The sequence below is a fragment of the Mucilaginibacter defluvii genome (assembly GCF_039543225.1).
Lineage (GTDB): Bacteria > Bacteroidota > Bacteroidia > Sphingobacteriales > Sphingobacteriaceae > Mucilaginibacter > Mucilaginibacter defluvii.
This window is the reverse complement of the sequence record NZ_BAABJI010000002.1, coordinates 1-57,671: the sequence shown is the minus strand read 5'-3', so window position 1 is coordinate 57,671 and position 57,671 is coordinate 1. Positions and strand designations below refer to the sequence as shown.

43 protein-coding genes, 1 rRNA gene and 1 other RNA gene are annotated in these 57,671 nt (G+C 43.5%); 17 read left to right on the top strand and 28 right to left on the bottom strand.

Going from position 1 to position 57,671, the window contains the following annotated elements; all coding sequences use genetic code 11:
* Positions 1 to 366: 366 nt before the first annotated feature.
* Positions 367 to 1,470 carry a mandelate racemase/muconate lactonizing enzyme family protein gene (locus tag ABD960_RS06500; protein WP_425563477.1) on the bottom strand — a complete coding sequence of 368 codons (1,104 nt, stop codon included), beginning with the start codon at positions 1,468 to 1,470 and terminating at the stop codon, positions 367 to 369.
* Between the two features lie 201 nt (positions 1,471 to 1,671).
* Between ABD960_RS06500 and ABD960_RS06495 the strand changes: the two genes are divergently transcribed.
* The 3 genes from ABD960_RS06495 to ABD960_RS06485 all read left to right on the top strand — a co-directional run bounded on the left by ABD960_RS06495 (position 1,672) and on the right by ABD960_RS06485 (position 5,503).
* Positions 1,672 to 2,391 carry a DUF4290 domain-containing protein gene (locus ABD960_RS06495; protein WP_345330126.1) on the top strand — a complete coding sequence of 240 codons (720 nt, stop codon included), beginning with the start codon at positions 1,672 to 1,674 and terminating at the stop codon, positions 2,389 to 2,391.
* A 102-nt stretch (positions 2,392 to 2,493) separates the two neighbouring features.
* The gene (gene murA / locus ABD960_RS06490) at positions 2,494 to 3,801 is read left to right on the top strand and encodes a UDP-N-acetylglucosamine 1-carboxyvinyltransferase (RefSeq protein ID WP_345330125.1); all 1,308 of its coding nucleotides are present in this window, start codon (positions 2,494 to 2,496) and stop codon (positions 3,799 to 3,801) included.
* Positions 3,802 to 3,949: 148 nt separating this feature from the next.
* Entirely contained in the window at positions 3,950 to 5,503 is a 1,554-nt protein-coding gene (locus tag ABD960_RS06485; protein ID WP_345330124.1) for an ArnT family glycosyltransferase, read from the top strand.
* Between the two features lie 206 nt (positions 5,504 to 5,709).
* Here the strand turns inward: ABD960_RS06485 and ABD960_RS06480 are convergent, their stop codons facing one another.
* The gene (locus tag ABD960_RS06480) at positions 5,710 to 7,071 is read right to left on the bottom strand and encodes a pyridoxal-phosphate dependent enzyme (protein WP_345330123.1); all 1,362 of its coding nucleotides are present in this window, start codon (positions 7,069 to 7,071) and stop codon (positions 5,710 to 5,712) included.
* Positions 7,072 to 7,231: 160 nt separating this feature from the next.
* Between ABD960_RS06480 and ABD960_RS06475 the strand changes: the two genes are divergently transcribed.
* On the top strand, positions 7,232 to 13,090 hold the full coding sequence (locus tag ABD960_RS06475) for a carboxypeptidase-like regulatory domain-containing protein (RefSeq protein WP_345330122.1): 5,859 nt from the start codon (positions 7,232 to 7,234) through the stop codon (positions 13,088 to 13,090).
* Here the strand turns inward: ABD960_RS06475 and ABD960_RS06470 are convergent.
* From ABD960_RS06470 to ABD960_RS06425, 10 genes are all read right to left on the bottom strand, one after another.
* Positions 13,087 to 13,950 carry an AMP nucleosidase gene (locus ABD960_RS06470; RefSeq protein ID WP_345330120.1) on the bottom strand — a complete coding sequence of 288 codons (864 nt, stop codon included), beginning with the start codon at positions 13,948 to 13,950 and terminating at the stop codon, positions 13,087 to 13,089. The two genes, ABD960_RS06475 and ABD960_RS06470, sit on opposite strands and share 4 nt — an antisense overlap.
* A 147-nt stretch (positions 13,951 to 14,097) precedes the next feature.
* Complete coding sequence (gene clpX, locus ABD960_RS06465) at positions 14,098 to 15,336, bottom strand: ATP-dependent Clp protease ATP-binding subunit ClpX (RefSeq protein ID WP_345330119.1); 1,239 nt, start codon at positions 15,334 to 15,336, stop codon at positions 14,098 to 14,100.
* Positions 15,337 to 15,442: 106 nt separating this feature from the next.
* Positions 15,443 to 16,150, bottom strand: a complete 708-nt coding sequence (clpP, locus tag ABD960_RS06460; RefSeq protein WP_345330118.1) for an ATP-dependent Clp endopeptidase proteolytic subunit ClpP — start codon at positions 16,148 to 16,150, stop codon at positions 15,443 to 15,445.
* Positions 16,151 to 16,430: 280 nt separating this feature from the next.
* Complete coding sequence (gene tig, locus ABD960_RS06455) at positions 16,431 to 17,780, bottom strand: trigger factor (RefSeq protein WP_345330117.1); 1,350 nt, start codon at positions 17,778 to 17,780, stop codon at positions 16,431 to 16,433.
* A gap of 83 nt (positions 17,781 to 17,863) precedes the next feature.
* Entirely contained in the window at positions 17,864 to 18,853 is a 990-nt protein-coding gene (locus tag ABD960_RS06450; protein ID WP_345330116.1) for a cytochrome C, read from the bottom strand.
* A gap of 153 nt (positions 18,854 to 19,006) precedes the next feature.
* Positions 19,007 to 19,723, bottom strand: coding sequence for a head GIN domain-containing protein (locus tag ABD960_RS06445; protein ID WP_345330115.1), 717 nt, complete (start codon positions 19,721 to 19,723; stop codon positions 19,007 to 19,009).
* A 133-nt stretch (positions 19,724 to 19,856) separates the two neighbouring features.
* Positions 19,857 to 20,462, bottom strand: coding sequence for a GIN domain-containing protein (locus ABD960_RS06440; protein WP_345330114.1), 606 nt, complete (start codon positions 20,460 to 20,462; stop codon positions 19,857 to 19,859).
* Positions 20,463 to 20,758: 296 nt separating this feature from the next.
* The gene (locus ABD960_RS06435) at positions 20,759 to 22,129 is read right to left on the bottom strand and encodes a carboxypeptidase-like regulatory domain-containing protein (RefSeq protein WP_345330113.1); all 1,371 of its coding nucleotides are present in this window, start codon (positions 22,127 to 22,129) and stop codon (positions 20,759 to 20,761) included.
* 6 nt (positions 22,130 to 22,135) lie between these two features.
* Positions 22,136 to 23,491, bottom strand: coding sequence for a carboxypeptidase-like regulatory domain-containing protein (locus ABD960_RS06430; protein ID WP_345330112.1), 1,356 nt, complete (start codon positions 23,489 to 23,491; stop codon positions 22,136 to 22,138).
* Between the two features lie 100 nt (positions 23,492 to 23,591).
* Positions 23,592 to 26,831, bottom strand: coding sequence for an amidohydrolase family protein (locus ABD960_RS06425; protein ID WP_345330111.1), 3,240 nt, complete (start codon positions 26,829 to 26,831; stop codon positions 23,592 to 23,594).
* A gap of 72 nt (positions 26,832 to 26,903) precedes the next feature.
* On the opposite strand from ABD960_RS06425, the gene ABD960_RS06420 reads away from it, so the two are divergent.
* Positions 26,904 to 28,799 (top strand): RecQ family ATP-dependent DNA helicase, encoded by a 1,896-nt coding sequence (locus tag ABD960_RS06420; protein ID WP_345330110.1) that lies wholly within the window; start codon positions 26,904 to 26,906, stop codon positions 28,797 to 28,799.
* A gap of 54 nt (positions 28,800 to 28,853) precedes the next feature.
* Here ABD960_RS06420 and ABD960_RS06415 read toward each other — a convergent pair whose 3' ends face one another.
* Positions 28,854 to 30,140, bottom strand: a complete 1,287-nt coding sequence (locus tag ABD960_RS06415; RefSeq protein WP_345330109.1) for a citrate synthase — start codon at positions 30,138 to 30,140, stop codon at positions 28,854 to 28,856.
* 154 nt (positions 30,141 to 30,294) lie between these two features.
* Between ABD960_RS06415 and ABD960_RS06410 the strand changes: the two genes are divergently transcribed.
* Positions 30,295 to 33,558 (top strand): PAS domain-containing hybrid sensor histidine kinase/response regulator, encoded by a 3,264-nt coding sequence (locus tag ABD960_RS06410; protein ID WP_345330108.1) that lies wholly within the window; start codon positions 30,295 to 30,297, stop codon positions 33,556 to 33,558.
* 9 nt (positions 33,559 to 33,567) lie between these two features.
* Here the strand turns inward: ABD960_RS06410 and ABD960_RS06405 are convergent, their stop codons facing one another.
* Both ABD960_RS06405 and ABD960_RS06400 read right to left on the bottom strand, forming a co-directional pair.
* The gene (locus ABD960_RS06405; RefSeq protein ID WP_345330107.1) at positions 33,568 to 34,092 is read right to left on the bottom strand and encodes a DUF3347 domain-containing protein; all 525 of its coding nucleotides are present in this window, start codon (positions 34,090 to 34,092) and stop codon (positions 33,568 to 33,570) included.
* A 23-nt stretch (positions 34,093 to 34,115) separates the two neighbouring features.
* Positions 34,116 to 35,363, bottom strand: coding sequence for an ABC transporter permease (locus ABD960_RS06400; RefSeq protein ID WP_345330106.1), 1,248 nt, complete (start codon positions 35,361 to 35,363; stop codon positions 34,116 to 34,118).
* Between the two features lie 162 nt (positions 35,364 to 35,525).
* On the opposite strand from ABD960_RS06400, the gene queA reads away from it, so the two are divergent.
* Together queA and ABD960_RS06390 are read left to right on the top strand one after the other, a co-directional pair.
* A complete protein-coding gene (gene queA / locus ABD960_RS06395) occupies positions 35,526 to 36,575 on the top strand; it encodes a tRNA preQ1(34) S-adenosylmethionine ribosyltransferase-isomerase QueA (protein ID WP_345330105.1) in 1,050 nt (349 codons plus the stop codon).
* A 90-nt stretch (positions 36,576 to 36,665) separates the two neighbouring features.
* On the top strand, positions 36,666 to 37,352 hold the full coding sequence (locus ABD960_RS06390; RefSeq protein WP_345330104.1) for a 2-C-methyl-D-erythritol 4-phosphate cytidylyltransferase: 687 nt from the start codon (positions 36,666 to 36,668) through the stop codon (positions 37,350 to 37,352).
* A 39-nt stretch (positions 37,353 to 37,391) separates the two neighbouring features.
* Here the strand turns inward: ABD960_RS06390 and ABD960_RS06385 are convergent, their stop codons facing one another.
* The 3 genes from ABD960_RS06385 to ABD960_RS06375 form a co-directional block, all read right to left on the bottom strand.
* The gene (locus ABD960_RS06385; RefSeq protein WP_127707651.1) at positions 37,392 to 37,538 is read right to left on the bottom strand and encodes a lmo0937 family membrane protein; all 147 of its coding nucleotides are present in this window, start codon (positions 37,536 to 37,538) and stop codon (positions 37,392 to 37,394) included.
* A 126-nt stretch (positions 37,539 to 37,664) separates the two neighbouring features.
* Positions 37,665 to 37,886, bottom strand: coding sequence for a DUF2795 domain-containing protein (locus tag ABD960_RS06380; RefSeq protein ID WP_002996718.1), 222 nt, complete (start codon positions 37,884 to 37,886; stop codon positions 37,665 to 37,667).
* A 78-nt stretch (positions 37,887 to 37,964) separates the two neighbouring features.
* Entirely contained in the window at positions 37,965 to 38,522 is a 558-nt protein-coding gene (locus ABD960_RS06375) for a cob(I)yrinic acid a,c-diamide adenosyltransferase (RefSeq protein WP_345330103.1), read from the bottom strand.
* Positions 38,523 to 38,618: 96 nt separating this feature from the next.
* On the opposite strand from ABD960_RS06375, the gene ABD960_RS06370 reads away from it, so the two are divergent.
* Complete coding sequence (locus ABD960_RS06370; protein ID WP_345330102.1) at positions 38,619 to 39,608, top strand: chitinase; 990 nt, start codon at positions 38,619 to 38,621, stop codon at positions 39,606 to 39,608.
* Positions 39,609 to 39,612: 4 nt separating this feature from the next.
* Here ABD960_RS06370 and ABD960_RS06365 read toward each other — a convergent pair whose 3' ends face one another.
* Positions 39,613 to 40,425, bottom strand: a complete 813-nt coding sequence (locus ABD960_RS06365; protein ID WP_345330101.1) for a DUF4249 domain-containing protein — start codon at positions 40,423 to 40,425, stop codon at positions 39,613 to 39,615.
* A 5-nt stretch (positions 40,426 to 40,430) separates the two neighbouring features.
* On the bottom strand, positions 40,431 to 42,764 hold the full coding sequence (locus ABD960_RS06360; protein ID WP_345330099.1) for a TonB-dependent receptor: 2,334 nt from the start codon (positions 42,762 to 42,764) through the stop codon (positions 40,431 to 40,433).
* A 249-nt stretch (positions 42,765 to 43,013) separates the two neighbouring features.
* Here ABD960_RS06360 and ABD960_RS06355 point away from each other — a divergent pair, with 249 nt between their 5' ends.
* On the top strand, positions 43,014 to 44,309 hold the full coding sequence (locus ABD960_RS06355; protein ID WP_345330098.1) for an Ig-like domain-containing protein: 1,296 nt from the start codon (positions 43,014 to 43,016) through the stop codon (positions 44,307 to 44,309).
* A gap of 25 nt (positions 44,310 to 44,334) precedes the next feature.
* Here ABD960_RS06355 and ABD960_RS06350 read toward each other — a convergent pair whose 3' ends face one another.
* Positions 44,335 to 44,694, bottom strand: coding sequence for a VOC family protein (locus ABD960_RS06350; RefSeq protein WP_345330097.1), 360 nt, complete (start codon positions 44,692 to 44,694; stop codon positions 44,335 to 44,337).
* Positions 44,695 to 44,790: 96 nt separating this feature from the next.
* Positions 44,791 to 45,363 carry an LOG family protein gene (locus ABD960_RS06345; protein WP_345330096.1) on the bottom strand — a complete coding sequence of 191 codons (573 nt, stop codon included), beginning with the start codon at positions 45,361 to 45,363 and terminating at the stop codon, positions 44,791 to 44,793.
* Positions 45,364 to 45,459: 96 nt separating this feature from the next.
* On the opposite strand from ABD960_RS06345, the gene ABD960_RS06340 reads away from it, so the two are divergent.
* The 3 genes from ABD960_RS06340 (at position 45,460) to ssrA (ending at position 47,657) form a co-directional block, all read left to right on the top strand.
* On the top strand, positions 45,460 to 46,659 hold the full coding sequence (locus ABD960_RS06340) for a pyridoxal phosphate-dependent aminotransferase (protein ID WP_345330095.1): 1,200 nt from the start codon (positions 45,460 to 45,462) through the stop codon (positions 46,657 to 46,659).
* Positions 46,660 to 46,801: 142 nt separating this feature from the next.
* Positions 46,802 to 47,191 carry a hypothetical protein gene (locus tag ABD960_RS06335; protein ID WP_345330094.1) on the top strand — a complete coding sequence of 130 codons (390 nt, stop codon included), beginning with the start codon at positions 46,802 to 46,804 and terminating at the stop codon, positions 47,189 to 47,191.
* 97 nt (positions 47,192 to 47,288) lie between these two features.
* Positions 47,289 to 47,657, top strand: a transfer-messenger RNA (tmRNA) gene (gene ssrA / locus ABD960_RS06330).
* 736 nt (positions 47,658 to 48,393) lie between these two features.
* Here the strand turns inward: ssrA and ABD960_RS06325 are convergent.
* From ABD960_RS06325 to ABD960_RS06310, 4 genes are all read right to left on the bottom strand, one after another.
* Positions 48,394 to 48,747, bottom strand: a complete 354-nt coding sequence (locus ABD960_RS06325; protein WP_345330093.1) for a nuclear transport factor 2 family protein — start codon at positions 48,745 to 48,747, stop codon at positions 48,394 to 48,396.
* A gap of 9 nt (positions 48,748 to 48,756) precedes the next feature.
* Entirely contained in the window at positions 48,757 to 49,512 is a 756-nt protein-coding gene (locus ABD960_RS06320; RefSeq protein WP_345330092.1) for a phosphatase PAP2 family protein, read from the bottom strand.
* A 69-nt stretch (positions 49,513 to 49,581) separates the two neighbouring features.
* Complete coding sequence (locus ABD960_RS06315) at positions 49,582 to 50,403, bottom strand: DUF4249 domain-containing protein (RefSeq protein ID WP_345330091.1); 822 nt, start codon at positions 50,401 to 50,403, stop codon at positions 49,582 to 49,584.
* A gap of 27 nt (positions 50,404 to 50,430) precedes the next feature.
* Positions 50,431 to 52,806, bottom strand: coding sequence for a TonB-dependent receptor (locus ABD960_RS06310; RefSeq protein ID WP_345330090.1), 2,376 nt, complete (start codon positions 52,804 to 52,806; stop codon positions 50,431 to 50,433).
* Between the two features lie 251 nt (positions 52,807 to 53,057).
* On the opposite strand from ABD960_RS06310, the gene ABD960_RS06305 reads away from it, so the two are divergent.
* The gene (locus ABD960_RS06305; protein ID WP_345330089.1) at positions 53,058 to 53,684 is read left to right on the top strand and encodes a class I SAM-dependent methyltransferase; all 627 of its coding nucleotides are present in this window, start codon (positions 53,058 to 53,060) and stop codon (positions 53,682 to 53,684) included.
* Between the two features lie 135 nt (positions 53,685 to 53,819).
* Here ABD960_RS06305 and ABD960_RS06300 read toward each other — a convergent pair whose 3' ends face one another.
* Positions 53,820 to 54,563: an SDR family oxidoreductase gene (locus ABD960_RS06300; protein WP_345330088.1), complete on the bottom strand. Its 744-nt coding sequence runs from the start codon at positions 54,561 to 54,563 to the stop codon at positions 53,820 to 53,822.
* Positions 54,564 to 54,658: 95 nt separating this feature from the next.
* Here ABD960_RS06300 and ABD960_RS06295 point away from each other — a divergent pair, with 95 nt between their 5' ends.
* The 3 genes from ABD960_RS06295 to ABD960_RS06285 all read left to right on the top strand — a co-directional run bounded on the left by ABD960_RS06295 (position 54,659) and on the right by ABD960_RS06285 (position 57,090).
* Positions 54,659 to 55,102 (top strand): winged helix-turn-helix transcriptional regulator, encoded by a 444-nt coding sequence (locus ABD960_RS06295; protein WP_345330087.1) that lies wholly within the window; start codon positions 54,659 to 54,661, stop codon positions 55,100 to 55,102.
* 217 nt (positions 55,103 to 55,319) lie between these two features.
* Positions 55,320 to 56,390: a sensor histidine kinase gene (locus ABD960_RS06290; RefSeq protein ID WP_345330086.1), complete on the top strand. Its 1,071-nt coding sequence runs from the start codon at positions 55,320 to 55,322 to the stop codon at positions 56,388 to 56,390.
* Positions 56,368 to 57,090 carry a LytR/AlgR family response regulator transcription factor gene (locus ABD960_RS06285; protein ID WP_345330085.1) on the top strand — a complete coding sequence of 241 codons (723 nt, stop codon included), beginning with the start codon at positions 56,368 to 56,370 and terminating at the stop codon, positions 57,088 to 57,090. The genes ABD960_RS06290 and ABD960_RS06285 overlap by 23 nt, the downstream gene beginning before the upstream one ends.
* Before the next feature lie 212 nt (positions 57,091 to 57,302).
* Here the strand turns inward: ABD960_RS06285 and rrf are convergent.
* Positions 57,303 to 57,414, bottom strand: a 5S ribosomal RNA gene (gene rrf, locus ABD960_RS06280).
* Between the last annotated feature and the right edge of the window lie 257 nt (positions 57,415 to 57,671).

Genomic DNA, 57,671 nt, shown 5'->3' with positions numbered 1-57,671 from the left:
TCAATTTTAGATGGAAAGATCATTGTTAGCGGCCTGCTCATGGTTTCCTCAGCGATTGCTATTTCCATATGTAGTATAAAAGAGTTAGTAAAAAATAATCCTATATTTAATATTCTCAAACTGTTAGCAATCAGCATAGTTATAGGTCTTATTAGCGAGTTAGCTTTTCAGGTAATCCGTTATTTCACATCAAGCCTTGATATAAAAACCTGTATACGTAGTGCTATAGTTATGACCTTGTTTTATGGACTGATAGCATTTTTAACTGCTTTTCAATTTAAAACACGAAAGACGAGTATTTTGTGGATTATGATAACCTCTCTTATAATAATAGCTAATATAGCAATCAAACACTTCAAACGTTAGTTAAACACCAACTACAAACCGTTCGCAATCTGCCAAAAAGCTTTCATTTGCATCAGCGCCTATACCAGGTGTGTCATCTATGCTTAAAAAATAGCCATCGTATTTTACACCTCCCACGCATGGGTCGGTAAGATGACCCAACATACAAGTGTCCATATCGTAAAATTTAATATTGGAGCTTGCGTAGGCGAAGTGCAACTTGGCACTCAACCCAATACGGCTTTCGAGCATACCGCCCATCATGCAGGGGATATTCCGTTCAGCGGCAGTATCATGTATCTTCTTCGCTTCAAGCATACCGCCCGATTTGGAGAACTTGATATTAATATAACGGCACGATCCGCTTTCTATCTGCCTGCGGGCATCATGATGATTATACACACTTTCGTCGGCCATAATTTTTACCGGTGTTAATGCCATCAATTCAGGCAAGCGATCATCATGCCACGTACGCATAGGCTGCTCGCAAAACTCAATATTATAAGGCGCGATGTTGGTTAGTGCGTGCACAGCATCATCAAAACTCCAGCCCTGGTTGGCATCAACGCGTATACGCATACCATCGCCCACGGCGTTACGGATCTGCTTTATGCGTTCCACATCTGTGTGTGCATTCCTACCTAGCTTTACCTTTAATATAGTAGCGCCTGTTGCCTTAAAATGTGCTGCTTTCTCGGCCATAGTTTCCGGTGCGCCAATACCTATGGTTATGTCCGTTTCTATATCGCGCACGGCTCCGCCTAAATATTTATATAACGGCAAACCGGAATTTTTAGCAGCAATATCATACAGTGCCATATCAAAGGCGCTTTTAATGGTGGTGTTACCTGCGGTGAAACTGTGCAGTTGCTGCATACGGGCTTCAATATCAAGCGCGTCCTGGCCTATCCATAACCTTGCAAACTCTCGCGCCATAACCAGGCAGGTGTCCTGCGTTTCACCAACAATCATCGGGAAGGCAGAACATTCGCCAACGCCATAAAAACCGGCATTGGTATGTACCCGGATAAATACATTCTGCGCATAGTCCATAGTGCCCGTTGCTATGGCGAACGGCTCCATAGGTATACTAAAGCGGTAAATATCTATACTATTAATATTTATATGTTTTTTCAAAGCGGTAGCGTTTATCTGCTAAAATAAAGCAATTAAACTTACAGCCATAATAATGTTATTTGTACATTAACACATTTGCATTATATTTGCGTTACTACAAGAAGAATTATTAATACAACTTGTCATTTTTAGTCCGGCTGTTATTTAAAGCGCCAAGGGCTACATTTAAATTTTCATTCATAATAATACATGGCTTATACCAAAGCGCCTGCCGAGTTTGATTATAACTCTACAAGGAATAAACTAATATTGACCGAATATGGCCGTAATGTGCAAAACATGGTCAAATATATCTGCAATCTGGATAGTAAAGAAGAACGTAACCGCTACGCACAAGTGGTTATTGACCTGATGGGTTTTTTAAACCCTCACCTGCGCGATGTTGCCGACTTTAAGCACAAACTATGGGATCACCTGCACATTATATCTGACTATAAGATTGATGTTGACTCGCCATACCCGAAACCAACGCCAGAGTCAATCCACATAAAACCGCAACCGCTTAACTACCCCAATCAGCGTATACGCGCCAAACATTATGGCAAAACCATTGAGCTGATGATTGAGCGAGCCAAAGCCATTGAGGAGCCTGAACGCAAACGCCACATGGTACAATCAATAGCCAACTTCATGAAAATGGCTTATGTGCAGTGGAACAAGGATTCAGTATCTGACGAGATCATACTGGCTGACCTGGCCAGCATGTCGCGCGGAGAGCTGAAACTTGACGATAATATTAACCTTAATAAGGTTGAATACCGCACCAATCCGGTTAACAATCAAAACGCGCGCGGTAAAAGCAATAATCAAAATAACCGAGGCCGCAGTAATAACAACGGCGGCGGCGGTCAACGCAATAACAACCAAAACAACCGCAACCGCAATAATGGCGGCGGACGTAAATTTTAAGCGTTAAAAACTTCAGGCTTTTTTTATTTTTGAACCGAAAAACTTTTTAAGGATGGGCAAGGTATTAACCTTGCCATATCTGTTTATTACCAACACTAATTTATGAAGAACGCATTTGAAATAATTGGCGGCAAAAAGCTTAAGGGCGAAATTATACCACAGGGCGCGAAAAACGAGTCGCTGCAGATACTTTCGGCTGTGCTGTTAACCGAAGAAAAAGTTACCATAAGCAACATACCCGATATTGTTGATGTTAATAAACTGATAGAATTATTGGGCGATATGGGCGTTACGGTTGAACGCCTTAATGATGATACCTATACCTTTGAGGCTAAAAATATCGATCAGAACTTTTTCCAGTCTGATGCTTTTAAGGCCAAAGGCGGTGGCTTGCGCGGTTCTATCATGATAGTTGGCCCGCTGCTGGCCCGTTTTGGCAAGGCGGCAATACCAAAACCCGGTGGCGATAAAATTGGCCGCCGCCGTTTAGATACCCACTTTCTGGGTTTTGAAAAACTAGGCGCCCGTTTTAATTATGATACCACCGAGGAATTTTACAATGTTGATGCATCAAACCTGCAAGGCACCTACATATTGCTTGACGAGGCCTCTGTAACCGGCACTGCAAATATTGTGATGGCCGCCGTTTTAGCCAAAGGCACCACCACCATTTACAACGCCGCGTGCGAGCCTTACCTACAGCAGCTTTGCAAAATGCTTAACCGCATGGGCGCGAAGATTAGTGGTATAGGTTCAAACCTGCTTACTATTGAGGGTGTTGAACGCCTGGGCGGTACCGAGCACCGTATGCTGCCGGATATGATCGAGATCGGCTCATTTATTGGTTTAGCCGCCATGACCGGTTCAGAGATAACCATAAAAGACGTTCAGTATAAAGAGTTAGGCGTTATACCTGATGTGTTTAAACGTTTAGGTATTAAAATGGAGCTACGGGGTGATGATATATTTATCCCCGAGCAGGACCATTATGAAATTGATACTTTCATCGACGGATCTATACTTACCGTTGCCGACGCGCCATGGCCGGGCTTTACCCCTGACTTGCTGAGCATTGTGCTGGTGGTTGCTACACAAGCTAAAGGATCAGTGCTTATCCATCAAAAAATGTTTGAGAGCCGTTTATTCTTTGTGGATAAGCTACTGGATATGGGCGCTAACATCATCCTTTGTGATCCGCACCGCGCTACTGTTATCGGTTTAGATAAACGCATACAACTGCGTGGTATTTCCATGACCTCGCCTGATATTCGTGCCGGTGTATCATTACTTATCGCGGCCTTATCAGCGAAAGGCAAATCAACCATTTACAACATTGAGCAAATTGAGCGTGGCTATCAGCATATCGATAAAAGGCTTATAGCGTTAGGCGCTGATATAAAACGTATCTAAAAAAAGCATTAGTTACCTTACAAGGGGGCTGGGTTGTTGATTTGAGGGGATGATAGACAGATTACCCGGCATCAACAGTTCAGCCCTTTATTATTTGGAAGATAACAGACTTAAACATTAACTTTATCAAACCAGTTTTTAACCACGCATGATCTACAGGAATAAGCGGGCCGAGTATCATAAGTTTGTATTGATATTTGTGCTTGTAAAGGTAGCGCTTAATTTGTTAGCCATTTCAAACTTCGGTTTTCACCGCGACGAGTTGCTGCACCTTTCACTGGCTGATCACCTGGACTGGGGGTTTAAAGAAGTACCGCCATTTATTGCCCTGCTTGCTAAAATATCATTAGGCCTGTTCGGCGATTCGGTATTCGCTTCCCGCCTTTTCACTACAATAGCCAGTGGCATAATCATCTGGCTAACCGGCATGATCACTATTGAACTGGGCGGCCGTAAGTTCGCCATCGCCATTGCCTGCCTTTCCATGATATTCGCCCCTGCGTTCGCTGCCAGCGGGTACCTGTTTCAGCCAGTGGTGTTCGATCAGTTATGGTGGGTATTAGCGGCCTGGTGTATGGTACGGTATGTAAATACCTCATCTACATTATTTTTATACGGCTTTGGCTTAACCACTGGCGTGGGCATGCTTACCAAATATACTATGGCTTTCTTCGCGGCAGCGTTAGTTATATCGGTATTGATCAGCAGGCAGCGTAAAGTATTATTTACTAAACATACCCTTGGCGCGGCAATGTTGGCGCTGGTAGTGTTTTTACCCAACCTGATATGGCAATGGCAGCATAACTTCCCGGTGCTGCAACACATGAGCGAACTGCGCGAAACACAGCTTGAATACATTAAAGCAGGCGACTTTATTGCGCAGCAGCTAATGGTTAACGGCATTGCCCTGTTCGTTTGGTTAACCGGCTTTGCATTTTTGCTGGTATCTTTCAAGCTTCGCAAGTATCAGTTTTTGGCATTTGCCTACATCCTCATCTTCATTTTTTTGTTGCAGATGAACGGCAAAAACTACTACTTGTTTGGGGCCTACCCTATGCTGTTTGCAGCTGGTGGCTGCGGGTTCGATCGTTTGTTTAAAACAGCGGGCAATCCATTGCGCGCTGTAGCTATTATAGTCGTAACCTTGCCTAATTTACTACTGCTGCCAACAGTTTTGCCGGTGTTACCCTTACATCAAACCGTTAGAGCAATTAGTTTTACTAAAAATTTGATGCCCGGATTAAGTTTTTTAACGCGTTGGGAGGACCAGCAACAACACGCCACAACGCAGGATTATGCCGACATGCTGGGCTGGGATGAAATGGCCGGCCTAACCGCCAAAGCATACCATGGGCTAAGCGACCAGGCTAAAGCACAAACGCGCATCTTCGCCGAAAATTACGGACAGGCCGGCGCCATCAATGTATTTGGCAAACGGTTAAACTTACCGCAGGTGGTATCGCTCAGCAGCAGCTTTTCGCTTTGGGCGCCCGACAGCCTGGTACCTAAATACCTTATTTACATTGCTGAGGATGATGAAGGCGTAAAAGAATTGCAGCCCTTTATAGAGCGCTATGTGAAAATAGGCTCGGTTAATAACGCGCTGTCCAGGGAAAAAGGTACCGGTGTATATATATTGTATAACCCACTGCCATCGTTAAACCAACGTTATAAAAAAGAACTTGCTGAGCTAAGAAAGTAATGTGAGTTAAAGAAACTGAAAGCCATCATCTGAATGATCATTTCAACATCTTTGACGTATGCCTGGTAATAGCATTTAAATCCAGAAAACTCAAAACGGCGTTAAATGAAGGTTATGTGTGTGTATATTCTTGGTTATTCAGCAGGTAGTTACTTCATCTAACCCGACCCGCAATCAACCTTCCTAAATCAACAATTCCTCTCCCCTTACGCTGATATGGCGTTAATAATATCGTACTGTGTAATAATCTCCGCTTTTCCTTTTTCATCGGTTACCAGTACGGCGATGTTATCTTTATTGATCATGGATGATATGCGATCTATCGATGTGTTCAGATCAACATAAGGGAATGGTGCCGTGGTGATATTTTTTACTGGTTGCGATTTGAGACCCGGGCTTTCAAGCAGTGCATCCAGAATATCACTCTCCGTTACCTTACCGATGATGTTGCCATGCTGCGTAACGGGTATTTGCGAGATGTTGAGCGTTTTAATGGTGTTGATGGCCTCGATAACCGTTTTCTCATGATCGATGGTTATGATTTCAGCACTTTCCTTTTTGCTGATGATATCGCGGGCGGTGAGTTTATCATCCTTTAGGAAACCACGGTCGCGCAGCCAGTCATCATTATACATTTTACCCATGTAGCGCGAGCCATGGTCAGGGAAGATCACCACCACCACATCGCCTTCTTTAAACCTGTCCTTCATTTGCAGCACACCTGCAACGGCCGAACCTGTGGAGTTACCGGCGAAGATGCCTTCCTTACGGGCAATCTCACGGGTCATCAGCGCGGCTTCCTTGTCAGTCACTTTTTCAAAATGGTCTATCAGGCTAAAGTCGACGTTCTGAGGTAAAAAGTCTTCGCCTATACCTTCGGTGATGTAAGGATAAATCTCGTTCTTATCAAAAATGCCGGTTTCCTTATATTTTTTGAATACCGAGCCGTAGGTATCAATACCCAACACCTGTATAGCCGGATTTTTCTCCTTAAGGTAACGTGCCGTGCCAGATATTGTACCACCGGTGCCCACCCCTACTACCAGGTGTGTGATCTTACCTTCGGTTTGCTCCCATATCTCCGGGCCGGTTTGCTCGTAATGCGCCTGTGAGTTTGACAGGTTATCATACTGATTAGGCTTCCATGAGTTGGGCACCTCCCGCTCCAGGCGAGATGAAACTGAGTAGTAAGAACGTGGGTCTTCCGGATCAACGTTGGTAGGGCAAACAATTACCTCGGCGCCAAAAGCACGCAGGGCATCAAATTTTTCCTTTGATTGCTTATCAGTACTGGTAAAAATACATTTGTAGCCTTTTATAACCGCGGCAATGGCCAGGCCCATGCCTGTATTGCCCGATGTACCTTCAATAATGGTACCGCCGGGTTTAAGCTTGCCGCTTTTTTCAGCATCCTCTATCATTTTGAGCGCCATACGGTCCTTAATTGAATTACCCGGATTGGTAGTTTCAATTTTTGCCAGAACGGTTGCCGGTATGTCTTTAACAATTTTGTTGAGCTTAACCAGCGGCGTGTGACCAATAGTTTCGAGGATGTTGTTATACCACATAAAAAGTATTTTTGTATAGCAAAGCTATAGATTTTATCAGATTTTACTCAATCAAATATCACACAGCCTATATATAAGCTAACCCAACCCGATATATTTAGTTTCAAACTGACCTGTACAAACAGTATATTAGTTGCGTTACCACGAGCCTTTACCCACAATGAAAAAACTGCCTTTACTATTACTTTGCCTCTTTTCAATAAATTGCCTGGCGCAGCAAAAGCTCACAAAAAGCCCCCGGAGCAGTAAATACACCTATTACTATAAAATAAGTGATGAGGACCTTTTAGCACTTTACCTGCACCCGGATAAAGAACCTGATGATAAAGTGCTGAAGCAAAAAGTAGACTCCGTAATAACAAAAAACGAAGCTTTATACACCCCGAAACTGGCGCCGGGCAATTATGTAAAGGTATACGCCTACGAGAACCGCCTAATGTTTAGCTTGCTCGAAAAGCATAATGTAGGCATTCAATTACTATCACAAGACAAGCGCATTGAATTTATACTAACCAATAACAACGGCTCCATAATAACCAACACTGCGGTAACTAATAATGGTGAACAGATAGCATATAACCAGGAAAACGGGATTTACTCTTTTAAACCGGCAAAGCAGAATGTTATAAAAGTGGTGCACAAGGGCGTTTCCAACTTTTTCAGTTTCAATCAACCTGAAATTGAAAAACCGTCTTTTTTAACGCGATGGTTTAAAAACATATTTTCAAAAAAACCTAAGCAAAGGCATTACACCTACAACCCAAAAGCAGACTACCCGGGTTTTGTAGTACTTAATAAACCTAAATACAAGCCCGGTGATACGGTAAGGTTAAAAGCTTTTATAGTTGATAAAAAAAGCAAGAAACCATTTAAAAACAAACCGGTACTGGTGCGCCTTGCAGATGAATACGGCGATGATGATTTTAAAACACTGGCTACCATAAACAGCTATCGCCCGGGTATGTACGAGTACAGTTTTGTACTGACCGATAGCCTGGACATTGATCTGGACGATACCTATCAGATTATACTGACTGATACCAAAAAGCTTCAGAAAAAGAACGATGACGACGATGATGATGACGAAGAAGAATTAGAGGAAAGCGAAAAGAACTATCTTCAATTTGTTAGCACTAAGTTTGAGTATGAAGAGTACGAATTAAAAGCCATCAACTTTAACGTACGTTCGGATAAGGAAACACATCAACCGGGCGATACGCTGAACATTTACTTGAAAGCTACGGATGAAAACGGATTGCCGGTGCCCGATGGCCGCGTTGATCTGCTGGTAAAAGCCAGCCTTATTAATAATTATAAAGGCGATCATGTTTTTGTACCCGATACGTTGTGGACGCATACCGTACAGCTCGATCCGCTGGGGGAAACAAAGGTTACGCTACCCAATTCCATTTTTCCTCCGGTAAATATGTCGTATAGTGTCCAGGCCGAGTTTCTGAATTCTTCAAACGAGCATCGCTCTGAATCGACATACCTGAATTACAAGGCTGACAATTATCAGGTAAAAACTAAACTAAACGGCGACACATTAAAAATACATAGCTACATAAAAGGTAAAAAATCGCCGTTAAAAGCAACCATATTTGCCATCAGCAACAGTGATACGCTTAAGACACAAAGACTCGTGTTGCCTGCAGACATAATTATCGATCCTTATGTGAGCGATTATGTTATCGTTACTGATAGCACACGGACTGAATTTAACTTAGGCATCGAGGAAACCGGCGTTGTTATAACAGGTAAACGTACAGCTGATTCGGCTAAAGTCGCCGTAAAAAACAAGCATAAACTGCATTTATGGTACAGCATCTACTTGGACGATAAACTATTTGAGCGTGGCGAAGCCGATTCGTTAAATTATAAAAAGGCCATCAAATCAAAAAGCAACGTCACCGTTTTCGCATATTATATATGGGGCGGAAAACTGCGTACCAGCAGGGAGTCGTTTTTCAACTACGATAAATCCTTGAACATTGATGTGCAGCAGCCCATGACGATATATCCCGGCCAAAAGGTTACAACAGAACTTACGGTTACAGATAGCAAAGGCAAACCCGTTGCTGATGCTGATATAACCGCATGGTCGTTAACCTCAAAATTTGAGGAATACCATGCGCCATCTGTGCCTTACTTTGGCAAGTTTGGTGAAGTGCCCAACCCCCTTACACGCTACCGGCAAAATGAATTAACAAACAACCAAACGCTGCTGCTTAACTGGAGCCGCTGGAGCCGTGAAATGGGATTGGACACTATCGAATATTATAAATTCACCCACCCCAATACGATTTATACTACCACCGAAAATACGCCTGATAACATAACGCAGATTGCACCTTTCGTAGTAAAAAAAGGCGACATAATCCCGGCACATATTGTTTATATTGATAATATACCGGTTTACTTTTCGCAAACGCAGGACCTGAAGCGCTACAGCTTCAGGGTAGACTCGGGTATGCACGATATCAGGATGCGTACAAATAAAATGGATATCGAGGTTAAGGACGTCGTAATAGCGCATGGAAAAAAAACCATATTCAGCATTAATGCTGATTCGACACTTAAACGCTTTGACATTAGTATAAACAAAGCGCCCGACACCTTGCTGAATGATGAAAAGCGGACACTGAATAATTACCTGATCAGTGTTGAAAATACCTTTAAAATGCAATTAGCAACGCTGCAACAGGGCGAAAGGCTATTTTTACTTAACCCGAAGGCCACCGGAAATAGCAAGCAGCGCGTTTTAACCGGCCCGATAGCGCCAAACCTGGCTACTTATAAACTCGGCAGTGAAAAGGAACAGAATTTTATTACTGAAACAGGTTATAATTATACCTTTTTACCGGGTTTGTTAAAACAAAAAAGCTTTGATGGCAATCCGTATAATAAGCAACTAAACTACGGTGAACCTGTGGTTGACTACACCCACCTTGCACTCACTCCTACCGCGGTTGATACCCTTTGGCAAAACTACCTCGACAGGCGCAGCCAAACATTAAACCTTTTTGAAAACAGCTATACACCGGCTAAAAACGCCGGGAGACTAAAAATAAAATTAGTAGCCGAAGAAAAATACTTTATTAAGAATGTGCTGATCTATAAAAGCAAAGACATTGAATTTTTAAGGATTTACCGAGGCAATGAGAGAGACTTTGGGAACCTTGAAGCAGGTGAATACCGGTTGATGTTTTTATTGAAAGGCGATGAATATTTTGTTCAGGATGACATCATTGTAAAACCTCACGGAGCTAACTTTTATGCCATATCATTAAAGCCTCTTCCGCGCGATTCGGTAAGTATAAAAATAAACCGGGTGATTCAGCAACGCGCCGGGATGCATAATAATACCGATAAGGAAATCAGGAACGACGCGCTGCTGATACAAGAAACTTTTAACGAGAAATATACAGATATTAAAAATTTCACAAACGTAATTACCGGAACAGTTATCGGCGCGAGTGATAAAGCACCTCTGCCCGGTGTAAGCATAGCGGTAAAGGGTACTAAGCATGGGGTGGTTACCGACTCAAAAGGTAATTTCAGGCTTAGCGTACCTAAAACCGGCAAGATAACGGTAGCCCTTATCGGTTACATCACAGAGGAATTTACAATAAAGCCGGGAGATAATTATGCTTTAATGCTAAACGAAAGTTCCAGTCATTTGGACGAAGTAGTTGTGGTGGGTTATGGTTCGCAAAGTAAAAAAGCGTTGACCGGCGCAATCGCATCCGTAAGTGCTGAATCTCCACAAATTTTCAGTTCGCTACAAGGAAAATTAGCCGGTTTATCTATAACCCATGGTGCGCCGGAAAGTGGATATACGATACAAGTGAGAGGCTTAACCACGCTTACAACTGGCGCTAACCCGCTTGTAGTGGTTGACGGTAAAATAATAACTGAGGCTGAATTTAAAAGTATGAACCCGAATGATATAGGCGATATATCTGTCTTAAAGGATGCCGCGGCCACCGCCATTTATGGCGCTCGTGCCGCCAACGGTGTTATACTTATTACCAGCAAAAAGAAACAGGCAGCCGACGAAGCAGAGGCGAACCTTGCTGCCCAAAACGGTGGTAATACGTTACGTAAAAACTTTAAGGATTATGCCTACTGGCAACCCAGGTTAACAACGGATGTTAACGGCAAAGCCAGATTTACCACCGTCTTCCCGGATGACATTACCAATTGGCGCACCTTTTTTATCGGCATAAGCAATAACATGGAAACCGCGCTTGCCGAAGGCAGCATTAAATCGTTTAAACCGGTGAGCGCATCGCTAATATCGCCGCAGTTTGCTGTAGAGGGCGATAAAATGAACGTCATCGGCAAGGTGATGAACTACAACTCCACTCCCGCCATGTTGCAACGCACGTTTAGTTACAATGGTTCGCCTTTAAAGCAGGATTCATTATCGGTAGTTAATTCAAAAATAGATACCTTGACCATTACAGCATCAACTAACGATAGCTTATCTCTTGAATACGCCATAAAGCGTACTAATGGTTACAGCGATGGCGAGCAGCGGAAAATACCTGTTGTTAAACCGGGCGTGCAGGAAACCAAAGGCATTTTTGAAGTAATGCGTGGCGATACCAGCATAAACCTGAAGTTTGATGCGGCCTTGGGTAAAGTAACTTTCAGAGCTGAGGCATCTGCATTGCCGGCGTTGCTTGAGGAAACAGATAAATTGCGCGAATACCGCTACCTATGCAACGAGCAGCTGGCATCAAAACTAAAGGGGCTGCTTAGCGAAGAACGGATCAAAAAATATCTTAAACAGCCATTCACGCGCGAAAAAAACATCCTCGAGATCATCAAAAAGCTAAACGAGAACAAAAAGGGCAGCGGCCTTTGGGGATGGTGGAAAGAGAGCGATGAGGAGATGTGGATCAGCAGGCATGCTATTGAGGCGCTGCTTGATGCTGAAAAAGCCGGTTACGGCACCCATTTCGACAAGCAGAAAATAACGGCGTACCTATTATTCCAGGCAGAAAAATATAGCAATTACGATAAACTATACGTACTGGAACTTCTGCTTAAGCTTGAAGCCAAAGCCGATTATAAAAAGTATATAGCCGCTGTTCAAAAAGAGCAATCTGTATTAAAATACCAATCGGCCTATAATAAATACCGCCTGATGCTGATACAGCAAAAGGCCGGGCTACAGGTAAACATTGATGAAGTGTTAAGCAGTAAAAAAAGCACCATGTTCGGCAATGTTTACTGGGGCGAAAATAATAGCTATGCCTTTTTTGACAACTCAGTGCAGTTAAGTATACTCGCTTATCAAATCATAAAAAACTCAGGCAAAAACCAACCATTGCTTGACAGGATAACCGGCTACCTGCTTGAACAGCGGCGTGATGGCGGCTGGCGCAATACCTACGAATCATCTTTAATATTGGAAACTATTTTGCCTGATTTGATGAAAGAGAAAGATGGTCTGAAACCGTCGCGACTGGTATTGTCGGGTGGTAAAAACGAAACGATTAACACTTTCCCCTATTCAGCCACATTCGATGGCCAGTCGCTTGGCATCAGCAAAACAGGCACCTTGCCGGTATACATTACCGGATACCAGCAATACTGGAACAGCAGACCCGAAAAGGTAAGTAAGGATTTTACCGTTAATACCTGGATTGAAAGCGACGGCGGTAAAATAACCAGGTTAAAAGGCGGCAAAAAAGTTACGCTGATAGCCGACGTTACCGCACGTGCCGACGGCGAGTTTGTGATGATTGAAATACCTATCCCGGCCGGATGCTCTTATGAAAGCAAAGAGCAATCGTGGCGTAATAACGAGATACACCGCGAATACTTTAAAGAAAAGGTAAGCATATTTTGCCGCAAGCTTAAACAAGGGCAATACAAATTCGAGGTTGAGCTAATGCCACGCTACAATGGAGAATACACCCTTAACCCGGCAAAGGCCGAGCTGATGTATTTCCCGGTATTTTACGGCCGCGAGAGCCTTAAGAAAGTGAGTATCGGCGGCAATTAAAACCGCAGGTGCTTAACGGTTAGGCCGTTGTTAATAAGCTGCTTTAGCGATTCGATACCAACTTTAAGGTGTGTTTCCACATAGCCTTCGGTTACTTTGGAGTCGCTTTCGCTGGTTTTAACGCCTTCAGGTATCATTGGCTGGTCAGACACCAGGAGCAGCGCGCCGGTCGGTATTTTGTTGGCAAAACCGGTTACAAACACGGTAGCGGTTTCCATGTCGACAGCCATAGCGCGTAATTTTTTCAGGTACGCCTTAAACTCCTTATCATGCTCCCAAACGCGGCGGTTGGTAGTGTAGCAGGTACCTGTCCAGTAATCGAGCGACATATCTCGTATAGTGGTTGATATCGCTTTTTGCAGTGCGAATGATGGTAACGCAGGCACTTCCGCAGGCATATAGTCGTCAGACGTTCCTTCGCCCCTTATGGCTGCTATCGGCAATATCAGGTCGCCTACGTTATTCTTTTTTTTCAGGCCACCGCATTTGCCTAAAAATATAACGGCCTTAGGCTTAATGGCGGTAAGCAAATCCATCACAGTTGCCGCAACCGGGCTACCCATACCAAAATTGATGATGGTGATGTTGCCGGCTGTTACACTTTGCATTGGTTTATCTAAACCCATCACCGGCGCATCATCATTCCATTGCGAAAAAAGTTGGATGTACTTTGAAAAATTGGTAAGGATGATGTACTGCCCAAACTGATCAAGTGGCCTACCGGTGTAGCGCGGCAACCAATTGGCTACAATAGCATCCTTAGTTTTTAAACCGCGGCGTATAGGGCTCTCTACTTCTTTTACCTTCTTGGCATTCTCTACAATGTCTTCATCTTTTTTTACTACGGTTTCTTCATTCATATCTATTTCTCCTTATTTAATTCTATTACACGAAGTGGTTATTGATCTCGCTGATTTACAAAATCTCCGGATACAACAAACCCCGGCGTTTCACCAGGGTTCGTTTTTATTTTCAATAAAGATAGCGTTTGCGCTATTGGGTTAATGTTAAGCTACTTTTAACTTTTTCAGGTCTGATTTCTCAAACTTTTCGCGGGCATAATCCAAATTAACGGTTAATTCTTTCACATCCTTTTGTGATGGGAATTCAAACATAGCGTCTATCATTATCGCTTCGCAGATGGAACGAAGCCCCCTGGCCCCTAACTTAAATTCCATTGCTTTGTCTACTATAAAATCAAGCACTTCATCCTCAACCTCAAGCTTAACACCTTCGTACTCAAACAACTTTTTATATTGTTTAAGCAGTGAGTTTTTAGGCTCGGTAAGTATATTGTGCAGGGCATCACGATCGAGCGGGTTAAGGTAAGTTAACACCGGCAAACGACCGATCAGTTCAGGTATCAACCCGAAAGATTTTAGATCCTGCGGGGTGATGTATTTGTACAGGTTTTTCAGATCAACCTCGGCATCATCGTTGTTAAACTTGTAACCCACTGTTTGGGTACGTAAACGGCCCGCAATTTTACGTTCAATGCCATCAAAGGCTCCGCCGCAAATAAACAGTATATTGCTGGTGTTAACCGTGATCATTTTCTGATCAGGGTGTTTACGGCCACCTTGCGGTGGTACGTTCACCATTGTACCCTCTAATATTTTCAAAAGCGCCTGTTGTACGCCTTCGCCGGATACATCGCGGGTAATGGAGGCATTGTCGCTCTTGCGGGCAATTTTATCCACCTCATCAATATAAACAATACCACGCTCAGCGGCAGCTACATCATAATCAGCTGCTTGCAGTAAGCGGGTAAGTATGCTTTCCACGTCTTCGCCTACATAACCGGCTTCGGTTAAAACGGTAGCGTCGCAAATGCAAAAAGGCACATTTAATACTTTGGCAAGCGTTTTAGCTAACAAAGTTTTACCGGTACCGGTCTCTCCCACCATAATGATGTTTGATTTTTCAATCTCTACCTCGTCCTTGTCAATACGTTGATTAAGACGTTTATAGTGATTGTATACCGCTACCGAAAGTATTTTTTTGGCATCATCCTGGCCGATGATATACTGGTCAAGATGTGTTTTGATCTCGCCCGGCTTAAGCACCGAGGGAGTTGAAGGCGAGCTTTTAACTTTACGAACCTTAAGTTCTTCAGCTAAAATCTCGTTAGCCTGATTTACGCACTTATCGCATATATGCGCGTCCAATCCGGCTATGAGCATCAGGCTATCCTGCTTACCTGCACCACAAAACGAACACCTGATCTCCTTGCTATTTTTAGTCATTGCTTTTTGCTTTGATTAAATTGGACAAATTTAATAAAAATAATCCAGTTTGTACAACATTAACGACGTGTTGCCTTTTTGGTTTTAGCAACACGCCGTTAACTGCTTATTTTTTAGGGTTGCTACCGCGCAACACCTCGTCAACCATACCAAATTCTTTGGCTTCTTCAGCAATCATCCAGTGGTCACGGTCCGAAGCGTCCCATACTTTCTCGAAAGATGAACCGCTATGATCGGCGATGATCTGGTATAATTCTTTTTTCAGTTTGGTGATCTCGTGGTAAGTAATCTCAATGTCAGACTGCTGACCTTGCGCACCGCCTGACGGCTGGTGAATCATCACCCTCGAGTGCGGTAACGCCGCGCGTTTGCCTTTGGTACCTGCGCATAATAATACGGCACCCATTGATGCAGCCATACCGGTACAGATGGTTGCCACATCATTTGAGATGAACTGCATGGTATCATAAATACCTAAACCTGCGTACACGGAACCACCCGGAGAGTTGATATAAATCTGGATATCGCGTTTGCTATCGGCCGATTGCAGGAACAGCAATTGTGCCTGTATAATATTGGCGATGCTGTCATATATAGCATCACCTAAAAAGATGATACGGTCCATCATCAGGCGCGAGAACACGTCCATCGCCTGAACGTTTAGCTGGCGTTCTTCTAAGATATACGGTGTCATGCCGGTTGGCAGGTGCGCCCTGTCAACGTTGGCCATAAATTTATCTACGTGCAAACTGTTAATGCGGTGATGCTTAACAGCATATTTTCTGAATTCGTCTCTGTCGATATTACTGCTCATTGTATTAATTGTTTTTTAGGTTGGGCGTAGTTGCCCGGCTTTAAATATATACTTTTTACTTGAATACTATTTTTAGTTTAAGGTTTTCAAAAAGTAAAAATATTTGGTGTGACTCACCTCGTCATCGCTGCGCTCAACGTCCGGCTCTGCTGCGCAAACAGGTAAAGGAAAGGGGTAACAATATCAATCTTGATTACCAACCTCTAATCACTACTCCCAAAAAACACAAAAGCAACTTTGTTAAAGTTGCTTTTGGTGAATATTGTATGGAAGCTGTTGCTTAGTTTGCCAGTTTGGTAAACTCGTTGTAAGCAATCTCTTTCTGATCGAGGGTTATAACGCTCTTAATGTATTCAAACACTTTAAGCGCTTTAACCTCTTCAAAAGTGCGGTTAGCATTCTCTTTGTTTTGCAGGTATTGTACAGTGTACTGGCCTAATTGCTCATCCGTTAAAGGCTGAGGGCTGTACATTCTGAACTGTGCATCCAAACGTTGTTTAGCCGCTTCAAAAACTTCTTCGTACTTGATCTCGATGTTGTTCTCAACAATGATCTTGTTAGCAATCAATGTCCATTTAAGGTTTTTAGAGAATTCAGCATAACCTTCTGCAAGCTCTTCGTCACTCAACTTTTCGTTGGTAACCTTTAACCAGCGTTTCAAAAACTCGTCAGGCAGCGGAAAATCAACTTTACCGGTAGCATAGTTGTATATCTCATCCTGCAGTTTACGCTCGCTGTCTTGCTGCATCATAGCCTCAAGCTCTTCAGTTATCTTAGCTTTAAACTCCTCTTCGGTGGTAACAGTACCTTCACCAAATAATTTATCAAAGAACTCCTGGTTCAGATCGCTTTCCTCTAAACGGTTAACATTTTTTACCGTTAAGCGGAAGTTTGATTTAAGGTCGGCAGCAGTGTCCTCGTCTATTTTTAACAGACCGGCAATTTTCGCCGCGTCGCCGTCATAAGCTTTCTGAATATCAAACTCAACGGTATCGTCTTTTTTCAAACCGATCAATGAAGCTTTGATAACTTCATCTTTAACCTGATCTAAACGAACCGATACAGTTTCGTTGATGCCATCTTCAAAAACAGAGCCATCCGGAGAAAGCTGCTCTAATTGCGAGTAAAGCACATCGTCATCTGCCGATACGTCAGGGTTTGTCATTTTGCCATAGCTGCGACGGATGTTTTTGGTACGTGACGCCAAAGTTTCGTCGTCAACCTTAATTACGTACTGGGTAACTTTATCCTTTGATGTAAACTCCTGGTCAAACTCAGGCGCCAAACCAATTTCGTAGTTAAACTCAAAAGTGTCAGCAAAATCCCAGTTATACTCTTTGTTATCATCCGGTTTTGGCAGTGGCTGGCCTAAAATATTCAGTTTCTGCTCATCAATATAGTTATTCAGCGTATCTGATAACAGGTTGTTGATCTCATCAACCAAAATGCTTTTGCCATACATTTTTTTAATGTGACCGGCAGGCACCATACCCGGACGGAAACCCGGCAGTTTGGCCTTTTTAGCGTGGTCTTTAATGGCTTTGTCAACGCGCGGAGCATAATCTTCCGGCGCAAGGTTAATTTTAAGAACTGAGTTCAGGTTATCAACTTTTTCCTGTGTAATATTCATCTTCTGCGGATATTTAAATTTAAACAAGGCACAGCATTGCCGTACCGTATTTTGAGGCGCAAAAGTATAAATTTTATTTTAATTTATTTAGCTTCAATTGAGTTAGCCTGAAATTTTACTACCTGGTTTTGCATCGGCTTAATGGTTTGCAGGTAAGCATACATAGCTTCCAGGTCGGTAACTTTCATTTTGCCATACTTCCACCAAGGCATTATGGTTTGAAATTCGCCCGGCTTTACGGCCGAAGGGCTCATGCTGCTATCCGCATACATCCTGAACCGGTTTACAAACTCCTGTTTTGTCCAGCGGCCAATCCCGCTCTCTTTATCGGGAGTTATGTTTGATGACTTAAGCGTTGCCCCGGGCAGGTTGAATGCCTTTCCGCCTGCAAACTCAAGCCCGGCGATAAGTTTGCCCTTATCATCCTGGCTATGGCAATCGCGGCAAGCCGCTATTTGTACCAGGTATTCGCCGTATTTAAGTGTATCACTTTCCGGCGGGCGCTTACTTAAGGTTGCGGGCTGCGGCATGGTGTTGACAATAAAGTTTAACGGAAAATCGAGCTGGTGGGCCGGATAATTCTTGCCATCAGCTTTTAACGTACGCATGTAGGCAATTATAGCGTACACATCCTCCCTATCCATTTTTGAGTAATACTGCCAGGGCATTATCGGGAATATGGCCGATCCATCCTTTTTTACTCCAGTGGTAATGGCTCGGAATATTTCGCCGTCCGTCCAGCTTTTTAAATTAAGCGGGGTGATGTTGGGTACATAAACTAACCCGGGAAAACCGATGCTCTGGTCAAATTTATCGCCGCCTACACCGATATACGCGGTGTCAATCGGCCCGGCAAACTTACTGAAATCACGTGGGGAGTGGCAGTCGACACATACAGCAACATGGTTGGCCAGGTACTTACCACGCGCTATGCGTTGCGGCGTAAGCTGTACGGTTATGTTTTCAGGGTCGCCCACATTGGGCAGCGCGTAGTTAATGTAGGATAGCCCTGCAATAGCTATCACAACAACTAAAGTCAGGATAATAGCTATCCACTTGGTTAACTTTTTCATTGTGTGGTTTGGTTGATTATTTTGAGTGTTTTTGCTTAGACGCAAAAAGACACGCAAATGCTACAAGCTACTTAAAATTTTGTTAACCAACAACATAACTGTAAACAGCAAAACCCGCCAGGTGGGCGGGTTTTGTTAAGTAAAAAACGTTGTTTATTCTATCTTTTTTATGGTTGATGAACCAGTTTCTTTTTTCTCTACCGTGGTTGGATTTCCGCGGTATTCAATTGATGAAGCGCCCGTTGTTTTAACGATCAGTGATTTCAATACGTTAATTCTATAATCGCCGGCACCGGTTGTTTCAATATTGTAACTGCCCACCACAAAATCGAGCGCATTAACTTTACTACTACCCTTCAGGTCAACAGTGTTCGATGCCGCCTGGCCTTTAAGCTTTATTTCGGTTGCGCCGCTACCCTCAGTGCGTACGTTGGCGGCACTCAGGTCAAGATCGGTACGGCCGGCGCCTGAAAGATCGATGTAAAAGTCCTTTACATTAAGCTTGCCCTCGCTATTGAATGTGATAGCGCCCGAACCTTTAATTTCTTCCAGGTTTTTAACGCCGACGGTTACTACGGCATCATTGCTCGCGCAAATATTTTTATTGGTAGATATTACCAGTTTACCGCCGCTAACATCAGTTTTAACATATTCCAGCAGGTTATCGTCAATAGTAATATTAACATTAAGCGAGCTATCCTGCTTTAAAATCACTTTAAAGCCGCCGTTCACTTCGAGCTTGGTAAAATCAGTTACTTTGCGGTTATCGGTAATAACCGTTCCCGATCCTTTTTTACATTTCGTTTTGCACGATGAGAACGAAAGGGTTGCCACGGCGGCGATTGCGATGGTATAAATGATTTTTTTCATGATCGGCTTTGAGTTGTTTGTTGGTTTTGGACGTTTATTTCAACTGTGAAGTTACACTTTAAAATCAGAAAAGCCATCAATTGTAATGATGGCCTTCCCTTTAATATATGTTGAACTTTTGCAAAAGTGCTGGTTAAAGAGCGGCAAGCTCATTCTTGGCCATGGTATATTTTTCAACGTTTTTTGCAACCTGGCCTTTGCCCATAGCTACCAGTTTGCCGTAGTTTACGCTCGTTGAGCCGCCGTAGTTGATAGCGTAGTCGTTAACGCTGCCGGTTAAGTCAGCTTTGGCGTTATCGTTTACCTTGATGTCAGCGCTGTATGAGTCGATATTCAATTGGGCGGTAGCTTTATTGTTCAAGGTAACGTTAAGGTTGATGGCTGATAATGTACCGAACGATTTAATGGTGGCATTGTCAAAAGCGGTGATTGAGCGAAGATCATTTGCTGATACCCATACAACAAGTTTTTTTGCTGAGTATGATGAGATGCGTAATACACCGTTATTGTTTTGTACCAATGCACTTTCAGTATAGTAGCGGTTGTAAACCTTTACCCTGTCGTTAACGCTGTTTGATACATACAGTTCAACGTTACCGCGAACCTCAATTTTATTGATATTTTTTACGTCGTTTAATACAGTGGCGGCGCTGTCGTCAAATTTATCAGTAGTGGCAGCGTTTACTGAACCGAAAGCTAATGAGCAGATAGTGGCGATGGTGATTATAGTAGTTTTCATGACTTTATAATTTTGATTGTGAATTATTTATGTTATCTTTTTAAATACATCTATAAGACACCCGCACCCGCCCTAACGTTACAGCAGAATAGCCCCAAATAGGCGTAACCGGGGTAAACCTCGGTGAATGGGCAAAATGTATCGGTGAAAAGAAGAAAGTGTAGGCAATACACTTAGCAGAATTAGCGCAAAGGAGGCCATATTTGCTCCCTGAAACTTACTTTTAAGATTGTAAACCTCATAATGAATTCGCGGAAATCAACAATAAGAGTGTGTTATGTGGAAATGGCGTGAAACTATTTCCCGGAGTTAGCTGCGGTTTTGGCAAAGCCGGTGTTGGGCAGGTAATCAACGGGCAGTAAATCGCCAATACGCTGGCGTGCCCAAAAACCTTCGGTGCGTAAACTGAACGGATTAGCTACCATGCCATTTCGGTCGAAAAAAGTCTTTTCGTTCATAGTAAGTACTGTTGCCATTTTTTCCATCTCATCCGTAGGCGTAAAGTTATTTTCGGACGAGAAAACCCCTATTTTATTTTTAAAAACAATTTGAGTAGGAACCCTTCTTATATAGGTTATGTACAAGGAGTTAGTATAAGCGCAGGTATCGCAATTATATTCAAGCTTTTCGCTTACGCCGGGTATTTTGATATACTTCCAGTTTTTGAGGTAATTTTTATTGCTTATTTTAAGCGCATACAATCCGCGTTGATCAGTTAGCTGCACAATATCGGCAGCAGCTAAGCGCGTTGTGTCCATCACCTGAATATACCTTGGTACTCTTAGCATCCTGACCCAATAATCGATAGAATCCCTTGCGCTTCCGCTCCTTTTATTGTTGTAATAACGAATATTTGCCCTGATCAAACTATCGGGCAGCCTTCGCGGGTTAACCGTCCGGGTCATGGTCATTACAAAGAAGCCGGGCTCTCCCGGGATATTAATAGTATTACCCAAAAGTGATCTGAAAAAGTGTTGAGATGAGCCGTTATAGGCTTCGAGCCGGTTAGCATACCATTGCCGTTGCTGTTCCTCTGTACCTTTCATTTCTTCAAACAGCACATAGCCAACATAGTTAATTGTCCCCCCGCTCTCATCCCGTTCAAAATCTTCAACCAGGTATTTTACGGTATAGCCGAGTAGCCCGTTCTCAATCTGCATAAAATCCGAGGTATAGCCTGTTAACTTATACGTAGCCTTATCAAAACTCAACTCAATTACTTTGGGGTTAATTATCCGGCAGCTCAGTCCAAATTTTGATGAGCCCAATATCTCGCGCTTAAACATATCCAGGTATTTATTCTCAACGCGGCGCGACTTGGTTATCCTTACCTCGTTTAACTCTAACTTGCGTTCGCTGATAGCTATCGGCGGCACGGTTACATTGGCTTTAACCGATACTGAAGTTTTTTGGGTTTTAAAACCCACTACAGAAATAATAAGATCATACTGCCCGGTCTGCACGTTTTGAACAATAAAATTACCCTGCGCATCAGTTTTAGTGCCGTAACTGGTATTATTAATAAATACCGTTGCGCTTTCAACGGGCTTTTTATCCGCCCCATTTATCACCTTGCCGGTTATGGTGAATTGAGCAGAAACAACAGTTGACAAAAGCAGTAAGCAGATGCTTATCAGGTATTTCTTCGGGTTAAAAATTGTACGCATAAATTTTCATTTAACGTTATTGGTGTTCGCCACATTGGGTATTCCGGCGGCTCCCGTGTTGGGTAGATAGTCAATCGGCAACAGATCTCCTAAACGAAGCCTTGCCCAGTATTTTTCCATCTTTAAATTCAAGGGGTCCAACAACACCCCGTTACTGTTAAAAAACACATTACCATTTACAGGTATTATCAGGCTTGCTTTTTCTTCCATTTCCGGCTTGATTATAAAGCTGCGCCCGGTACTACCCTGAGCGCGTGGCGGGCTAAAAAATGGTTTTTTAATGTAAGTTATATACAGCATATTCTGATATTTACACGTATCAAAATTAAACCGTTGCGTTACTTTTACGCCCGGAACATTTATATGCTCCCATTTTTTTAGATAGTTAGTATCGCTGATGCGTAAAGCGTAAACACCCGGCTGATCGGTAAATCGCAATACTTGTTCGGCTTGTAATCTCGCTGTATCAATTACTTCTACAAAGCGCGGTATTTTAGCCTGATTTTGCCAGTAGTATAACGAATCGCGATTACTTATTCCACTTTTGTTAGCATAATACCGCACATGGGCATTAACCACGCTGTCCGGTAAATGGTGAGGGTTTGGCGTTCTCGTTAGCGTACGCACTAAAAAGCCTGGCTCTCGCAATAAATTTATATTGTCACCTGCAACTGATCTGAAAAAATGCTGTAACGAACCCGTAAAAGCCTCTATCCGGTTAGCATACCATTCAGCTTTTTGCTTTTCAGAGCCGTCCATTTCCTCAAACAACACATAGCCGATGTATGATAGTAGCCCGGTATGTTCATTCCGCTCAAAATCCTCAACCAGATAGTTAAGGCGATACCCCAGCGCGTTGTTCTGCACCACCATAAAATCTGATGTGTAAGCGCTCAAACGTTTCTCTTTACTGTCAAAATCAAGCTGAATAACTTTTGGATTATCGATGATACAATACTTTGCAAATTTTGACGCACCCAATATTTCACGCCTAAACATCTCCAGATATTTGTTGGGCAGCTTTTTTGGCCTGCTGACAACTACTTCTTTCAGGTTTTGAATTCTCGGTTTAACATGTATTTTCGATAATTTTAAATCGGCATACAGCTTAATTGGTGTTTTAACCGCTTTGAAACCAACCATTGATACAATTAGTTCATATTGGCCGGCTTGCACATTACGGACAGTAAACTCCCCGTTATTATTGGTTTTACCGGCGTGAACGGTATTATTAATAAATACCGTTGCGCTTTCAACAGGTTTATTATCCTCTGCGTTGATTATTTTGCCGGTTACCGTAAACTGCGCAAATGCAATGGTCGACACGAATAACAACAATAAAGTCAGGCAGGTATTTTTCATAGGTCAGGTTACTCGCAGCTGCGTAAAGTAAATATAAACATTGCCAGCAATAACTATTAAGCAATATTAAAAAAGCCACCAAACGGTGGCTTTTTCTTGGCTAATCACAATCCTGCGTACCAAATAAATAAGTTTCGGTATTGTTTACAGGCAGGTTAAGCATATCGCCGCCACGACCCATTTGCCACCAAAAACGCAGGCGGGGCTTATCGCGGTTCCCTATCTCATTCATCGAGTCGGAGTCGTATAGCCTACCATTCAGCATTACGTATTTAATGTTCTCGCTATTGCGGATATCCTCAAGCGGATTTTCGTTAAGCACCACCAGGTCGGCAAGTTTACCCGGCTCGAGTGACCCTATCTCCTTATCCATGCCCAGATAAGAAGCGCCGTTTATAGTAGCGCATCGCAAGGCCTGCAATGGCGACATGCCGCCCTGTGCCAGCATCCAAAGTTCCCAGTGCGCGCCTATGCCCTGCATCTGGCCATGTGCACCCAGGTTTACCTTTGTGCCGCCATCAGCTATGTATTTAGTCGCCTTTGCTACATCAATGTGCCCGTAATCGCCATACTCTGAGGTAGTACGCCTGCGCGAACGGGCATCAACCATTGATGGCGGCGTGAATGAGATCAGGCGGTCATTCTTCCAAACCTCGGTACGGTCATACCAAAAGTTCTCGCCAAACTGGGTTCCGTAGCTTACAATCAGCGTTGGTGTATAGCCTACTTTGGTGGCGTTCCATAAGCTGCGCACATCTTTGTAAACCGGGTAAACAGGTATGTTGTGCTCAATGCCGGTATGGCCGTCAATCACCTGCGTCATATTCGTAAAAAATGTTGAGCCGCCCTCCGGCACCACTTCCATTTGCAGCTCGCGGGCGGCCTCAATTATCTGCTGCCGCTGCTCGCGGCGTGGTTGGTTATAACTTTTTACCGTGAATGCGCCCACCGCTTTCAGCCTGCGCAGGGTTGAGCGCGCATCGTCCAGATTGTTGATCACCGCTTTAAAATCGCCGTCGGCACCATATAATATAGTACCGGTTGAGTATACCCTTGGTCCCACCATCAGGCCTGCGCGCAGCATCTCGTTCTGGCTAAATACCATCTCCGTATTGCTCGATGGATCATGCGAGGTAGTTACGCCAAAAGCCAGGTTGGCATAATAGCTCCAGTCCTGCTGCGGTGTTACCCCGTCGGGGCTGGTGTGCAAATGCGCATGCACATCAATCAAACCCGGTATAATGGTTTTGCCTTCCATATCATACACTTTGGCATCAGCAGGTACGGCAATGTCGGCAGCTTTGCCAATGGCGGCTATTTTGTTATTTACAACAATGATGTTCCCTTTTGTGATGACTTCCTCACCCTTCATGGTAATGATGCGGGCATTAGTAAACGCAATTTTCCCGGTCGGGGCATCTCCTTTTAATTTGAGGCCGATATCTGCCGTGGCATTGGTATCAATAGCGGGCGCTTTGTCAGGGTTGGCATCTGTGAATGGGAAAGCTATATTGATATCGCGTGCGTAATATTTGGGGCCTAGCGTCCACATAAGTTTCTGGCTGTCCTTGCTCCAGTGCAGGTAAGTACCGGCATCGCGAGTCAATTTATTTAAAGGCAAAGCCCGGTTACCCGCTGATAATTCCTGCGGATTACCCGCCTGCGTCATCGGCGTAATATAGCAATTATATAACTCGGTAAAGGCCATCCACTTACCATCTGGACTCGGGCAAAATTGTGTTGCATAGGTTGATGTGTATAGCGTATGCCTGTTACCGCCAAACAAATCCATCACCTTGAAAGCCTTTCTGCCATCCTCGCTGCTTTGGTAATATATTTTAGAGTCATCGGCAGAAAATTGCGGGCGGATACCGTTATCAAGCACCAATCGTGGCGTGCCGCCGGCTACCGCCAATACATATATGCCCGGGTTGGTGCCAAAGGCATATCCTAAATCCTGGTTACCCTCGCCTTTACGGTACACAATAACATCACCCTTGTTGTTAAATTTTGGCGAATAGTAAAAACCTTTATCAATAGTAAGGCGGGTAACTGTTTTGGTAGCCAGGTCAATTTTGTTGATGCCGCCCTTCAGTTCATCCGTCCAGCTTACGTAAACCAGCGTCTTACCGTCGGGGCTAAAGCTTGGCTCATATTCCAGGTCAGCAGTGTTGGTTATACGCTGCGGTTTGCCGTTAGGTAATTCCTTTATGTAGATGTGCCCGGCTGCGTTAAATGCAACCAGCTTTCCGTCAGGCGATGTTGTAAGTTGCCGTATCATCTTTACCGTGAACTCATCCTGAAATACTTTTTGCTGAAAGTGCAATGATTCCGACACGATTTGCTGCGTAGTTACTTCAAATGGTATTTGCACAGCATTCAGCGAGGTAATATCCAGGTTCCAGATTTTGCCTTTGGCGTAAAACACGATATTCTTGCTGTCAGGCGTAAAGCTAAAGCTCGGGTAAACGCCGAAAATGGCCCATGTTTCCTGCTGATCGTGCGAGAGGCTATCATAGACAGGCCACTCCTCGCCTGTTTCCAGGTTACGCAGGTATAAAACCGACTTTAACCGTATGCGCTTAACGAAGGCCATTAGTTTACCATCAGGCGACAGTTCCGGGCGGCAGGCGCCACCGGCATCGCCGGTAACAGTTTCAATTTCGCCGGTTTGGCGGTTAAGGCGTTTAATGGCATAAATGCCCGGATATGGATCCTTATTATATTGAAAAAAAGGCCCCGGCGTAACATCCTCGCTCCAGTAAACATATTTTCCATCGGGCGATATCACCGGCTCGCCTGCATCCTGCTGGTCATTCTTTCGCCTGGTAAGCTGCACACCATCTCCGCCCGTGCGGTAATACAACCACATTTCGCCGGCTCCTAAGGAGCGGCTACCGGTGAAGTGCTTGCGGGCTACTATATAATTACCATCCGGAGACCAGGATGCATTGTTCAGCAACCTAAAGTTCTCTTTAGTGATGGAGTGCTTATTGCTGCCATCGCTGTTCATTATCCAGATATTGTCGCCCCCTTCCTTGTCGCTGGTAAATGATATGAATTTACCGTCCGGGCTGTAGCGCGGCTGCACTTCCCAGGCCCTGCCACCTGCCAATATGGTAGCCCTGCCGCCGGTAACGGGCATGCTATAAATATCGCCCAACAAATCAAAAATTATAGTTTTGCCATCCGGACTAACGTCGAGGTTCATCCAAGTACCCTCATCAGTAGTAATACTTACTTTTTTTGATTGGCCCGAGGTGTTTTCAACGTTCCATTTTTGCGCACTGGCCGACAGCGAAAAAACGGCGAACAAAAGAAAGGGGTAAACTTTTTTCATGAAGTCAAATTATTACAGCGACGAATTTAATTATATTGAAACACTTTACAGATTTAGCTTTGCCACTTTTGCATGACAATCCATAGCATATTAAAACAATACTGGAAACATGATACCTTTCGGCCGTTGCAAGAGGATATCATCAATTCGGTATTAGCCGGAAATGATACGCTGGCCTTATTGCCGACCGGCGGTGGTAAATCGGTATGTTTCCAGGTGCCCGCCATGGCTATGGAGGGTATCTGCATCGTGGTATCGCCCCTTATAGCGCTGATGAAGGACCAGGTAGAAAACCTGAAGACCAAAGGCATTGAGGCGGTTGCCATAGTATCGGGTATGGGTAAACGTGAGATCGACATCGTGCTGGATAATTGCATTTATGGCCAGGTTAAATTTCTGTACCTGTCGCCTGAGCGGCTATTGTCGGAGTTGGTGCGCGAGCGGGTGTCGTATATGAAGGTAAACCTGATCGCTATTGACGAGGCGCACTGTATATCGCAATGGGGTTATGATTTTCGCCCACCCTACCTGCACATTGCCGACCTGCGCGACATAAAGCCCGATGTAACAGTGCTTGCCCTTACCGCTACCGCTACTACCGATGTAAAGGAAGATATTAAGCAAAAGCTCTTATTTAAATCCGGATGCAGGGTATTCCAGCAAAGTTTTGAACGTAAAAACCTGTGTTATGTGGTACAACACACCGAGGATAAGCTGCGCAAAATGCTCAGCGTAGCCAACGGCGTTAACGGCAGTGGTATTGTTTACGTTCGCAGCCGCAAAGAAACCGCTGAGCTCACCCGTTTTTTTAATGATAATGGCATTTCAGCAGCTAACTACCATGCCGGTATGCCAATGGATCAGCGGGCTTTGCATCAACAGGAATGGAAGGATAACCGCATACGTGTTATTGTAGCAACCAGCGCGTTTGGTATGGGTATTGATAAGCCAGATGTTAGATTTGTGATACACAAGGACGCGCCCGAAAGCCTTGAGGCTTATTACCAGGAAGCTGGCCGTGCCGGTCGCGATGGGCAAAAGGCATACGGCGTATTGCTATACAACAATAACGACCGTTACAAGCAGGAACGAAAGTTCGAAACCAGCTTTCCTTCTGTGGATGAGATCAAATTGGTTTATCATCAACTGGCTAACCAATACCAGATTGCTTACGGTGCAGGTGCCGGCCTAAGCTTTGATTTTGATATAACCGATTTTTGCAAACGCTTTAACCTCGATATTTTTAAAACGCTTAACGCGCTAAAATTTTTAGAGCAGGATGAATATATCTCTTTTAATGAGAGTGTTTACCTGCCTTCGCGCTACCGTTTTATTGTTGATAATGCCACGCTTTATGGCTTCCAGGTAGCTAATCAGGGCTGGGACGCCTTTATAAAAACGCTGCTACGCTCCTACGGTGGTTCATTTGATAGTTATGTGCGCATAAAGGAGTTTGACTTGGCGCGCCGTACCGGCATGAGCGTGCAACAGGTTATTGAAGGATTGAAACAACTACAGGATTACAAACTGATCAATTATTTGCAGCAAACCGACCAGCCGCAGATAACTTACCTGAAACCACGTTTGCAGGCCAGCGAACTGTACATCAACCGTGCTTATATTGAAGAACGTAAAAAAATATACCACAATAAAGTTGAGGCGGTTATGGCTTATGCCACCCACCAAAAATGCCGCAGCCAAATGCTGTTGGGCTACTTTGACGAGGATGATGCCCGCAAATGCGGCGTTTGCGACATATGCCTCGATGAAAAACGCAAGCGCGACAATGAAAACATCGGCGAGGTACTTGCTGATGAAATTTTGCAGTTGGTGAGTATTGAACCCTTAACCCTCAACTCCCTGATGTCCTCATTAAAAAAAGGGAACGACAATCAAAAGATAGGCGCCCTGCGGGAATTATTAGATTCAGGCCGCATAAAGGCCGATGGCGAACGGTATTATGTGTAAACGATAAAGCCTGCGCTTGCGCAGGCTTTATCGTTATATTTTAAATTAATATTATTAACGCTTGTCGAGTTCAACATAACTTCTGTCGGTTTCGCCAACATATATCTGGCGCGGGCGGCCGATAGGCTCTTTGTTCTCTTTCATTTCTTTCCACTGCGCTATCCATCCCGGTAAACGGCCAAGTGCGAACAGCACCGTAAACATATCTGTAGGGAAACCTAATGCGCGGTAGATAATGCCTGAGTAAAAATCAACATTCGGGTAAAGCTTACGCTCAACGAAATACGGGTCTTTAAGCGCTACTTCTTCTAGCTTTTTGGCAATCTCCAGCACCTCGTCGTTCACGCCTAATTTCTCCAGTATTTCGTCGCAAGCCTTTTTAATGATCTTGGCGCGAGGGTCAAAGTTTTTATACACACGGTGGCCAAAACCCATCAAACGGAAAGGATCATTTTTATCTTTTGCTTTGGCGATCCATTTATCGGTATCGCCACCGTCTTCCTGAATCTTCTCCAGCATCTCAATAACGGCCTGGTTAGCGCCACCATGCAGCGGTCCCCAAAGCGCTGATATCCCTGCAGAAATTGACGCGTAGATATTTGAATCAGACGAGCCTACAATGCGTACGGTTGATGTTGAACAGTTTTGCTCGTGATCGGCATGTAAGATCAGCAGCTTGTTCATGGCGCTTACAATTACCGGGTCAATCTCTACCTGCTCGGTACGCTGCCCGAAGGTCATGTGCAGGTAGTTGGTAACGTAATCAAATTTATTCTGCGGATAAATGTACGGGTGACCCAATGATTTTTTATAGATCCATGATACCAGGGTTGACATTTTGGCCAGCATTTTAACAATGCTCAGGTTAACCTCTTCGGCAGTTTGGTTACTTTTTAATGAGTCAGGATAAAAGGCCGACATGGCACAAACCAAAGATGACAGCTGCCCCATCGGATGCGAACGCTGCGGGAAGCCGTCAAAAAATTTCTTCATATCCTCGTGCACCAGCGTGTGGCGGCTCAGCTGATACTGAAAATCCTTTAACTGATCGGCAGTTGGCAGTTCGCCGTAAATCAGTAAATAAGCAACCTCAATAAAGGTTGATTTCTCGGCAAGCTCTTCAATTGAATAACCGCGATATTTAAGTATACCTTTTTCCCCATCTAAAAAAGTAATGGCGCTTTTGGTGGCGCCAGTGTTTTTGTACCCAATATCAAGTGTTACATATCCGCTTTGATCGCGAAGCTTAGAAATATCGATTGCCTTCTCTCCTTCAGAGCCCGTAATTACCGGTAACTCGTGGGTATTTTCGCTTATAATTAGTTGTGCTATTTCTGCCATAGAAAAAAATGTAAGTGGAACAAATGTAAATAAATCTGTGTATTATTATCGGCTACAAGGGTTTTGTAATGTAATTTTTATGTTTTTTTAACATTCCTTACAAACCTTTATTTTTGGTTTTTAGTTTAATTATTTTCGAATTATTAACTGGCAGATGTCTCTAAATAACAGGCTTGTATTATTAATACATAATGACAGGAGTATATACCGCCTGCTGCTTATCGCCTTGTGTATAGCAAGCCCTGCCTTCCATTTTTTATGCCGCCAGGATTTTCCCGATCCGCTTGATCTCCGGTTGCTTAACAGTGGCATTTGCCTGGGCACTATCGGCCTGTCGTTCATCAAAAATAAATATTATTTTAAAACGGGTTTATACGTTACCATTCTAAGCCACCTGGCGTTAAACAACTACTGGTTGCTGTCGCATTCGCAATTCAGCCCGCTCTACATATTCAGCTCGGTGGTTGTATTTATGGGGCTGGCCATATTTTGTATCCGGCAGTATGAATTTGTAGCGGTTACGGCAGTTAACCTCGGGCTGGTGCTCAGCGCTTATTTAGTGTCCGAAACTCCGGGCATAGGCATATTTTCATTAGTAGGGTTGCTTATAACCTTTACTATAACTGGTTACATTATATTTATTGTAAGGATGGTATACCGGCTTAAACTGAAAAAAGCCGTAGATTCGCTAACCAAAACAAACAGCTCCTTAAGGTTAAGCGAGCAAAAACTCCGCGACAGCCGCAACCAGTTGCACTCGCTTATTAACTCCATCAATGATATAGTTTTTGAGATTGACGAAAACCGCCGGGCCTTAAACATCTGGTACGACGAAAAAAAGCCGCTTCATTTTGATCCGAAAGTTTTTTTTGATAGCCGTATGGCTGACCTGGTAAATAAAGAAAGAAGCCAGCCACTATCAAACGCTATTGACTTTGTTATTCAAAACCACGAAGCTACCTCTATCGAATTCCGGTCTATCTTTGGCATCGATAAGTGGTTTGCTGCCAAGATCAGTCCGGTGTATGACAGGCAGGCCAACTATACCGGCCGCATATCCATCGCGATAACTGATATTACCAACCAAAAAGATTACGAACAGGCGCTGCAAACCAACCAGGAGTTGCTACTTGAGGCGCAAACCATTGCCAAACTGGCCAACTGGTGGCACGATGATATTACAGGCGAGAGCCATTGGTCGCCGTACCTGTTTACCATTTTTGAGATTGACGGCTTACCGGCCGGCCTTTCACATGAGCAATACTATCTGTCGCGCGTGCACCCTGATGACTTTGCGGCAACCCAGCATTTTATGCAAAACCTGGGCTCAAGCGATGTAAATACGTTTGAACATAAGCTGATCACCGAAAAAGGTACGCTTAAATACCTTAAAATTATACGCGGCGATGTTAGCTACACGGATGACGGACTGGTAAAACGCATTTCGGGCGTTACGCAGGATATTACGGAAGTTCGTCTGTCTGAAAAATCGGCCAAGATCAGTCGGGCGGAATTAATTGAGGCGCAAACCATTGCCAAGATCGGTAACTGGAAATATGAATTCGCCGGCAAAAGCTTCTCCTGGTCTGACGAGATTTGCAACATTTATGACATAACTGAAAAGGAAATCCCGCTGAATAACTTTGTTCGCGAGTTTTTTAAACATGTACACCCCGACGACCGGCAATTACTGTACAAGCTGTTAAAGGAACCGCTGAGCGCTATCGGACGTTCATTTGAATACCGCATAGTTTTACCCGACGCAAGCATCAAGCACATGAGCCTCATCATAGGTAAGGTTATGCGGCGCGATGGTATCCTGCGCAAAATAATCGGTACGTTGCAGGATATAACCGAGCGCAAAAAGGCCGAGTTTGAATCGGAGCGTACACGCAACAAGTACCGCCTGGTGTTGGAGAGTGTAAAACTCGCCGCGCTTACCGTAGATAATAACGGCAAGGTTACGTTTTGCAACGGGCACCTGGCAGGTATACTCGGCATGTCGCCGGAAGAGGTAATCGGCCACAACTGGACGGAACGTTTTGTGCCTGCCCAATTCAGGGAAACACTTAACGGGTGGCTAATAAACAACAGCTACGAAACGCATTATATAAACCCGGTTATTTGTAAGGATGGCAGCGAGATAATTATAAGCTGGCAAAATACCATGAGCTTTGACGAACATGGCAACCTGATTGAAATTACCTCAATTGGCGAAGACATTACCGACCGCCAAAAGGCTACCCAGGAGTTGATCTCGGCTAAAGAGGATGCCGAACGCTCATCTAAATTCCAGTCGGATTTCCTTTCTACCATGAGCCACGAGATACGGACGCCGATGAACGCCGTGATTGGCATTACCAATTTACTTTTGGCAGAAAACCCAAAACAGGATCAGTTGGAATACCTGAATACGTTGAAATTTTCAGGCGATAACCTGCTGGCTATTATAAATGATATACTGGACTATAATAAAATAGAGGCGGGCAAGTTTAACCTGATAAAGCAGCCGGTAAACCTGATACAGCTTGCTCAAAATATATGGCAATCGTTTTTACCGCGCGCGGGCCAACAGGGCATTGAGCTTAAACTGATAACCGATAGCCAACTGCCCGAACTTATACAAGCTGACCCGGTGCGTTTGAGCCAGATATTGAATAATCTGATTGGCAATAGTATTAAGTTTACCCATCAAGGCAGCGTTACCATACAAATTGATAATGCGCCGCAGGCAAGCCCCGGCGTTACCGACGTAGTTTTTACCATAACGGATACCGGTATAGGAATAGCCCCGGAAAGCCTACCTGATATTTTCGATCCGTTTATACAGGATATGCATCACCACAACACCATGGGCGGAACCGGGCTCGGACTGGCGATAACCAAACGCCTGGTTAACCTGCATAACGGCGATATTGATGTAACCAGTACGCTTAATAAAGGCACAAAGTTTACTATAAAAATACCTTTTGAGATTGTAGAGGTTAAAAAAATCAGTAACAATTCTGAAAAAAAACTGGAAAACCTATCAAACAACCTGAGCGACGTGCGCATACTTGTTGTTGACGACAATAAAATGAACTTGCTTATCGCGTCAAAATTCCTCAGAAAATGGGGAGCTATGGTTGATGAGGCAGATAATGGGCAAACAGCGGTTGAAAAGAGCGCCCAAACCACCTATAACATGATCATTATGGATTTGCAGATGCCGGTAATGGATGGGTTTGAGGCTACGCGGATCATTAAACAAACACATCCGCGGGTACCTGTTATAGCCCTTACCGCCGATGCCATGCCCGATACATACACAAAAGCGTTTGAGGCCGGAATGGATGATTATTTAACCAAACCCTTCCTGCCCGAGACGCTTTTTGAAAAGGTATCAAAGTATCGCCACATCATGGGCCCTATACTTTAATTCCGTTGCTTATTTAAGTTCCTCTTTTACTTCGCCGCACTCCAGCATGGCATCGCCGTAGTAAGGATTTTTAATCTCCTTAGCTTCTGAAAGCCAGTAACCGCCTTTACCTTCATTGGCCATCGGGCAGTAGGCCACAAAGGCGGGCTTGCCCGTTTTAATGCCTTTAGCCAGGGTAATTACATCCTTGCTTAAAGTTAAAAAGGCTTTACGCTGCTCATCCACCTTATCCGTTGCGGCAATGGAACCGGCTAAAGTTGCCGCTTCGTTGCAGCCTTTTACTTCAATCAGCTCCTGCTGCAATTTTTCAGCGCTTTTTTTGCTTGCGGCACCGTCTGATTTTACCAGGTCATTTTTTAACGCGATGTATGAGTTAAGCACCTCTGTTACATTGTCCTTATCAGGTAACGCCGCGTTTGCTGCCACGGCAGCGGTATCTCGTTGGGTTTGCTCCGCTTTTTTTGAGGCGGGTTGATTACAGGCAGCGGCAAAAAACATAGCGGCTACAGCGGCAGTTAAAAAAAGTCTTTTCATTTAAATTGCGTTTTACGAGGCCTTTAGTTTGATCGTATGGCGTCCACCGGATTCAGCCTTGCCGCGCTAAGCGCCGGGATAATACCGGAGATAATACCGATTGCCAGCGAACCGAAAACACCGATGAGGATATTTTTAGTACCGATAACGATCTCGATATCACCGACACCCTTTACAACGAGCGATACCAGGTAAACCAGGAACAAACCTATTACCCCGCCTATAAGGCAAAGGGCCATGGCCTCAATTAAAAACTGCAATAATATGAAATAGTTTTTTGCCCCCAATGATTTCTGTATACCGATGATGTTGGTACGCTCCTTAACCGACACGAACATGATGTTAGCGATGCCAAAGCCGCCTACCAATATAGAGAAACCGCCAATAAACAAACCGGCCAGGTTGATTACCCCAAACAACGAATCGAGTTGGTTGGATAACAGCGTGGTTTTATTAAGCGCGAAGTTATCGTCCTTACCGGGCCCTATCCGGCGGATAGAGCGCATTACCCCTCTCAACTCACTTTCCACCTCCCCTTCGGCTATGCCCTCCCTGCCTTTTACTACAATTTGAGGCTGATATTTCTCGGATTTAATGTCGATCAGGTTACGGGCAAAATTAAGCGGCAGCAGCACTTCCTTATCTGCCGATATACCCAACATATCATCGCCCTCTTTTTTAAATACACCGATCACGGTAACATAGCGGCCCATGATTTTTATTTTTTTACCCATAGCATCACCCGCCGGGAAGAGATGGCTGGCTATCTCATAACCGATAACCGTAACCGGAGCGCCCGAGCGCGATTCCATATCGGTAAAATAACGTCCGTCCTGGTATTCATAGTTATATACGTCGGCATGCTCGTGCGATACCGCGTAAAGCACTGCTCCGTCTATTGTATTGCTTTTATATTTAACCTTCCGGCTGTCAATATATATCTCGAAAGATACGGCTGCCGCGGTCTGACTGCGTTTTTTCAGTTCCTCATAATCGTGCATATTTGGTACCGGGCGCTGTATAAATTTCCACCACGGATAATCGCCACCAAACATCCAGGGCCATTTTTGTATGTATATACTATTGTTACCCAGCTTGTTTACACTGCTCTGCAAATTATTGCGCAAGGTATCAACCGCCGAAAATACTGCGATGATGGTGAAGATACCAATGGTAACGCCCAGCAATGATAACAGGGTTCGCAGTTTGTTCTGCCTAAGGGCATCATAAGCAAACAAAAAGCTCTCTCGAAAAAGTTTTAAAAACAGCATAATGGCTACAATTGCTTTTTAGACATGAACATGCGCATTTGGTTACAATAAATTTAATTTAATTGTGCATACAACGCACACAAAAGCTGCTAAATATCTGTTAAACATTACTAATAAAATTTTTCATACATTTGCGCCCTGAAAATCCAACAGAATATTAATATGAAATTATCTCAGTTTAAATTCAATTTACCCGAATCGTTAGTGGCCCATACGCCGTCTGATAAGCGCGACGAATCTCGCCTGATGGTGCTGCACCGCGATACCGGTAAAATTGAACACAAGATATTCAAGGATGTATTGGATTATTTTGATGATCAGGATGTGATGATCCTGAATAACACCAAGGTTTTCCCTGCCCGCTTATATGGCAACAAGGAAAAAACCGGCGCCACTATTGAAGTTTTCCTGCTGCGCGAGCTGAACAAGGAGCTTCGCCTGTGGGATGTACTGGTTGATCCGGCCCGTAAAATCCGTGTTGGCAACAAACTTTATTTTGGCGACGATGACCTGTTGATAGCCGAGGTTGTAGATAATACTACCTCACGTGGCCGTACAATACGTTTTTTGTTCGACGGTACTGATGAGGAGTTTCGCCGTAACGTAGAAATACTGGGAGAAACCCCGCTACCAAAATACATTAAGCGTAAAGCTACCGCCGAGGATAAAGAGCGTTACCAAACTATTTTCGCCAAACACGAAGGCGCTGTTGCGGCTCCTACAGCCGGTTTACACTTTAGCCGTGAGCTGATGAAACGTCTTGAATTAAAAGGTGTTGAATTTGCCGAGGTTACCCTGCACGTAGGCCTGGGTACATTCCGTACTGTAGAGGTTGAGGATTTAACCAAGCATAAAATGGATTCGGAGCAGTTTATCATCGAGCAAAAGCAAGCTGATATTGTAAATAAGGCTATCGAGCATAAAAAGCGTGTTTGTGCTGTAGGCACTACCAGTATGCGTACCATTGAGTCGTCTGTTTCGGCCAACAAAACATTAAAAGCCGCGAATGACTGGACAAGCAAATTCATTTTCCCGCCATATGAGTTTAGCATAGCTAATTCCATGATTACTAACTTCCATACGCCTGAATCAACCCTGTTGATGATGATCTGCGCGTTTGGCGGTTACGAACATGTAATGAATGCTTACGAGATAGCTGTAAAAGAAAAATACCGCTTTTACAGCTACGGCGACGCGATGCTGATCATTTAACATCGATTGATATCATAAAAAAGAGAGATGCATACCATCTCTCTTTTTTTGTTTGTACATATTTGTAAAGGCTTAGCCTAATTATCAAATATGCCATCAAAAAACTACGTTATTATCGTTGCCGGCGGATCGGGCACGCGCATGCAATCTGCACTACCTAAGCAATTTTTACCGCTTAACGGCAGGCCGCTTATGTTTTACACACTTGAGGCATTTGCCAAAAGTCGCGCTAATCCGTATATAATTGTAGTAATGCATCCGGATTTTCACGATCACTGGCGGCAATTGTGCACCACTTACCGGTTTGAAATGCCACATGAATTGGTAGCTGGCGGCAGCACCCGCTTTCATTCAGTTAAAAATGGTTTTAATGCTATAAAAAACAATGACACCATAATAGCCGTACACGACGCTGTACGCCCGCTTACAGCGCCTGAAGCGATCGATAAAGCCTATCGATATGCCGAAACTCATGGCAACGCCGTGGTGGCTGTTAAAAGCCGCGATTCGGTGCGTCGGGTTATTGGCAAAAAATCATCTGCATTAAAGCGCGAAGAAATATACCTGGTGCAAACGCCGCAAACTTTTATCTACAACCAGCTTAAAACCGCCTACGAGCAGCCTTACACCGATAACTTTACAGATGATGCCAGCGTAGTGGAGGCCGCGGGTTACCATATCAATCTGATAGAAGGCAATGACACCAATATCAAGATTACTTTTCCGGAAGATATCGCGATAGCAGAATTGCTCTTAAGCAGAAAGCCATCCCTGTAACAGGAATGGCTTCTATTTATGTGTTTTAATTTTCAGCGGTTACGCTCGTCTGATAACACCCAGCAATAGCGCGATGATGGCTATAACTAAAAGTACGTGGATCAGGTTGCCAGCGTGGTTGAAAAAAAATCCGAATATCCAGCCGATAACCAGTATGACTGCGATAATGTACAATAAACCTCTCATGTTAGTAAGTTTTAGTTGATAAATGTTTATTATGTTATATTTCTATCAAACTAAAATCATTCCAAAAAGTGTTATTTTTTTTAAAAAAAACTTTAAGCTGGAGATTGATTGCACTTCAACGCAACATTAATACTCGTCCTCGTTAAAAAAGAAATCGTCCTTTGTAGGGTAATCAGGCCATATTTCTTCTATATTTTCGTACGGTTCGCCGTCGTCTTCCAGAGCCTGCAAGTTCTCTATAACTTCAACCGGAGCACCCGAGCGTATAGCGTAATCAATTAATTCATCCTTAGTTGCCGGCCATGGCGCATCTTCCAGATGCGAAGCAAGTTCAAGTGTCCAATACATATCTATATAGGTTTTTAATGTTTGTTAACAATTTCGCAAAAGTATAATATTTTAAAAGTGAATATCAAATATTTTTTTTCACAATTTATCCCGTCTCGGCAACCATTGATTTTCAGGCACTCCGGCATCAAAACCAATGGCCCTGGCCAGCGTAAAAAGGTAGTCGCTCAAACGATTGAGGTACATAACTACTTTCTCATCCACCGCACTTTCGTCAGCCAAATGTACCACTACCCTTTCAGCACGGCGACAAACGCAGCGCGCCACGTGGCAGTACGATATGGCATTACTACCGCCGGGCAATATGAAATGTTTTAACAGCGGCAATTTTTCGTTCATGGCGTCAATCTCCGCTTCCAGCAACTCAATATCGGTTTCGTAAATATCAGGCAATACCATTTTCGATTTTTCGGGATCAGCCGCCAGCGCCGCACCTACGGTAAACAACCTGTCCTGCACGTGTTTTAATATATCGCTGTAATGCGCATCAATATCCTGATCGCGAATGAGGCCGATGTAGGAGTTAAGCTCATCAACCGTGCCGTAGCTTTCAATACGCAGATGGTGCTTGGGTACGCGGGTACCGCCAATTAACGAGGTATATCCCTTATCGCCGGTTTTAGTATAAATTTTCATATCGGTGGTGCAATTAAACAAATTGCCTGCTGTTATTATTATGAATGTGAAAAATTTAGTAAATATTTACATTTGATTTGCCGATGCCCAATTGTTATGAAATACGCAAAGCCATTTATCCCGATTGTACTGTTTCCGGTATTGTTTATCACACTCAGCTTCAACTGCGGCAACGGGTCGGCAAAACAAGGCGATGCCGAACGCAAGCCCGTACCGGCAGCAATAATATCTGAGCAGCAATTCAATGCGCTGTTCCCTAACCGCGATAAATTTTATACTTATAAAGCCTTTGTACAAGCCGTTAATGATATGGCGGCTATTAAAATAGAGATCACCAAACGCGCCTACCAGGCCTTGCAAATGGTACGCACAGATAAACGCACAGGTAAAAGCAGCGTAGTGCGGCAGGATGAAGGCTTTAATGAGGACTGGGCAAAATCAAAACCAGATAGCGTATACATTATTGATTATGGCTTATTTTGTAACGAGAAGGACGCTACTTTAAATAAACGCGAACTGGCCGCCTTTTTCGCGCACATAGCACATGAAACCCGGCACGGCATCAACGGCAAGTATAACGATGGCCTGATGCTTAAAACTGAGGCGGACACCGGTAAAGCCTATGTGTTACCTAATGATGAATACCCGCCGGTAAAGGGTAAAAAATATTATGGACGCGGGCCACTGCAACTAAGCTACAACGGCAATTATGGCTATGCATCACATTGTATATTCGGTAATAAAGAGACCTTGCTCAACAACCCCGAGCTTATTGAGCAGGATGCGGTAGTAGCTTTTAAAACAGCCATTTATTTCTGGATGACACCGCAATCGCCCAAACCCTCAGCTCATGATGCCATTACCGGCAAATGGAAACCTACCGCGGCCGAAATAGCTGCCGGGCGTGTACCTGGTTTTGGCAGCACCATCAACATAATTAATGGCGCTGTTGAATGCGGCAAAGGCGATGCTTTTGAAAACATGCAGGACCGTATTGGCTTTTACCACCACTTCCTGCCCCTGTTGGGCGCTACCGACGAAAATTGCGCCTGCTCATGCGGCAGCATGAAAGCTTATACTTATTAAGCCGCTACTCGCGTATAGTAATGCTGCGCCTGCGTGATACATGCGCGCTGAAATAGCCTAAAGCATCATTATTGATATTGGTAGGCGGGTTGCCCGGAGTTACGCCCCCACCCGGCCCGTTTTGGCTCTGATCGGCCAGCGTTACCCAGTACTTGTATAACGGCCTGTCAATACTTTGCATCTCCACCTCTACCAAATCGCCATCGTTTATTTCTTCGTTATCATCATCGCTGCTGTAAAAAAGCTGATCCTTAACGTCGTTACCATTGGTAAGCCTGTCATCGTTAGCGTAAACACGGCGGGTTTGCGTACCGTTTACCCACATAATAAAGCGGTATTGATTGGCATAATCTACCGGATCTTTATAATGCACGGCAACTACCTTACGGTCTTCACCGCCAAAGGTTATTTCAGATACGCTTAGCGAATCCAGTTCCACCGGGCGCGGCATGGTCGACTGGGCGGTATACTCCTTGCCATCAACCTTTACTAACATGTTGTAGGTAACATTGGGCTGCCCTTTAAATGAGCTGACATAAACACCCGGAATACGTTCAACGTAATTATGCGCAAAGCCCCGGCTATCCGTAACTACTATCTCCGCATTGCTTACCGGCGGATAGCTGTTATCCTCGGTATACGATACCGAGCGCGACAGTTTAATGGTTTGCATATCGGCGTCATCAACCACGGTACCTTCAATAACCAGTTGGCTGGCTGATTCTTTTATATCCACATCGATCACCTTCTCGCACGAGGTAAGGCCTATCGCTGCTAACAGTAATGTTCCTAACAGATGTATGTTTCTCGTTTTCATAAGTACTAAAAGCTAAAATTCCAGGTTACCGACGGGATGATACCAAACAAGGCTATCTGCACGGCTTCGGTACGGTTTGGATCATTCTTTTTATCGCGGAACTGGATGGCATACGGGTTTTTACGATTAAGCGCGTTGTATAAACTGAACGACCAGCTCGAGCGGAAACGTTTGGTTTCCTTGGCTTTTAAAGTAGCACTCAAATCCAAACGCTCGGTATGCGGCATACGGTTGGCATTGCGCTGGGTAAAGTAATAAGTAGTAAGGCCGCCTACATTATATTTTCCTGCCGGGTAAGTTACCGCGTTGCCCGTGCTGTAAATGTAGTTTGCCGATACCGACCAGCGTTTGCTCAGGTTATAAATGCCCACCAGCGCCAGGTCGTGCGTACGGTCCTGCCGGGCAGGGAAATAGTTGCCATTGTTCAACCCATCAAACTTACGCTCTGTTTTTGATAAGGTATAGCTGATCCAGCCGGTTAAACGCCCTTTGGTTTTCTTGGTATAAAGCTCTAAGCCGTAAGCACGGCCGCTGCCGTATAACAACTCCGACTCCACATTAGCATTCGCAATTAGTTGTGCGCCGTTTTTATATTCAATTTGGTTTTGCAGCCATTTGTAATACGTTTCTACCGAAAACTCGAAGGTGTTATCCTTGGCGTTTTTAAAATACCCTATGGCTACCTGGTCGGCAATCTCGGGTTTTATATTGTTGCTGCTCATCACGTATTGATCGGTCGGCGAGCTGGTGCTGGCATTGGTTAGTATGTGAATGTTTTGCGTATTGCGATTGTAGGCGGCCTTCACCGAGTTCTCCTCGTTAAGCGTATAACTTAATGACATGCGTGGTTCCAGGTTAAAATAAGTTTTAACAAACTCGCCGCTGCCATATTTATAGGCTGATGCTACATCGCCATCAGCATTATAAGTATTAAAAGTACCCGGGCCTAACAAGGAGAAACTGCTCAGCCTTAAGCCATATAATAAGTTGAATTTATCGGTCAGCTTCCAATCATCAGATACATAGGCCGCCATTTCCAAACCATAGCGGTTCTCGATAGAGAGCGGATTAAAGCTGGAGTTACCGTTAGTTGTGATTTCCGACGGCGCTATACGGTGATGCGTACCCTGAAACCCGAAACGTATGGTATGCTTATCACTGAAATATTGCAGATCCTCCTTCAGGTTAAAGTCTCGTATCAGCGACGTAACATTGGCATTGTTATCATCATCCAGCAGGCTGATGCTGTAATTATATTTATTGAAGATGAAGCTGGTATTGGAGAATAAACGGCTGTTAAAAACATGGTTTAAACGTATAGTAGCGGTGGTATTGCCCCATTGGTTGGCAAACAGATCCTTTATTCCAATATTATCACGCCCAAAATAACCTGAAACGTAGAGCGTGTTCTTATCATCGAACTTATAGTTAGCTTTGGCATTGATGTCGTAAAAGTTCAGCGTATTACCTTTCACTGATGAATCAGGCGAGGCCTGCAGCAACAGATCGATATAAGTTCGGCGCGCGCTGATCATAAATGAGCCGCGATTCTTCACAATTGGCCCTTCGGCTTTAAGGCGCGAGGCGATTAACCCGATGCCGCCTTCCATGCCAAATTGCTTATTGTTACCGTCCTGCATTACTACATCCAGTACGGATGATAAACGCCCGCCGTACTGCGCTGGCATACCACCTTTATACAGGCTTACGTCCTTAATAGCATCGGCATTAAAAGTGCTGAAAAAGCCCAGCAGGTGCGATGAATTGTACACGGTAGCTTCATCCAGTAATATCAGGTTCTGATCGGCAGCGCCGCCACGAACGAAGAAACCCGTGGTTCCTTCTCCTCCTGATTTTACGCCAGGTAACAGTTGAATGGTTTTTAATACGTCCTTTTCGCCAAATATCACCGGGATATTGTCGAGGTCCTTCATGTTCAACTTATCCAAACCCATTTGGGGACTGCGCACATTCTCGTTCTTACGGTCGGTAGCGCTAATCACCACCTCGGCAAGTTCCGACCCGCTTTGCAGATCGACGTTGAGCTTAGTGTTAGCAGTCAGGTTAACGGTTTTGGTTACCTGCTGATAACCGGTGTAGGTAATGGTAAAAGTGTACTCGCCTGCCGCATTGGTGAGCGAATAAAACCCATAGGCGTTGGTAGCCGTTGCGGATTGCCCGGCCGCGTTTTGAATACGAACCGTAGCCCCGATAAGCGTTTCGCCCGTGCGGGCATCGCGCACGGTACCGCTAACGGTAAAGCGCTTTTGCGCCGTAACAGGCAACGAAAATAGCAGGCATATTAAAGCTGTGAGGTAGAAAAAATGTCGTTTTTGCATGAACGGCAGTAAGGTAAAGTTGATGTTTAGTGTCGTTATAACGCAAGAATGCGTACTTTTTGATATAATACTCAACTTTTTGTTACAAAAACTTTTCGATTTAACTTACCGCAGTATCAAATTAACTTGAATAATACAATTTAACAACAAATAAAATTCCGCTTGGCACCGTGCACTCGATTTTAAAAGTGCTAAAATAGACTATCGGTTGTAACCGGGATAGAAAATATGTAGTCTTACCAAACAATCATGAAAAATCTATCCCTTTTAACCTTAGCCATACTTTTACCTTTAAGCGTTTGTGCACAGCAGTCAAAAATTGAATTAGTAAACACTGCGGATATTGATCGTTTTTGGCAAGCGTATGATAGCGTTGCCGTTACAACAGATTCGTTGAGGCAGGTTGAGATCATTCAGCGCCTCTACGTAAATAAAGGTACTCCGGGCCTACAGGCCTTTATGAAGGCACGCAACTATGATGCAGGCTTATGGGCGCAACTTATCCGGAAATATCCAAAATTCTGGCAAAGCATCAGGCCGAACACGCTACGCGTGAAAAAAGAGGTTGGCGCTATAAACAAAAGTATAACGGCGCTTAAAAAGCTTTATACTGAAATGCGGCCGGCAGCGATGTATTTCACAATAGGGGGATTACGATCGGGCGGTACAACTACCGGTGATATGGTGCTTATAGGCGCCGAGATTGCCACCGCTGATAGATATACTGATGCTTCGGAACTAAGCGACTGGCTGATAAACGTGTTCAGTAATCAACAAAGCAATAACCTCGTTAGCCTTAACATCCATGAGTATATACATACACAGCAAAAGGGTGATGACGGATTGTTATTACTGGCTCAAAGTATAAAGGAGGGTTCGGCGGACTTTATAGCCGAACTAGTTACCGGGCAAAAAAACAATAATGCCTATATGCTATACGGCCGTGCGCATGAGCAGGAACTAAAAGATAAGTTTAAAGTTGAGATGTTTAGTGGTACCATGGGTAACTGGCTTTATAACGGATCAAGCAGCCCGCATCCGGATTTAGGATATTTTATAGGCTACCGTATCTGCCGGTCTTACTATCAACATCATTTAAATAAACGGCAGGCGATTAAAACCATGATTGAATTAAATTGGGAAGATGAAAAACAGATCACCAGCTTTTTGGATGAATCTAAATATTATTCAAACCCAGTTAACAAGCAAGAACTGATAGATATTTTCGAGAAGATGCGCCCGTTTGTTACCAGCCTGTCGCCCGCCATTAACGGCTTTAACAATGTATCGCCTGCAATAAACGAATTAACCATTAATTTTTCTGAACCGATGGCCGAAGGTTATTCTATAAGCTTAGGCGACGGAGGTAAGGAACATTTTCCGCTTTCAGGTGTGACCGGGTTTTCGGCCGACCGCAAATCGTTCAAATTAAAAATGACGTTACAACCCGGAAAAACTTATGATTTTATCATTACAGATAGGTCGTTTAAATCGCAAGCCGGTTATCCGCTTAAAAATTATACCGTGCATTTTACAGTTAAGTAAGACAGATAACCTATGTAACATAGAATTACTCAACAGGCTGCCAGAGTTCTATCTTATTTCCTTCCGGATCATATATCCAAGCGAATTTGCCGTATTCATCGTCCTGTTTTTTTTCGTCTATGCGCACGCCTTTTTCTGCAAGCTGTGCCAGCAACGCATCCAGATCTGTAACCCTGAAATTGATCATAAATTGCTGTGCCGGGCTGCCAAAGTAGGTTGTATCCTGCTTAAAAGGCATAAACACCGTTTGCCCGGCTTGCTGCTGCCATACCTCGCCGCTTTGCAGGGAGTTAATGCCCAGGTGTTCGTCATACCACTTACTTAACGCGTTTGCATCCTTAGCCCTGAAGAAAAAACCGCCGAAGCCGGTTACTAATTTTTCCATGATAAAAATATTATTTGGCTAAAGCTATCGGTTTATCGCGTAGTAAACAAGGGGCAAAAACAACATTACAACAGGGCAAAACAGACAACCAATTAATTACTTTTTAAACCAAACCTCTTCGGGCGCTGCATCAAAATTTTGCATGGCATCCATCAGCCCCGCAACATCCCCCGCCGAAAGCACCATTGCCCGGTTTGCAGGTTTCATGAATTTTTGCTCGGTCATAACGTCGAGCTGTTTAAGCAACATATCATAAAAACCATTCAGGTTCAATACTCCTACCGGACTTTTGTGTAACCCAAGCTGTAACCAGGTTAAGGCCTCAAAGAGCTCGTCGAGCGTGCCCAAGCCGCCCGGTAGGGCAATAATGCCATCACTCATTTTTACCATGAGTTGTTTACGCTCGTGCATTGTTTGCACTATGTGCAACTCGGTAAGGCCGGTATGCGCTACCTCTTTATCTGCCAAAAATTGTGGTATTATACCGATGGCTTTACCGCCCTTTGCAAGCACAGCATCGGCAATTAAGCCCATAACCCCTACCCGGCCACCGCCAAAAATCAGGGTAATTCCATTGTCGGCAAAATATTGCGCCAGGTTTTCAATAACATTCAACAAGTCGGTATCACCATTAAAATTAGCTCCGCAATACACACAAACAGTTTTCATTATATCAAAATTTGCCGCGAAGATAAATAATTAACATCCGTACCCGATTAAATTCATTGTTACTTTACCGCATAACAGTTTTTTGTATTTTTGCGGATGCCAAAAATTTCGCAAAAAGGGCTGCGTATGCCCGCCTCGCCCATTCGTAAATTAACCCCTTTTGCTGATAAGGCAAAACAGGACGGTAAGAAAGTATATCACCTTAATATCGGTCAGCCGGACATTGAAACCCCTGCCGGGATGCTTGATGCAGTGAAAAACATTGATTTTAACATCTGGGCATATACAGCGTCAGAAGGTACACTGAACTATCGTAAAAAATTAGCCGAATATTATAACAAGTTAGGCTACGGAATCGGTACACAGGACATTATAGTTACTACCGGTGGCTCAGAAGCGATCACCATCGCCATGATGACCTGCCTTGACGCGGGCGACGAAGTAATTATCCCTGAGCCTTTTTACGCCAATTATAACGGTTTTGCCAGCCAGGGCGATGTGGTGGTTAAACCCATCCTATCGTACATTGAAAATGACTTTGCCCTGCCGCCCATCAGTGAGTTTGAGAAACTGATAACTGACAAAACCAAAGCCATCATCATCTGTAACCCTAACAACCCAACAGGCTACCTGTATACACGCGAAGAATTGGAAGCCTTAAAAACCCTTTGCTTAAAGTACGACCTATACTTATTGTGCGATGAGGCTTACCGTGAGTTTTGCTATGACGGACGCGAATTTATTTCGCCAATGCACCTGGAAGGTTTGGAGAACAACGTGATCGTGCTGGATACCGTAAGTAAGCGTTACAGTGCCTGTGGTGCACGTTTAGGCTGCATCATCACTAAAAATAAAGAGGTATGGACAACCGCCTTAAAATTTGCGCAGGCACGTTTAAGCCCCGGAATGGTAGAACAAATTGCCGGTGAAGCAGCGGTTGATACACCCGACAGTTACTTTGAGATGGTGAATGCCGAATACAAATCGCGCCGAGACACACTGGTAAATGCCCTGAACAACATGGATGGTGTTTTTTGCCCTACCCCTGGCGGTGCATTTTATATTGTAGCCCGACTGCCGATAGATAATGCCGACAAATTTTGCCAATGGCTGCTGGAAAACTTTGAATACAACAACCAAACCGTAATGCTGGCACCAGCCACTGGCTTTTACAGTACCCCCAGCAGCGGATTGAACGAAGTTCGCCTGGCCTATGTGCTTAATAAAGATGACCTGAAAACAGCTATGGTTTGCTTAGAGGAAGCATTAAAAGTTTATCCGGGTAGGACAAATTAATCTATACATTTTATAGAAAGGTTTCGGCTCAATGATACCGATAGAGATTATTCCGACATTTAGGGGGTGGTTATTCAAAGTCGTTAACCTTTCTATTATAATAATCACTTTTCTTTGGATTCTTATTGGTATAAATACGATTTTGAAAGACGTGAACTTTCCTGATGTCACTGCTATACTGATTATGCTCAGTTTCATACCTTGTGTTACCGCGATCGTTACTTCAATATTATTAGTATTTATTAGGAATAAGGTAATTGAAATACAGACCAATGAAATTCAAAGCTTGACCATCAGTATAAAAAAGGAAGATTTTCTGTCGGATAATCCAACCTCTTCAAGAATGGCAGATAACTGGATAATAACAAAAAAGGAAACACTTCAAGTTGAGTTTAATGAAGTAAGAAATATTATTGACCAATTAAAAAAGCATAATATTCCAGTAAACTTCAGTAAAGTTAATATACTGAATGAGCACCCTAAACTTCTTTTTCAAGCATTTATTTCTTTATTCACAGGTGTATATCATTAATTAAGACAGTCATCGTTGATAATCTACAATACGGCACATAAATTGTTTATATTTGCAGGCTACTGCTGCATAATGCAATGGTAACTTCACTAAAAATGGGGTCGACCGGAATTGACAGGATGGAGATAAGTAGGTAAGCATGCAGCGCGTTGGGTGAATTAGCGCTTTAATCTGAACGCTCAAACTTACAAATGGCGAAAATAACTACGCCTTAGCTGCCTAATTTAGAATTAGCATAGCTTTTGTCCCGCCGGTTTTCCGTTCTGTTGAACCGGCAACCGGGGCATCGAAAAACGGAACTGGCCAGCTTAGGGTGTGATAAGCAGGCGAGATAAAGCACCTACGGAAGACGGTACAGGTAAGCAACTGACCTTCCCCTTCCCGACAATTTAACAGAAGCTAAGCATGTAGAAAGCTTACCTTATACCATGTTTGGACGAGGGTTCGAATCCCTCCGGCTCCACTAAGTAGGTATCAAAAACCACTAAACCCTTCAAACGCTATGTTTGAGGGGTTTTTTATTACGTTTTGGTTTCATTTGCTCTCCTTTGAACGGCCATTTCGGTGACCATTCTGGTGAGCAGGTCGCTTTACACTAAGCCGCTCACCAGAGGGTAGAAAACCAATTGATTATCAACATGTTAAGCTAGTGAAAATCTTGTTTGAATTATGCTGCGAAGTTAATTTTGTATAACTTTTAACAGCTTTTTCATGATAAAAAACGTAGCAATTCTCTTCTATTTAAAAATAGAGCAAATGGCAAAGAATGGAAAGTCTTGGCTTACATACAAATAATCGCTGATTATCAATAAATCAAATTAGCAACTGGCAAAAAGATAGAAGTCCAAAATTGAGATGAAAGCGAGGGTCGTAGCAAAGGAAAATCATAGGATATAGACCTTTAAATGTCAATTTGAATCAACTTGAACAAAAGATAAATGACACTTACCGGTACTTAAAAGATTTTGGCGAATAACTGACAGCCGAAAAAATCAGGGACAAATTTTAGGAACACGGAAAGTCAGGCGATAGAACAGAGCGAAAACAAATATGTTACCCGAAGGTTCAAAAATGACCAACAGTCATTTTACAGCATATGGTCACAAAAACGAAACACCTTCCAAAGTCGCAAAGAAGCGCGTGCCTGGTAAACCAAATATCAATAATTTATTATATCGCCGCTGTAACGAGTACCGCCCGTATCATTTATCAAACCAATTCTCTGACGCAAATGACCTGATCAGTTGTGACATTTTACCGTTCCGGAATTTCCATACATCACAAAACGGAGAATCAGTTAACTTTCCATCCTTATTCATTAATTTGATACGGCCAATAGTAATAATTGTCTCACCATCCTCCACATACTTTTCGATCCCAAAGGTCGTATCCGCATATGCCGATAAAAGAAATTTATAAACATTTTCTTTTCCATCAAGCGTACTGTCTCCTATGTATGTCCATTTGGTATCTTCCGTACAATAGGTTAAAAGTTCCTCATAATTTCCGCTGGAAAAAGCCTGGTTGGCTTTTACTAAAATTTCTATGTTTGTCATAACCGGTTCTCAGAATGTTATTGTTAAACCCAGGCCATATTGCTCTCCGTTATACACCGGTACAACCATACCGTTGAGGTGCTCTTTATCTTTGAAGAGCGTTCGCTTAAAAAATGGATGAACTAAATAAGCGATTTTAGTACTCAGGATGCCTATACCTGCACCTGCGGCAACATCGGTAAACCAGTGCTTGTTGTTGCTCATACGTAAAAAGCCCGTGCCGGCAGCCACCACATAGCCCGTAACACCATACCAAACAGATACGTCTTTATATTCCTGGTACAAAAATTCAGCTCCTAAAAAAGCGTTTGCCGTATGTCCGGATGGAAACGACCTGCGGTTAGAGCCATCAGGCCGCTCCACATCTGACGCTTTCTTAGTTATACCAACCGAAGACGCCATGATAATATATGCGGTTGCCATGACGATGGTCCGGTCTTTAAAATTGTGCCTGCCCGGTATACCGAACGCATTGATGGCATACACAGATAAAGCCGGCGCATATTGTGTGAGGTCGTCGAGGTGAGTCCTTCCCAAATGTTGTGCATCAAGCTCATTCCTGATGTTCGAATTCAAATGCTTCAAAGCCGGACTGGTGAGCCCTACAACGCCGTACCCGATCAGAATAGCCGGAACAATGAACGATTTGTGTTTAATTTTGCTATCGTTATTGTTGGCCGAAGAATCGTTTAAAGCAGCTTGCCCATTAACTTTCAGGATAAAAAAGCACAGTAAAAGGGCAATTACTATCTTACTGATTTTCATATTCATTTGCTCACGGTTCCGTTCTTCGAATAAGCCTATCGGTTCGCCAGCCCTGCTCAATGCATCGGGTTATTTGATTGTGTAGCTTTTGGTAGCTACCTCTGCCAGCCTGAAGTAACCGAAAGCATAATTATTGCTGTTCGTCTGGTTAATGATGTTTCCGCGAACCGCGCTTGGTATGGTAGGGAACGGATTGCCGTCATTTCCGGACGCTACGATCAATTTGTACATATAGTTGTAGTAGCTTTTTGATATCCCGTAAAGTTTGATATTCACCAGATCGCCGGCCTTGAATTTTTCATGCGAATACGATTCTTCCATCAAATTACCATTGGTAAACTCATCATCTTCAACTTCCAGTTCGGGAAAAACGGTGTGAGGCTGTCTAACGCTGCTCAGGTAGTAATTTTGCTGAGTTGCATCATCTTTATAACGAAACGATATTTCTACCTCGTCACCAACTTCACCGCCTTTGTCATTCTGTTCGATGTTATCTTCGATCTGCGGTACCGGCGTAAAGATTTCTGTGGCCGTATAGGTCTCGCCATTTAAAACGATCCTTAAGGTATAGGTTTGGCCGATAACCGGCACAAAATTGCTGCAAACGTATTCCCCCGTTCCGGGTTTTTCTACAAAGTTAAAAACCGCATTTGCGAGATTGTTGACGGTAATTACCGCCCCGGAAACGCTCGGGAAATCTGAATTATAATAGCCGGTCGTCGTCGTTAATACGACCTTCTGTTCATTGCCCGGCGTATTTTTAACCCAGTCGATAGAAGCGTCTATTACCAGTCTTGGGGCTGCTGTTTTAAGATCCGTATTGATCGCTTTTTCACATCCTGTTACTAAAAGGATTATAGCCAGAATAAGCATTATTTTAAATAGTTTCATGTAAGTCTTTTTAAATTTTATAATTGGTTAAAATTTCACGTTATAGGCTACGCTTGGTACAATGCCGAAGATGGCAACCCTTCTTGTCTCGTTTCTTCCGGTCTCCTCATTTTGCCTGAAAGAGTAGGACGCGGCGTTATTACGGTTATACAGGTTGTAGATGCTGAAATTCCATTCGCCCTGCCATCCTTTTTTCTTGTAAGGTTTAGGGGTATAGGTCGCTGAAACGTCTAAACGGTGGTACGCGGATAAAGAATTCTCATTACGTGCGCCATAACTGGCCACAGTAACGCCCTGGTAAAGGTATTTTCCATTAGGAAAGGTCGCTGCCTTTCCGCTTTGAAACGTGAGAATACCGCCGAAAGACCATTTCGGACTTACCGAGTAAGCGCCGGTAACAGACAGATTGTGCAATTTGTCGTAATTCGCCCGGTACCATGTGCCGTTGTTGATACCCGGCTCGTCCGGTGTTCTGCCCGGCGTACGTTGTTGTGCTTTTGAAAGCGTATAAGACACCCAGCCCGTAAGCTTCCCGGTATTCTTTTTAACCATCAGTTCCAGGCCATATGCCCTCGCTTCGCCGTTCAACAGCACTCTTTCTATCGCATCGATGCCCAGCAGATCTGCACCATCAATATAATCTGCCTTGTTTTTGATTTTTTTATAGAATGTTTCCGCTTCCAGAGAATACTTATCGTCTTTAAAATTATGGAAGTAACCCAGTGCCACCTGATCCAGAATTTCGGGCTTAAGGTATTTGTCCGAAGGCGCCCATATATCAAGCGGGGTTGCAGAGGCCGTATTTGAAATTAAATGAACATACTGGCTCATCCGGTTGTAGCTGGCCTTGATAGAGTTATCATTGTTCAGCGAATACGCAAGGGCTAACCGTGGTTCCAAGTTACCAAAGCTGGCTATCGTTTGATTTTTCTTGTAGTCGATAGTTCCGGTCGGGGCGGCCTCTTCATAAACGTGGAAATCCCTGTTGTAAATAACCGGCCGGTTATTAGCGTAAGTATATACTTGCTGTGCCCCTACCCTTTGAAAATTACTGTAACGCAGCCCGTAGTTGATGGAGAACTTATCTGAAAAGCGTTGGTCAGCACTAAAATAAGCTGCATTTTCATAAGCATACTTTTTTGCTATCTGCTCCGGATTGATGGGTGAACCTGCTCCGAAAGGCTTGATCGTTCCGGGGTTAAAATCGTAGTAAATGGCGTTTATGCCGTAATTTAACGTGAGGTTGTTTGAAACATAATGTTTAAAATCATACTTGAAGTTGTAATTCTTTACATCTGCTTTCCAGTCCATGCCTATGACCTTGATCTTGATGCGGTAATCGTAGTCACTATAAATGGCAGATGCGTTTGAAAATATTTTGTTGGAGAAAATATGGTTCCATCTCACATTGAAAAGTTTATTACCATAAGTGTTGATGAAGCTGTTATTGAAATTCAGGTCGTCGTTACCGAAATAGCCGGATACGAACACATTGTTCTTATCACTGAACTTGTAATTGAACTTGGTGTTCAGGTCATAGAAATAAGCCGAGCTGGCTTCACCCGCCGCTTTCAGGAGCAGATGGGCATAGGAGCCTCTTCCCGCCACCACGAAAGAACTTTTCCCTTTAGCGAGAGGTCCTTCAACAAGCAAACGACTGGATACCAGACCGATGCCGGCGTTAACGTGAAACTCCTGGTTGTTTCCTTCTTTTTGATAAATATCCAGCACAGACGATACACGTCCGCCGAAGTTAGCCGGGATGCCGCCTTTATATAGTTTAAGGTCTTTGATCACATCCGCATTGAAGACCGAAAAGAAGCCGAACACGTGGGAAGTATTAAATACAACGGCTTCGTCCAAAAGTACCAGGTTACCATCTACAGAGCCCCCACGGACGTTAAAGCCGGTCGCGCCTTCCTGCGCATTGGTAACGCCGGGCAACTGAAGGATCGATTTCAAGATATCAACCTCACCTAAAACCGCCGGCATCTTTTTTATCGTGGCGATAGAGAGCTTGTTGGTACTCATTTCAGGTTTGCGAATAGCGGCCGCGGGAGTGTTGGTACTGATCGTTACTTCATCCAGCGTCCTGCTGCTTTCGGTCAAACCAAAGTTCCGTTTTGTGTTTTCGGTCAGGGTTATACTTTCCTCCAGGCGGTTATAGCCAACGTAACTGATGACGATGGTGTACGTTCCCTTAGGCAGCGTTGTGGAATAAAATCCGTAGGAGTTGGTGGTAACACCTACCTTTGCTTCAGGAATGTAAATGCTTACACCAATGAGTGTTTCGGTATTGGACTTGTTTGTAATTGTGCCGCTTAGGGTTACTTTCTCTTGCGAGTAGGCTTGCAGCGCCGAGGCAAAAAAGAGTATAAGCACGGTTAGGATTCTGCTTTTCATTTAAAAAAGTTTAGCGTTAAATGATATAGTTTTCAGCTAAACTATCTTTTTAAAGAACCTGCAATTTTTATATATACCAAACATGCTTCTTTATATATTAAAGCAGCTATTCGATATAGAAAAACAATTGCGACTGAAGGCCCTATTAGTATAACCGGAGTATTAAAATGAGATACCCCTGAACATCGGGTCTTGACACAATGAATTTAAATGTGAAGTTTTGAGAACGTAAGATTGGGAGTAATATTAATATGGCAGAATTTTGGGAGAAAAGTTTTCAGAGCAATCAGGAAATGTGGGGATGGGAACCCGCCGATTCGGTAGCTGAAACTGTGGAATTATTCAAGGGACATGGCTTAACTAAAATCCTGATACCGGGATTCGGTTACGGTAGAAATGCTAAGATGTTTCATGACAATGGATTTACGGTTACAGGAATAGAAATTTCTGAAACGGCAATTGATTTAGCAAAAAGACAGTTTGGCGAAAGCCTTAAAATCCATCATGGCTCTGTCAGCTCAATGCCTTTTGACAACAAATTGTATGATGGAATATTCTGTTATTCTTTAATTCATCTATTAGGGCCGGCAGAGCGCTCAAAGTTGATAGCTGATTGCTATAATCAACTTGAAACCAATGGATATATGGTCTTCGTTTCTATTTCAAAAAACGATTTCAGATATCTCGAAGGTGAAAAAGTAAGCGAAGACACTGTTAAAAAGAGTTATGGTGTCACTTTGTATTTCTACGGTCCGGAATCGATCCAATCTGATTTCGGCAAGTATGGTTTGGTGGAAGCCAGAGAGGTTACCGAGTCTAAAGAAAATCAGGGAAATAAACCTATACAGCGGTTTTGGTATATTGTCTGTAAAAAGTGATCACTAAAATAAATAATGCTTACTAAAATACGTTCGTATAAAAAGCGATAGCTCGTTAAATAAAAAAAGGAATTCGATACCGAATTCCTTTTTCCTTGGCGACTTTGTTAGGCCGCTATATTGTATTCAGATATATTATTTCAGCGCGTAATTAAGGTAGCCGCCATCCACAACAATCTCCGTTCCGGTTATAAAGCTCGCGGCATCAGAAGCGAGGAATAATACCGTTTTAGCCACTTCATCAGGATCACCTAACCGTTGAAGCGCTGTGGCTCCGGCTAAATACACTTGTGCATCAGCAGGTACTACCGTATCCAGGCCGGGCGTAGCTATTGGTCCCGGACTAACAATATTTACGCGGATCTTTCTACCGGCCAGTTCATTCGCGGCAATTTGCGCGATCTTATTTAATGCGCCTTTTGTTGCAGAATAAACAAGAGATCCTGCATTTGCAGCAGTAGCCGCCGTTGAGGATGTGAATAGCACCGCCGCCCCATCTGCCAGGTAAGGAAGTAATTTTTGTAATGTAAAGAAATGCCCCTTAACGTTGGTGTTAAATTGCGCATCAAAATTTTCTTCGGTTACCTGTTCCATTGGCTCAAACATCCCTATCCCGGCGTTAAGGAATAGAACATCCAATTTCTGTCCACCGCCAGCAACTGCCTTTTCAAGAACTGAAATACCTTCAGTTTTTGAAGTGTCTGAAACCACAGAAAATAATTTCGGGCTGTTTATTTGCGCTGCCGCTTTTTGCAGATTCTCCGCTTTTCTTCCGGTTATCCAAACATTTGCCCCTGCTGCTATAAATGCTTTTGCTGTTGCCAGGCCTATGCCTGTAGTGCCACCGGTTATAACCACGTTTTTATTAGTAAAATCCATAATTAAAATTTTTTAGTTAATTTGTAGTCTGTTTTTCGAACTACAAATATATTCAAAAGTAGTTTTAAAAATAAACTGCTTTTTATTTTGACAATATGAAAACAATCGAAAGAAGATCGTCGTGTCCAATCAACTACTCGGTAGAAATCTTCGGTGATAAATGGGTGCTTTTGCTTCTGAGGGATCTTATGTTCAACGGAAAAAATTCCTTCCTGGAGTTTCGCGCATCAGATGAGAAAATATCCTCAGCCGTACTTACAGAAAAGTTGAATTTACTTCTGAATGAGGGAGTTATCTCTAAAATCACCTCCCCCAAAAATGCCTCGAAGTTTATATACTTGTTAACTGATAAGGGTATCGAGATGGTACCGCTGATGGTAGAAATTCTTAGCTGGGGGTCGAGATACAACCCAGACGGAGGGCCTAAATCATTGCTTTATAGTATTAAAAGAAATAAAACAAAAGCAATTACCGAGATACAAGATAAATTGAGGAGCCAGCGGGATTCCCTTACAGAAAACCAAACCACTACTGTTTAAATAAGTCTTACGGCTGTTTGAGTTTAGTTAATGGGCTAACAGGTAAACGCTTAATTTACATTTTTAAAAGCCTGACTATTTATGTTAATAGTCAACTTACTTTAATGCGTCAGTTAAAAAGGCTTAACGATCCATTTTTGGTATATTATTAAAAGGCTTTTGTATAGTAAATTTTTGTATTTCGTACGTATCACTTGCTTTGCCTGAAATTTGACTTATGATCAGACCATTACACGCGAAAAATATGGATACCAATTGGATGCTTCAGTTGGTCATTTCAGATAAATACCGTTTTCAAAGGCATATACTGTTGATAGCATTCTGCATCGTTGTTTTATATTATAGCCCGGCAGACTACGTGGAACCTTACGAGACTTACAACCGCCTGGTTGTATTTTTCCAGATTATCCTGGTTGCATACAGTAATATGTACTTTTTCGTTCCTAAATTCCTGTTCAAAAACAAGTATTTAAGCTATGGTATCTTTGTGCTTGCCGGCATGGTTCTTTCCTTCTACGTTCACGAAGCATTTGCCAATTACTTTCAGCAGGATCTGTTACCAAACGAGGATGACAGCATTAACTTCTTTACCTTTTCTTTCATGACGTTGGTGCTTATTATAGCTTCGGCAGCTATCAAACTATTTCAACAGTGGATAGCTGATGCGCAACTCATCCATGACCTGGAATTGGCCAATACACATAGTGAACTGGAGCAGCTTAAGAACCAGATCAATCCGCATTTTCTTTTCAATATGCTCAACAATGCAAATGTATTGATCGAGGATGATCCCAAAAAAGCTTCGCAGGTTTTGGTGAAGTTGAGTGATTTGCTCCGTTACCAGCTTTATGATAGTTCAAGGGATAAAGTGCTTTTAACCTCCGAGATCCACTTTTTAGAAGACTTTTTAAACCTGGAAAAGGTAAGGCGCGATAATTTCAATTTTTTGATCTCTAAGGAGGGCGAACTCAGTGGTGTCCAGGTACCGCCTTTACTATTTATCTCCTTTGTTGAGAACGCTGTAAAGCATAACAACGATTCCGCGAAATCATCGTATCTGAACTTATATTTCGATGTCCGACAAAACGAGCTTTTTTTCAAATGTGTAAACTCCAAACCGGCGGTAAAAGCGGTCAGTAAATCCGGCGGCCTCGGCCTGGCCAATATCAAAAGGCGTTTAGAACTGCTTTTTCCATCATCACATGCCCTGAAAATAGAAGATTGTCCGGAAAGTTATTGCGTTACCTTATTTTTAAATTTGAACTATGAACTGCATTATAGTAGATGATGAACCATTAGCCAGAAAAGCGATACAGAAGCTGATTTATCAAACAGAAAACCTGGAGGTGGTAGGTTCATTTAACGGGGTTGAGGCAACGAAAGCCTTTCTCGCCACCAATCCCGTGGACCTGATCTTTCTGGATATTCAGATGCCGGGGGTGAACGGGATCGAATTTGCGCGCACCATCCCGAGGGACACCCTGGTGATATTTACAACCGCGTTTCACGAGTTTGCCTCCGAAAGTTATGAAGTTGACGCTATTGACTACCTGATCAAACCCGTAAAACTGGAACGTTTTCAGAAAGCGGTTGAAAAAGCCGGTACCTATTGTAAGTTATTTCATACGGAGCAAACGAAAAGTAACATTGAAACCATTACCACTGATTACATCTTCGTAAAATCGGAGCGCAGAATTTTCAAGGTACATTTTAGCGACATACTGTATATTGAAGGTTTGAAGGACTATGTAATCATCTATTTACTCAACCAAAAGGTGATCACACTTATGAATATCAAAACCATTCATGAATTGCTGCCGAAAAGTTCTTTTGTCAGGGTTAGTAAATCTTACATCATTAACGTAAATAACATTGATTCAGTAGATAATAATACCGTGTACATCAGGGAAAGCGAGATCCCGATAGGCAATATTTACCGGGATTACTTTTTTAATGAGTTTGTGACCCGGAAAATTTTAAGTAAGTGATATTGCTTTTAATTAATGCGTAAGTGAGTTCAACTCACAATTATATCTCAACCTGTTTAATCCTTTAAGGATATAGCTTCTCATTTAAACGAAAACCTGCGGTTGTAAGCATCGTCACCACCTGCATCATTATCTAATAAATACCTTATTTGCGCCACTATATATCCGAAACGCAAAAAGCCCCTCTCATTGCTGAAAGGGGCTTTAGTAAAGGTTGGCACCGACCTACTCTCCCACGTTTTACCGCAGTACCATCGGCTCTGGCGGGCTTAACTTCTCTGTTCGGAATGGGAAGAGGTGGACACCGCCGATATAGGCACCTGAAGATTTTGAGGTGAAAGCCGAAAGGTTAAAAGCGCAAAGCTTTCCTTTCTGTTTTACCTTACTTTTTATTGTTAGCTTTCTGCTGGAGAAAAAGCTTTATGCTTTCGGCTCTCAGCTTTTAGCTGAACAATGACATATTATTGAAAGAAGTTATTGAAAAGGGTGAGAAGACAACAATATAGTTCTGTTGCTTGAGAAAGCTTCGGGCGATTAGTATTACTCGGCTTTGATGTCACCACCTTTACACCTGTAACCTA

Bases quoted from the DNA above. Each gene is read 5' to 3' on its own strand.
- ABD960_RS06355 (WP_345330098.1), top strand. From the start codon at position 43,014: ATGAAAAATCTATCCCTTTTAACCTTAGCCATACTTTTACCTTTAAGC.
- ABD960_RS06365 (WP_345330101.1), bottom strand. From the start codon at position 40,425: ATGAAAACGAGAAACATACATCTGTTAGGAACATTACTGTTAGCAGCG.
- ABD960_RS06420 (WP_345330110.1), top strand. From the start codon at position 26,904: ATGACAATCCATAGCATATTAAAACAATACTGGAAACATGATACCTTT.
- queA (WP_345330105.1), top strand. From the start codon at position 35,526: ATGAAATTATCTCAGTTTAAATTCAATTTACCCGAATCGTTAGTGGCC.
- ABD960_RS06325 (WP_345330093.1), bottom strand. From the start codon at position 48,747: ATGACAAACATAGAAATTTTAGTAAAAGCCAACCAGGCTTTTTCCAGC.
- ABD960_RS06415 (WP_345330109.1), bottom strand. From the start codon at position 30,140: ATGGCAGAAATAGCACAACTAATTATAAGCGAAAATACCCACGAGTTA.
- ABD960_RS06290 (WP_345330086.1), top strand. From the start codon at position 55,320: ATGATCAGACCATTACACGCGAAAAATATGGATACCAATTGGATGCTT.
- ABD960_RS06405 (WP_345330107.1), bottom strand. From the start codon at position 34,092: ATGAAAAGACTTTTTTTAACTGCCGCTGTAGCCGCTATGTTTTTTGCC.
- ABD960_RS06450 (WP_345330116.1), bottom strand. From the start codon at position 18,853: ATGAAAAAGTTAACCAAGTGGATAGCTATTATCCTGACTTTAGTTGTT.
- ABD960_RS06445 (WP_345330115.1), bottom strand. From the start codon at position 19,723: ATGAAAAAAATCATTTATACCATCGCAATCGCCGCCGTGGCAACCCTT.
- ABD960_RS06435 (WP_345330113.1), bottom strand. From the start codon at position 22,129: ATGCGTACAATTTTTAACCCGAAGAAATACCTGATAAGCATCTGCTTA.
- ABD960_RS06300 (WP_345330088.1), bottom strand. From the start codon at position 54,563: ATGGATTTTACTAATAAAAACGTGGTTATAACCGGTGGCACTACAGGC.
- ABD960_RS06305 (WP_345330089.1), top strand. From the start codon at position 53,058: ATGGCAGAATTTTGGGAGAAAAGTTTTCAGAGCAATCAGGAAATGTGG.
- ABD960_RS06480 (WP_345330123.1), bottom strand. From the start codon at position 7,071: ATGTGGTATAACAACATCCTCGAAACTATTGGTCACACGCCGCTGGTT.
- murA (WP_345330125.1), top strand. From the start codon at position 2,494: ATGAAGAACGCATTTGAAATAATTGGCGGCAAAAAGCTTAAGGGCGAA.
- ABD960_RS06410 (WP_345330108.1), top strand. From the start codon at position 30,295: ATGTCTCTAAATAACAGGCTTGTATTATTAATACATAATGACAGGAGT.
- ABD960_RS06470 (WP_345330120.1), bottom strand. From the start codon at position 13,950: ATGAATGAAGAAACCGTAGTAAAAAAAGATGAAGACATTGTAGAGAAT.
- ABD960_RS06310 (WP_345330090.1), bottom strand. From the start codon at position 52,806: ATGAAAAGCAGAATCCTAACCGTGCTTATACTCTTTTTTGCCTCGGCG.
- tig (WP_345330117.1), bottom strand. From the start codon at position 17,780: ATGAATATTACACAGGAAAAAGTTGATAACCTGAACTCAGTTCTTAAA.
- ABD960_RS06340 (WP_345330095.1), top strand. From the start codon at position 45,460: ATGCCAAAAATTTCGCAAAAAGGGCTGCGTATGCCCGCCTCGCCCATT.
- ABD960_RS06385 (WP_127707651.1), bottom strand. From the start codon at position 37,538: ATGAGAGGTTTATTGTACATTATCGCAGTCATACTGGTTATCGGCTGG.
- ABD960_RS06375 (WP_345330103.1), bottom strand. From the start codon at position 38,522: ATGAAAATTTATACTAAAACCGGCGATAAGGGATATACCTCGTTAATT.
- clpP (WP_345330118.1), bottom strand. From the start codon at position 16,150: ATGAGCAGTAATATCGACAGAGACGAATTCAGAAAATATGCTGTTAAG.
- ABD960_RS06495 (WP_345330126.1), top strand. From the start codon at position 1,672: ATGGCTTATACCAAAGCGCCTGCCGAGTTTGATTATAACTCTACAAGG.
- ABD960_RS06350 (WP_345330097.1), bottom strand. From the start codon at position 44,694: ATGGAAAAATTAGTAACCGGCTTCGGCGGTTTTTTCTTCAGGGCTAAG.
- ABD960_RS06345 (WP_345330096.1), bottom strand. From the start codon at position 45,363: ATGAAAACTGTTTGTGTGTATTGCGGAGCTAATTTTAATGGTGATACC.
- ABD960_RS06475 (WP_345330122.1), top strand. From the start codon at position 7,232: ATGAAAAAACTGCCTTTACTATTACTTTGCCTCTTTTCAATAAATTGC.
- ABD960_RS06380 (WP_002996718.1), bottom strand. From the start codon at position 37,886: ATGTATTGGACACTTGAACTTGCTTCGCATCTGGAAGATGCGCCATGG.
- ABD960_RS06440 (WP_345330114.1), bottom strand. From the start codon at position 20,462: ATGAAAACTACTATAATCACCATCGCCACTATCTGCTCATTAGCTTTC.
- ABD960_RS06360 (WP_345330099.1), bottom strand. From the start codon at position 42,764: ATGCAAAAACGACATTTTTTCTACCTCACAGCTTTAATATGCCTGCTA.
- ABD960_RS06315 (WP_345330091.1), bottom strand. From the start codon at position 50,403: ATGAAACTATTTAAAATAATGCTTATTCTGGCTATAATCCTTTTAGTA.
- ABD960_RS06485 (WP_345330124.1), top strand. From the start codon at position 3,950: ATGATCTACAGGAATAAGCGGGCCGAGTATCATAAGTTTGTATTGATA.
- ABD960_RS06425 (WP_345330111.1), bottom strand. From the start codon at position 26,831: ATGAAAAAAGTTTACCCCTTTCTTTTGTTCGCCGTTTTTTCGCTGTCG.
- ABD960_RS06400 (WP_345330106.1), bottom strand. From the start codon at position 35,363: ATGCTGTTTTTAAAACTTTTTCGAGAGAGCTTTTTGTTTGCTTATGAT.
- clpX (WP_345330119.1), bottom strand. From the start codon at position 15,336: ATGACTAAAAATAGCAAGGAGATCAGGTGTTCGTTTTGTGGTGCAGGT.
- ABD960_RS06370 (WP_345330102.1), top strand. From the start codon at position 38,619: ATGAAATACGCAAAGCCATTTATCCCGATTGTACTGTTTCCGGTATTG.
- ABD960_RS06390 (WP_345330104.1), top strand. From the start codon at position 36,666: ATGCCATCAAAAAACTACGTTATTATCGTTGCCGGCGGATCGGGCACG.
- ABD960_RS06295 (WP_345330087.1), top strand. From the start codon at position 54,659: ATGAAAACAATCGAAAGAAGATCGTCGTGTCCAATCAACTACTCGGTA.
- ABD960_RS06285 (WP_345330085.1), top strand. From the start codon at position 56,368: ATGAACTGCATTATAGTAGATGATGAACCATTAGCCAGAAAAGCGATA.
- ABD960_RS06320 (WP_345330092.1), bottom strand. From the start codon at position 49,512: ATGAAAATCAGTAAGATAGTAATTGCCCTTTTACTGTGCTTTTTTATC.
- ABD960_RS06430 (WP_345330112.1), bottom strand. From the start codon at position 23,491: ATGAAAAATACCTGCCTGACTTTATTGTTGTTATTCGTGTCGACCATT.